Raw genomic sequence first — 57,131 nt, 5'->3', positions numbered from 1 at the left:
CTCTCGGCCGTGATGGACGTGACGGTGCGCCCGTCCATCTCCATCCGCCGTTCCCGGCTGGGCAAGGTGTTTCTCAGCGACCTCGTGGGAAACGGCAGCCTCACCCCCGAGCTGGGGCGGTTCCTCTCGGCCGCGGTGGCGGCGAGGAAGAACATCATGATCTCCGGTTCGACGAACGCGGGGAAGACGACCCTGTTGCGCGCGCTCGCCAACGAGATCCCGCCGTCCGAGCGCCTCATCACCGTCGAACGCGCGCTGGAACTCGGCCTCGACCAGTTTCCCGAGCTGCACCCCAACGTGGTCGCCTTCGAGCAAAGGCTCCCCAACTCCGAGGGCCAGGGCGAGATCACCATGGCGGAGCTGGTCCGCCGCTCCCTGCGCATGAACCCCTCCAGGGTGATCGTCGGTGAGGTCCTCGGCGACGAGATCGTCACCATGCTCAACGCGATGACCCAGGGCAACGACGGCTCGCTGTCGACCATCCACGCCAACTCCTCGATGGAGGTCTTCAACCGCATCGCCACCTACGCCCTCCAGGCCTCGGAGCGCCTGCCGATCGAGGCCACCCACATGCTCATCGCCGGCGCGATCGACTTCGTGGTGTTCATCGAGAAGCGCAACGACTACGCGGTGGGCGGCAGGCTGCGCCGTTTCGTGTCGAGCGTGCGCGAGGTGGCGGGGGTGGACGGGCGGGTGCTCTCCTCCGAGGTGTTCGCGAGGGCGCCCGACGGCCGGGTGATACCGCACGCCCCGCTGTCGTGCCTTGAGGAGCTCGCCCACTTCGGCTACGACCCGGGAGGCTGGACATGACGTCCCTGCCTCCGGGCCTGTTCGACCCCCTGGTGCTGCTCTCCGGCCTCGCGCTCGGCGCCGGGCTCTTCCTGCTCTTCCTCTCCCTGTACGGGGTGCCCGTCCGGCCGGCCACCCCCGGCAGGTCGGCGGGCAGGCGCGAGTTCCTGCGCGCGCTGTCCACCCGGTCGGCGGTGGGGGTCATCGCCGGGGTGCTCGTGCTCGTGGTGACCGGGTGGCCGGTCATGGCGGTGGGAGCCGTGCTCCTCGCCCTGGCCTGGCGCGGCCTGTCCGGCGGCGCCGCGGAGGAACGCACCGCGATGCGGCGGCTGGAGGCCCTGGCGGCCTGGACCGAGTCGCTCCGCGACACCATCGCCGGGGCGTCCGGGCTGGAACAGGCGATCCCGTCCTCGATCCGGGCGGCCGCCCCCACCCTGCGCCCGCACCTGCGGTCCATGGTCGACCGCCTGCACACCAGGATGGCGCTGCCCGACGCGCTCAGGCTCTTCGCCGACGAGCTCGACGACCCCTCCGCCGACCTGGTCGTGGCCGCCCTCATCCTCAACTCCAAGCTGCGCGGCCCCGGCCTGCGCGACGTACTCGGCGCGCTGGCCGTGTCGGCCCGCGAGGAGCTCGACATGCGCCGCCGGGTCGAGGCCGAGCGCCGCTCCACCCGCCGCAGCGTGCAGATCGTGGTCGGTACGGCCCTCGCCTTCGCCGTCATGCTCGTCGTGTTCAACCCCTCCTACGTCGAGGAGTACGACAACACGCTCGGCCAGGCGGTGCTCGTGGTGGTCGCCGGATTCTTCGGCGCCGGGTTCGCCTGGATGCGCCGCCTGGCCCGCTTCGACAAGCCCGCCCGCCTGCTCGGCCTGCCCTCCGGAGGCGAGGTGCGCGATGACTGAGGCGCTGCTCGCGGGATCGGTGCTCGGGATGGGCCTGTTCCTGCTGCTGCGGGCGCTGTTTCCCGCCCGCCCCGGGCTGGTGACGCGCCTGATGGCGCTCGACGCCGCCAGGGAGGGCACCGACGCGCCCCGGGCGCGGCTCATCCTGCCCGACGAGGAGGTGAGCGCGTTCCGGCGCGGCCTGGGGGAGCGGATGGCCCGCTTCTACGCCGCGCGGGGCTGGGAGGCCCGCTCGGCGAGGGCCGACCTCGCGCTGCTCGGCAGGTCGTTCGAGGGCTTCCTCGCCACCAAGGTGCTGCTCGCGGTCTCCGGGCTGCTGGCGTTCCCGCTGCTGGTCGGCTGGCTGGTGCTGATGGGGTGGGGCCTGTCCCTCACCGTTCCGCTGTGGGCGGCGCTCGTGGTCGCCGGGGTCTTCTTCGTCCTGCCCGATCTGCAGGTCAAGCGGGACGCCGCGCGGATGCGCCGCGACTTCCGGCACGTCGTCGGCTCCTTCCTCGACCTCGTCGCGATGAACCTGGCGGGCGGGCGAGGGGTTCCCGAGGCGTTGATGATGGCGGTCTCGGTGGGCAGCCCCGGACCCGACGAGGACGGGGCCAACTGGGCGATGTCCCGTATCCGCGAGGCGCTCGGCAACGCCAGGATCGTCGGCATCACCCCCTGGCAGGCCCTCGGCCAGCTCGGTGACGAGATCAACGTCGACGAGCTGCGCGACCTGTCCGCCGCCCTCGGGCTGGTCGCCGACGACGGCGCCAAGGTCCGTACCTCCCTCACCGCCCGCGCCGCGACCATGCGGCGCCGAGAGCTCGCCGAGATCGAGGGGCAGGCGGGTGAGCGCTCCCAGTCGATGCTCGTCGCCCAGCTCCTGCTCTGCGCGGGTTTTGTGATCTTTCTGAGTTTCCCGGCCGCTATGAAGATGTTGGGGTCCTGACCATGCTGAGCCATCCGTGGATCGTCTACGCGGCCGCCGTTCTGAGCGTCCGGATCGAGAAGGCGCGCAACGCCCCCACCCGGGGCGCCTCCGCCGTCGAATGGGTCATCATCACGGCCATCATCGCCGGGGTGGCGCTCGGACTCGCCACCCTCATCAAGACCCTCGTCGAGGGTAAGCAGGCCGAGATCTCCAACCAGTTCGGCGGCGGGGGCGGCGGAGGCGGGGGCGGCGAACTTGGAGACCCGTGAGCGCGCGCGACGCCGCACCCGAGGAGACCGGGAGAGGGACGGCGAGCGCGAACGGGAGGCGAGAGCGCGCCCCGGCGGCGGGGACCGTGGTGGCGAGCGTGGTGCCACGGTCGTCGAGCTGGCGATCATCATGCCGGTGGTGCTGGTCGTCGTCCTGCTCATCGTGCAGTCCGCCCTGTGGTTCCACGGACGCCAGATCGCCGACGCCGCGGCGAGGGAGGGGGCGCGGCTCGCCAGGGTCGACACCGAGTCCTGGCAGCAGGACGCCGAGTCCCGCGCCCAGGAGCTGATCCGCACCATCGGCCCGAAACTCCTCGAAGGCGCCACGGTCACCGCCTGGGAGGAGGGCGACCAGCGGGGTGTCGAGGTGAGTGCCTCGGCGGTCCAGGTCGTCCCGCTGCTGCCGTCCACCACGTTCACCGTCACCGCGCGCTTCGGCGGTCCCATCGAGTGCTTCCGTCCCGACGACGGGAGCGAAGGATGCGAGTGATCCCCTTGACGTCCAGCGGGGACAGGCGCGAGCGCGGGTCGCTCAGCACCGAGACGGTGCTGCTCGCCCCGGTCTTCCTGCTGTTCCTGCTCTTCCTGGTGGGTGCGGGAAGGGTGGTCGAGGCCCAGGGCGAGGTCAACGGCGCCGCCAGGGACGCCGCCAGGGCCGCCTCCGTCGAGCGCACCCTGGCCGACGCCGAGGCCGCCGCGGACGAGGCGGCCCGCGGAGCACTGTCGGGCGAGTGCGAGCCGCAGGTCAGCCTGTCCGGTACGACCTGGGAGGAGGGCGGCCAGGTCCACGCGGAGGTGACCTGCTCCCTGGACCTGGACTTCCTGGGCTTCGGGGCGGCCAAGGACATCAAGGGCGACTCGGTGGTCCCGCTGGAGCAGTTCAGGAGGGTCGAGGAGTGAACCCCGCGCACCCGTCTCCTCCCGCCGCGCTCGGCGAGCGGGGGTCGATGTCGATCTTCACGGTGATCTTCTCGGTGGTGGTGTTCCTGCTGGCCGGGCTGCTCGTCGACGGCGGGGCCGCCATCAACGCCCGGCTGCGGGCGGCCGACGTCGCCGAACAGGCCGCCAGAGCCGCCGCCGACCAGATCGACGTCGAGCACCTGCGCTCCACCGGCCAGGCCCGGCTGCTGGGGGAGGGGGAGGCCTGCGGGCAGGCCGAGGAGATCGTCTCCGCTCACGGCGGCGGCGACGTACAGCTCACGGAATGCACCCTCGGCGGCGGCCAGGGCGAGGTCACCGTGAGCGTCTCCGTCACCTGGAAGGCGTTCTTCCTGTCCGCCTTCGGCTTCCCCGGTTCGGAGATGGAGGCCGAGGCCACGGCCGGGCCGGACGTCGGGGAAGACCAATTGCCGTGAATCGCAGGCCCACCGGTTGACCGAGGACGAATCAGAACGGGGAGGGAGACGAATGCCCACGCGACAGCCCGTGCGCATCAAGGCCAGGCGCACACCGGGAGACCTGCTGGCGGGCCTCGGCGCGCTCGTCGTCCTGGTCGCGCTCATCGCGGGGGTCCCCTACGCCCTGCTCCGGCTGGCCGGGCCGCCGCTCCCGCCCGAGCTGCTCAACCTCGACCTGCTGACCAGCCAGGTGGGTACGAGCACGATCGTCGCGATCCTCGTGCTGCTGGTCTGGCTCGCGTGGCTGCAGCTGGTGGTCTGCGTGCTGGTCGAGATCTACGCGGGGCTGCGCCGGGTCGGCATGCCGGCGAGGGTGCCGCTGTCGGGCGGTACGCAGATGTTCGCCAACCGGCTGGTCTCGGCGGCCATGCTGCTGTTCACCGTCTCGGCGGTGGCCCTGCCGATCGCGAAGATGACCAGCCTGCCGCCCACCGCTCCCGGCATCGTCTCCACCGGCCTGTCGTCGCCGTCCGCGCCGGCCGCCGACGAGCGGGCCGAGCTGGCGCCCGCACGCAAGGCGAAGAAGGTCTACGTGGTGCAGCCGCCGCACGGGCGCCACCACGAGAGCTTGTGGGAGATCGCGGAGAAGTGCCTCGGCGACGGGCGCAGGTATCCGGAGATCTACCGGCTCAACCAGCACAAGGAACAGCCCGACGGCAGCCGCCTGCACATGGCAGACCTGATCAGGCCCGGCTGGGTCCTGGACATGCCGGACGACGCGCGCAACATCCACATCGTCCCGGCCTCCCAGCCGCGTGACGACACCCTCAAGGACCACCCGGACAAGCCGACGGAGCTGGACGGCCGTACCCAGACCTTCACCCCCGGCGGCGCCGACCTTCCCGCGGAGCCCGCGCCCGAGGTCTCCGACCCCCGCGAAAGGGCCGGGGCCGACGGGAGGCGGGAGGCCGGCCCGGCGCAGGAACGCGGGGACACCGCTCGCGACACCGCTCGTGACGGTGCTCGTGACGGTGCTCGCGACAGGGCCCGCACCGTGCCCGATACACCGCCCGTGACGGTGCCCGACAGCGGGCGGCAGGACCCCGGGCAGGTGGAGCGGCGAGACCCGGCGGCGGTGGCGGAACCCCCTGACATCGGGCAGAACGCCGGGCAGGACACCGCCCTGGGGATGCTCGACTACCTGGCGGGGGCCTCGCTGGCGGCGGCGGGACTGCTCGCCGCGCTCGGACGCAGGCGCAGGCAGCAGCTCTGGCGCCGCGCGTTCGGGTACCGGATCACCCGGCCCAGGGACGACGCCGCCCAGGCCGAGCTCGCGCTCAGGCTCGGTGCCGACGCCCCCGGCAGCCGGATGCTCGACGTCGGACTCCGGCTCCTCGGCAGGTCCCTCGCCGCCCAGAACCGCGTCCCGCCCACGGTCTACGCCGCCCACCTGTCGCCGCAGACCCTCGACCTGTGGATCCACCCGCCGGACTCCGACGCGCCCGCGCCCTGGACCGCCCACGACGGCGGCCAGGTCTGGCGGCTTCCCGCGCACGAGGGCCGGATGATCGACGAGCGGACGCTCGCCGACGCGCCCGCCCCCTACCCGGGACTGGTCTCGCTCGGTTCCAACGGTGAGGGCCGGGTGCTCGTCGACCTGGAGGCCGCCCACGGGCCGATCGGCATCAACGGCCCGCGGACCACCGAGGCCCTGGCCGCGCTCGCCGTGGAGCTGGCCACCAACCGCTGGTCGGACCGGATGCGCCTCACGCTGGTCGGCTTCGGCGAGGAGCTGACCGTGATCGCCTCCGATCGGATCAGATACGTGGGCGCCTTGGCGGAGATCCTGCCCGAGCTGGAGGCGGGAGCCGGTAAACGCGATCACGCCGGTGAGGTGCTCACCGGCCGGATCCACGGGCGCGCCACCGACCCGGTCGCCACGCCGCACTACCTGCTGTCCGCGATCGCCCCCACCCCCGAGGAGGGCCGCCGCCTCGCCCTGCTCGCGAGGAAGGGCGTGCGGACCGCGGCCGGGTACGTGATCGCGGGTGACGTGCCACACGCCACCTGGAACTGGACGATCACCGAGGGGGGCCGCGCCGAGGTCGACGCGCTCGGCTTCGACGTGGCCGCGCAGCTGCTGCCCCGGCGCCAGTACCGGGCGCTGATCGACCTGTTCCTCGCGACCGAGCGGCTGGAGGGCGAGCCGCTTTCCGACGAGCCGGAGCCCGTACCGCACACGCCCTCGGTCGAGGTGCGCATCCTTGGTCAGGCCGAGGTCGTCGGCCCCCCGCCCATGGAGGAGGGACGGGCCGTGATCGCCGTCGAGCTCGCCGTCTACCTGGCGACGCACCCCGGCGGCGTCCACCCCGTCGTGCTCGGCGGCATCCTCTGGCCGAGGGGCGTGCAGTCGGTGGTGAGGGACGCCACGATCGCGAGGGTCGTCGCCTGGCTGGGCACCGACAGCCAGGGGCGGCCCAACCTCTACGCCGACGAGTCCGGGCGGCTCAGGCTCGGCCCCGAGGTGCGCACCGACTGGATGCTCTTCCGCGACCTCGTCCGCCGGTCGCACGCCAACCCCGCCGGGCGTCCCGAACTCCTTGAGCGGGCACTCGGCCTGGTACGGGGCCCGCTGCTGAACGGCCGTCCCCGTGGCCGCTACGCCTGGCTCGCCGCCGACGACCTGGAGTACAACGTGACCGCGGGCGTCGCGGACGCCGCGCACCGGCTCTGCGAGACGCGCCTGGCCCGAGGCGAGACCGACCAGGCCGTCGCGGCGGTGCGTGCCGGGCTGTTGCTGGCCGCGGACGACGAGGGGCTCTGGCGCGACCTGCTGCGGGCCACCCACCTCACCGCCGACCCCGTCCGCCTGCGCGCCGTGGTCGACGCCCTGCACCGCAGGGCCGAGTCGCACCCCTACGGCGGCGGGATGGCTCCCGAGACCGAGGCCCTCATCGACGAGCTGCTGCCCTCGTGGCGGATGCGCTCGGCCCCGACCGCATGACGGGCCGGGCGGACCCGGCCCGTGCGCCGGACGTCACGCGGTGGCGGGCGGGTGCCGTGCCCGGCGACCGTCGGGCGGGAGGCGTGGTGGGTCGCCGTGCGGAGGACCAGGAGGACCAGGAGAGAGTCATGCCGAATCGCGCATATCGGTGGTTTCGGTGGTTGGGCGCTCCTAGCGTGATCGGTGTGCGTGTCGCGATCGCGCTGGTCGTACTCCTGTCGACGGCCTGTGCCCCCTCGGAGGCCGAGCGGTTCACCCCCGTCGACCTTCCCCCCGAGACCTCCGCGCCGGGCTCCGCCGCGACGGCGCCGAGGGCGCCGAGGGTGGAGACGGTCCAGGTCTCCGCCGACGTCCAGGTGGTGGTGGAGTGGCCGGCCACGACCGACGAGGACACCACCGCGATGATCAACACTTTCCGCGACTACCGTGCCGGGTCCTTCCGCGCGGTCGTCACCGGAGGCGAGGACACCGCGTACTACGAGACGGTCCAGGAGGGGGCGAGCAGGGACGCGTACGCGTGGGTGAAGGCGTTCCTGGACCAGCGCCGTTCGGTGCGCGGGGTCTCCCGGCTGTACGCGCTGAACGTCGTCTCGGTCACCGGCAGGGGTGCCGAGTTGAACGCGTGCGTGGACGAGACCGGGATGCGACTGCTGGACGCGGAGACCGGGAAGGCGGTCCGTAAGCAGCCCGACTGGGCCAGGCGCCCCTTCCTCCAGGTCGCCGGCCTCCGGCGGGGTGACGACGGGGTCTGGCGGATCAAGCTGCTCCAGCACGCCAAACCTTTCAGTGACGCCTCGAAGGGATGTCATCGATGATCATGAATGTGGTGGTCGCGGGGCTGCTGCTGCTCGCTCCGGGCCCCGGTGACCCCGGTGGCGGCGGTGGTGGCTCCGATGTTCAGGTCCGAGGCAGCCAGGACGGGAACACGGCGCGGGTCAGTCTCAAGAACTCCCAGATCATCATCAGCGGGAACGGCCGCGGGGGGAGAAGCGACGGCTACCGGCTCAAGCGGCCCTGCTGGTACGAACCCGCCCAGAACGCCTCCGAGATGCTGGACTTCCAGCAGCGGACCACCCGGGTGGATCCGGGCGCGCCGCAGACCCGGCAGGAGGCACTCAAGCCTTTCGTGGAGAAGCTCGGCGAGGAGGGACGCTGGTGGACGGTCGCCCACGACGCGTCCGATCCCAACGGGGTGAGCTGCCAGATGGGGCTGGACACCTACGTGTTCGTGCCGCCCAACACGACCCCGCCCGCGGGGATCACCATGGCCGAACTGGTCGACATCGCCCGCGCCGCGCTCACCGTCCCCGAGCCGAAGATCGAGCTCAACCCGGACGCCAAGAGCTACGTCAACCTGCCGACCTGGGTCTGGCTGAGCGGGGTCGGCGAGACCACCAGGTCCGTGACCGCGACGCTGCCCGGGATCATGAGCGCCACCGTGACCGCCACCCTGCAGGACATCCAGATCGACGCGGGTACCACCGAGGACCGGGCGGAGGTCAAGGAGGAGTGCGGGCCGGGCGGCAAGCCGTACCGGCAGGGCGCCGAGTTCACCTGCGGTGTCCGCTACCTGCGCTCCTCGATCGACCAGCCGCGTGACGTCTACGTGCTGGAGGTCACCTCGGTCTGGCCCATCGAGGTCGAGGACGACGTGGTGCCCTTCGTCTACGACCCGATCGAGGTGGGGGTGACCCGCGACGTCCCGGTGGGCGAGGTACAGAGCACGGTGAGAAAGGCCGGTTGACCGCCCGGGGTGATCGCCGGTCCCGGGAGGACCGGTCGGCCGTCCCGGGAAGGCGCGGGGTGCGTCGAGGAGGTCCGGTCAGCGGTCCGTACCGGTCATAGGCCGGTCACGGGCCGGTGACCGGCCCGGCGAGACGCGGAGCACGGCCGGAACGGCCGGGTCAGCGGCCCTCCCCGCGGGCCCTGAGCCGTTCGGCGGCCGGTGCCCCCTCGTGGGTGAGCAGCCACTGCTTCACCGGGGTGCCGTAGTAGTAGCCGCCGTACCCGCCGGTGGACGGCAGGATGCGGTGGCAGGGGACGAACGGCGCGATCAGGTTCCGCGCGCACGCGGACCCCGCCGCCCTCGCGGCGGTCCTGGGCAGGCCCGCCCGCTCGGCGAGCTCGGCGTAACTGATCGTGACGCCCGCGGGCACCTGGCGCAGGGCGGTGAGCAGCCGCTGCCGGGTGGGCGTGCCCGGCTGTTCCACCGGAACCGCGTCGAGGGCGGCGAGGTCGCCGTCCAGATAGTCGCGTACCGCCCGCGCCGGCCCGCCCAGGTCGTCGGCGAGAACGAGCCCCTCGGCGCGTACCTCGGGGGAGAGCCGCGCGAACATCTCCTCGGGTCCCGCCGTGGTGAAGCCCGCCGCCAGCAGCACGCCCTCGCGGGCGAGCATGGCGAGCGGACCGGCAGGGGTGTCGAGAACCTGTGCCTCTATCATGCCGAGCTCCAAAGGTGCAGCGCGGCGTACGCCCGCCAGGGACGCCACCGCTCGATGTGATCTTCAGGGATGCCGAGGCAGGCCATGGCCCGCCGCAGGCCGAGGTCTCCGCCAGGCCAGGCGTCCGGGTCGCGCAGTGCCCGCAGCGCGATGTAACCGCAGGTCCACGGCCCGATGCCGGGAACCTCCAGCAGTCCGGCCACCGCCCGCGCCGGCTCCTGCGCGCCGTCCAGGTCGATCTCGCCGCTCGCCACTTTTACGGCGAGCGCCTTCAGCGTCGCCACCCGCCGCCCGGTCAGGCCCAGCCCGGCGAGATCGGCCTCGGCGAGCTCCTCCGCGGTCGGGAACAGGTGGGCCGGCCCCTGCCCGCCGGTGGGGCGGCCGGCCCTGGCCGCGACGCGGCCCAGGATGGTACGGGCACCCGCGACGGAGATCTGCTGGCCGACCACGGCGCGGACGGCCATCTCGAAACCGTCCCAGGCGCCGGGTACGCGCAGCCCGGGGCGGGCGGCGACGAGCGGAGCCAGCGAGGTCTCGCCGAGGGCGGAGGAGATCGCCTCGGGGTCCGCGTCGAGGTCGAGGAGGCGGCGGCAGCGGGCGACGATCCTGGCCAGGTGGCGGGTGTCGTCGACGCTCACCTCCAGCCGTACGTGGCCGGGCACGGGGGTGAGGGTGATCGTTCCGCCGGGGACGGCCCGGCGGTAGGACGTGCCGTCCCCGTGCTCCAGCCCCGGGATCGCCCTCGCCGCCAGGAACCGCATCAGGGTCTCGGCGTCGTACGGCTCCCTGCGGTGCAACCGCAGGGTGAGCGCGTCGCCGGGTATCTGTGGCCTCGCCCCCGTCGTCGCCCGCAGCTCGCCGGGCGTGAAGCCGTAGGTGTCCTTCATGGTCGCGTTGAACTGCCGTACGCTGCCGAAACCCGAGGCGAACGCCACGTCGACGATCGGCAGCCCGGTCTCGGTGAGCAGTTGCTTGGCCAGCAGCAGGCGCTTGGTCCTGGCCACGGCGAGCGGACCCACGCCGATCTCCGCGGTGAACAGCCGGTGCAGGTGCCGTCCGGTGATGTGCAGCCGCCCGGCCAGCCGGGTCATCCCGCCGTCGTCCGCCACCCCCTCGTCGATCAGCCGGAGCGCCCGGCCGACCAGGTCGCCCCGGTGGTCCCAGCCGGGATCGCCGGGGCTCAGCTCGGGCCGGCACCGCTTGCACGGCCGGAACCCGGCCGCCTCGGCCGAGGCGGCGTGGCGGTAGAACCGCACGTTGCGGGTGGAGGGGGTGCGTGCCGGGCAGATCGGCCGGCAGTAGATGTTGGTGGAGGTGACCGCCGTGTAGAACCGCCCGTCGAACCGGGCGTCCCTCGCGGCCACCGCGCGGTAACAGGAGTCGAAGTCGAGTTCTCTCACGGACACGGTGACGACGCTACCCGCGGCTCAGGGGGGACAGCTGGCGGGAATCGGACCTGGCCGTGGCGGCTGTCGCGACAGGGGGGCCGGGACGGTCCAAGGAGGGGCGAGAACGAGCGGGGTCGGCACGGGTGAGGCGCCGGGCGCCAGGGCCGGGACCCTCCAAGGAGGGTCGGGAACCCACCTGGAGAGCGCCGCCCGCACCCCGTCCAAGTCGGCAGGGACGGTCTACGGAGGATCGGGAACCGGCCGCGGCGCTCGTCACGACACAGGGACGGCCGGGGACCGGACGCCCCGGCGGGGGTCACTTGGAGGAGACGCCGACGCCGATCTCGAACTCCCGGTAGACGCGGGCCCAGAATCCGTCGCGGAGCCAGACGCGCGCCTCGGGGTACGGGCGCAGGGAGTGGCCCAGCTCCTTCTCCGCCTCGATGAGCAGCTCGGTGTCGATCACCGTGGGAAGGATCGGCCCCGGCAGCAGGTCGCGGATGTTGTCGCGGCCGCGGGTGAGGATCCACTTCTGGGCGACGTGCTCGCCGACCTCCTCGACGCGCGGGCGGCTCGGCCCCAGCTTGGTGACCTGGCCCACGGGTGCCTTGGGCTTGGCGGCGGTGCGCCCGGCGAAGACCTGGGCGGGGGAGGGGGCGATCGGGGGCACCGGCACGGGGACCGGCGCGGGGGCGCGGCTGAAGTAGGAGCGCAGGAAGTCGGCGCTGATGATCTCGACGGTGTCGGACTCCCAGACCAGACGTTCCGCCTGGTTGGTGCCGTAGGGGGGCTCCACGCCCCACAGGTGGATCCGCACCCCGTAGGCCTGGGCGGCCTCGACGGCGGGGACCATGTCCTCGTCCCCGGCGAGCAGTATCGTGTCGCTCACCGCGTGGTGCCTGGCCAGTGCCTCCAGGTCGCTCCTGATCTGCGCGTCCACGCCCTTCTGCTGGCCTCGGGCGTTCAGGTTGCCCAGGCGCACCTTGACCCAGGGGAGCTGGGCGATGACCCGCTGGTCGACGGTCGGCACCCGGTCGCGGGCGGCGTCGTACCAGTAGATCCGGAGCAGCTCGCCGTGGATGCGCTCCTCGGCGTGCTTCTGCAACGCCTGGATCAGCTCGTCCGCCGCCACCCGGTATTCCTTGCGCTCCTTGGCGCCCAGGAGCACCTCCCCGGCCGCCGCGTACAGATAGCCGACGTCGACCAGGACGGCGTACTTCGCGGCGATGGGATGTGATGTGAGGTCCAGGATGCTCATGTCGTCCTCCAGGCCTCGGAACTAGCTGATCGGCTGACTATATGCGCCCATTTCTTAGATGGTCCCAACTCTCGCGCAACTTGACACCCCGTTCTCTGGATCTATCTCGGCAGCGCGCTGGATCGCCACGCGCCTTGTCCGACAGGAAGTGCTTTTCGCATGCGATCTGAGGGATTGCTCCAGGATTTCGAGGTCTGCGGGGTTTTTCGCGCCGGATTCGCCGGTGTGGCGCGCGCCGATAGGGCGATCACCACCGCGGCGATCTCCTCGGGGGTCGCGTCCCCTTTAATGATCTTCAGGTGTCTCATAGCGGGATGTTCCCGTGCTTCTTCGGGGGCAGGGTCGCGCGCTTGCCGCGCAGGGCACGCAGCGCCTTGACGATCTGGACGCGGGTGTCTGAAGGGCGGATCACGGCGTCCACATACCCACGTTCGGCCGCGAGATACGGGTTGGCGAGAGTGTCCTCGTATTCGGTGACGAACCTGGCCCGCGCGGCGTCCGGCTCCTCGGCCGCGGCCAGCTCGCGCCGGTAGAGGATGTTGACCGCGCCCTGCGCGCCCATCACCGCGATCTGCGCGGTCGGCCAGGCCAGGTTGATGTCGGCGCCCAGGTGCTTGGACCCCATGACGTCGTACGCCCCGCCGTACGCCTTTCTGGTGATGACCGTGACCAGGGGCACGGTCGCCTCCGCGTAGGCGTAGAGCAGCTTGGCGCCGCGCCGGATGATCCCGTTCCATTCCTGGTCGGTGCCCGGCAGGAATCCGGGAACGTCGACGAATGTCAGTACGGGAATGTTAAAGGCATCGCAAGTACGAACGAATCTCGCGGCTTTCTCGGAGGCCGCGATGTCCAGCGTTCCGGCGAAACTCATCGGCTGGTTGGCGACGATCCCCACGGAGCGCCCCTCGACCCTGCCGAAACCCACGAGGATGTTCGGCGCGAATTGCGCGTGCACCTCCAGGAATTCACCCTCGTCGAGGACGTGTTCGAGAACCGTGCGCATTTCGTAGGGCTGGTTCGCCGAATCGGGGATCAGCGTGTCGAGCTCGCGGTCGGAGTCGGTGGTCTCCAGCGGCGGATCGGCGTCAAACGCCGGTGCCTCGTCCATGTTGTTGGACGGCAGGTACGACAGCAGCGCCCTGGCGAAATCCAGGCAGTCGGCCTCGTCGGACGCCTCGTAGTGGGCCACGCCCGAGCGGGAGTTGTGCGTGTGCGCCCCGCCGAGCTCCTCGAACGTCACCTCCTCGCCGGTGACCGTCCTGATCACGTCGGGGCCGGTGATGAACATGTGCGACTTCTCCGACACCATCAGCACGAAGTCGGTGAGCGCGGGCGAGTAGACGGCGCCACCCGCGCAGGGACCCATGACCAGCGAGATCTGCGGGATCACCCCGGAGGCGTGGACGTTGCGCCTGAAGATCTCGGCGTACAGACCCAGCGAGACGACACCCTCCTGGATGCGCGCCCCTCCGGAGTCGTTGATGCCGATCACCGGGCAACCGGTCTTCAGCGCATGGTCCATCACCTTGACGATCTTCTCTCCGAAGACCTCGCCCAGGGACCCGCCGAAGACCGTGAAGTCCTGGGCGAACACCGCGACCGGGCGGTCGTCGACCGTGCCGTACCCGGTCACGACCCCGTCACCGTACGGCCGCTGGCGCTCCAGGCCGAAACTGGTGGACCGGTGCCTGGCCAGCTCGTCGAACTCCACGAAGCTGCCCTCGTCGAGGAGGGCGAGCACCCGCTCCCTCGCGGTCATCTTCCCGGCGGCGTGATGCTTCTCGACGGCTCGTGCCGAACCCGCGTGGGCCGCCTCACCCAGGCGGCGCTCAAGATCGGCCAGCTTGCCGGCCGTCGTGTGGATGTCGGGTCCGGAATCCAGCGGTTCGGCACTCAGGGGCTCGCTCATTCCAGCAGGGTAACCGTCCGCTCACATCGCGAACCATTGGGGGCGATCGTTCGTTCCCCCTGCGAGCGGACTGATCGGTCAACTCTGGGGAAGGGCGGCGCGATGGCTGATATCACGGAGGCGGTAAGAACACGGGGGCTGTTCAAGAGATTCGGGCAGCAGGTGGCCGTGGGAGGTGTCGACCTGGTCGTGCCACAGGGCGGTTTCGCCGGGCTTGTCGGACCCAACGGGGCGGGGAAGACCACCACCCTCAGCATGGTCACCGGCCTGCTCCGCCCCGACGACGGCTCGGTCCACATCGGTGGCGCCGACGTCTGGCGTGACCAGGTCGCGGTCAAGGCCCGCATCGGGGTGCTCCCCGAGGGGTTACGCCTGTTCGAGCGCCTGTCGGGCCGGGAACTGCTCTCCTACAACGGCCAGCTCCGCGGCATCCCCAAGGCCGAGGTGGAGCGGCGGGCGGAGGAGTTGCTGAACGTCATGGCCCTCACCGGCTCGGCGGACAAGCTCGTCGTCGACTACTCCACCGGCATGCGCAAGAAGATCGGCCTGGCCGCGGCGCTGCTGCACAACCCCGACGTGCTCTTCCTCGACGAGCCGTTCGAGGGCGTCGACCCGGTCAGCGCCAACACGCTCGTCGAGGTGCTCAGGCGCTACACCGCCTCCGGCTCGACGGTGGTCTTCTCCAGCCACGTGATGGAGCTCGTCGAGCGCCTGTGCGACTGGGTCTCGGTGATGGACCGAGGGCGGATCGTCGCCCAGGGGCCGCTGGACGAGGTGAGGGCGGGCCGCAGTCTCAACGAGGCGTTCCTCGCCCTGGTCGGGGCGAGGGGCGACGGCGATCCCGCGGGACGGGAGGGCCTGTCGTGGCTGGGCGCGACCCCCTCGTGAGCGCCGGGACCGTACGGGTGGGGCCCATGGTGTTCGTGCGGCTCAAGCTGCGGCTCGTCGCGGGAAACCTGCGGGGCAGCACCCAGCGCCTGCTGGGGTTCGTCTTCACGACGATCGCCGCGTTCCTCTTCGGCACCGTCGGCTTCCTGATGATGTCCTCGCTGCGCCTCGCGTCCGCCGACCTCGCCGTGGAGACCGTGACCGTGCTGTTCACCGTCTTCCTGGTGGGCTGGGCGGTCGTACCGCTGCTGGCGTTCGGGCTGGACGACACGCTCGACCCGTCGCGCCTCGCCCTGTTCCCGCTGCGGACCGGCCAGCTCGTCACCGGCATGTTCGCCGCCTCGATCACCGGCGTGTGGCCGCTCGCCTCGCTCGCCGTGACGGCGGGGGCGGTGGCCGCTCTGGCCACCGGGATCGGCGGGGTGCTCCTGGGTGCGGTCGTGGTTCTGCTCCACTTCGCGCTCTGCGTCATGCTCTCCCGGCTGGTCACCACGTCGCTGTCGGGGATCCTGCGCACCCGCAGGGGCCGCGACGTGCTCGCCGTCTCGGTGGTCTTCTTCGTCCTGGCGGCCCAGCTGCCCAACCTGCTGCTCAACGGCGGCGTGTCGGCCGATCCCAGGGCCGTGCTGCACGCCCTGGCCTCGGCGCTGAGCTGGACCCCCTCCGGTGTCGCGGCCCGCTCCATCGCCGACGGCGGCCTGACGGCGGTCGCCGGGGCGGCCCTGCTCGCGCTCCTGATCGCTGGGGTGGGGTGGCTGTGGATCGCGGCGCTGCGCCGCGCCCTGGTCACCTCCGACGCCTCCACCCAGGGCGCGTCGGTGCGCAACTCCCGTGGCCTGCTGGCGAAGGTCCTGCCCGACGGCCCGCTCGCCGCGGTCGCGGGCAAGGAGTTCAAGTACGCCAGGCGCGACCCGCGAGGCAGGGTCGGCTGGTTCGCCGCCATCGCGGTCACCGGGGTGATGGCCTTCTCCATGTACGGGGACGGCGAGGGCGCGGCCGGGGGCGTCCTCGCGATCGCGCCCGCCTGCATCGGCGCGGTGATGATCAGCATCCAGTGGTGCAACGCCTTCGGCATCGACGGCCGTTCCCTGTGGATGAACGCCGTCGCCTACGGCACCGACCGTGACTGGCGTACCGACATCGCCGGGCGGCACCTCGCCGTGGCGACGATCGCGGTCCCGTTGCTGCTCCTGCTCGCCGCGGTCGCGGCGCTGCTCGCCGGGGACGTCGGGTGGGTGGTCCCCGCCACGCTCACCGCCTGGGGCGTGCTGGGGGCCGGGCTCGGCGTGGGCGCGCTGACCAGCGTGCTGGTGCCCTACACCGTGCCCGAGCGCCTGAACGCCTTCACCGGCGCGGCCCCCGGCCAGGGCGGTATCGCCTTCGTGGCGTCGTTCGGCGCGCTGATCTGCACCGGCCTGCTCGCGCTGCCGATCGTCCTGCCGATCCTGCTCGGTCTCACGTGGGTCAGCGTGCTCGCGGTGCCGTACGGGCTGCTGCTCTCCTGGGGCGGCCGCAGGATCGCGGGAAAGATCGCCTTCGCCAGGTATCCGGCGCTCCTGGAGGCGACCTCCGTCGCCACCTGACGCCCACCCCGCGCTCCCCTTCCGGCCGTACGCGGGCCCGGAGGGGAGCGCCCCGACGGCTGCCTGAACGGTCACGAACGGTCCTCGGCGGCTGTCACGTACGGCCCCGGGAACGGCCGGGGATCAGCCTCCTCAGTGGTCTAGTCCAATGGGTGAGACCGGTCTCCGTTCGACAAAACGGACTGGGTACGCTGGCGAGCATGCCCGCCACCGTGTCCCATCAGGCAGAGCGTTCCTCCGCTGTCACCGAGATGCCCGACGAGCTGCGCGCGGACGTGCGACTGCTCGGCGAGCTCCTGGGGCAGGTCATCGCCGAGCATGGCGGCGATGACCTGCTCGCCGATGTCGAACGGCTGCGTAAGGCCGTCATCGGGGCCCGCAGAAAGCAGGTGTCGGTCGACGAGATCACCGCGATGGTGGCCGAGTGGCCGATCGACCGCGCGGTGCAGATCGCCCGCGCGTTCACCTGTTACTTCCACCTGGCGAACCTGGCCGAGGAGCACTTCAGGATCCGCACGCTCAGGGTTCGCGACACCGGCGAGGAGCCGCTGCCCGAGTCCCTGGCGCAGGCTGTGCAGGAGCTCGGCGACGGCAAGGTCGCCGAGCTCGTCGAGGGACTGCGCCTGCACCCCGTGCTGACCGCGCACCCCACCGAGGCCCGCAGGCGCGCCGTGGTCACCGCGATCCAGCGCATCAGCGGCCAGCTCGCCGCCTACAACAGCTCGGACAGGGGCGCGGCCGAGCGGGCGGAGACCCGGCGACGGCTGCTGGAGGAGATCGACCTGCTGTGGCGTACCGCCCAGCTCAGGTCCACCAAACTCGACCCGCTGGACGAGGTGCGCACCGCGATGGCGGCCTTCGACGAGACCCTCTTCCGGGTGGTCCCGCAGGTCTACCGCGCCCTGGACGCCGCGCTCGGCGGCGGAGGCGGCACCGCCAAGCCCCGGGCCCGCGCCTTCATCAGGTACGGCAGCTGGATCGGCGGCGACCGCGACGGCAACCCGAACGTCACCTCCAAGGTGACCAGGGACGCCGTGCTCATCCAGGCCGAGCACGTGCTGATCGCCCTGGAGAACGCCACGCTCAGGATCGGCCGCTCGCTCACCCTCACCGCCGACTACACCCCCGCCTCGGCGGGGCTGAGGGCCGCGCTGTCGAGCGCCGTGAACGACCACCCCGACGTGGTCTCGGAGATGGCGACCCGCTCCCCGAGGGAGCCGCACCGGCAGTGGCTGATGTTCGTCGCCGCCCGCATCGCGGCCACCCGCCAGCGCGGCCTCGACCTGGCCTACCGCTCGCCCGAGCAGCTGCTCGCCGACCTGCGCACGGCCCAGGACTCGCTGGTCGAGGCCGGGGCGAACCGGCAGGCGTACGGAGAGCTGCAGCACCTCATCTGGCAGGTGGAGACCTTCGGCTTCCACCTGGCCGAGCTGGAGGTCCGCCAGCACTCGCAGGTCCACGCCGCCGCGCTGGAGGACATCGCCGCCGGGCGCACCTCCGAGCGGACCGAGGAGGTCCTGGCCACGATCCGCACGATCGCCTGGATCCAGGAGCGGTTCGGGGTGACCGCCTGCCGCCGCTACGTCGTCTCCTTCACCCGTTCGGCCGACGACATCGCCGCCGTCCACGCGCTGGCCGCGCACGCGCTGGGCGACCGGGCACCCAGGCTCGACGTCGTCCCGCTGTTCGAGTCGGGCGCCGACCTGGCCGCCGCCCCGGCCGTCCTGTCGGGGATGCTCCAGATCCCGGCCGTACAGGCCAGGCTCGCCGAGGAGCGGCGCCTGGAGGTCATGCTCGGCTACTCCGACTCCGCCAAGGAACTCGGCCCGGCCGCCGCGACCCTGAAGCTCTACGAGGCCCAGGAGGAGCTCGCCGCCTGGTCGGCCGAGCACGACGTGCCGCTCACGCTGTTCCACGGCCGGGGCGGCGCCCTGGGCAGGGGCGGCGGCCCGGCCAACAGGGCCGTGCTCGCGCAGGCCCCCGGCTCGGTCGGCGGCAGGTTCAAGGTCACCGAGCAGGGCGAGGTCATCTTCGCCCGCTACGGCCACGACGCCATCGCCCGCCGCCACATGGAGCAGGTCACCTCGGCGGTGCTGCTCGCCTCCACCCCGTCCATCGAGGCCCGTACGGCCGAGGCGGCGGGGCGCTTCCGCGGTGTGGCCGAACGGGTCGCCTCCGCCTCGGAGAAGGCGTACCGGCTGCTGACCGAGGCGCCCGGCTTTCCCGAGTGGTTCTCCCTGGTCAGCCCGCTGGAGGAGATCGGCTCGCTGCGCCTGGGTTCCCGCCCGGCCCGGCGAGGTCTCGGCGCGCCCCGGTCCCTGGACGACCTGCGGGCCATCCCGTGGGTGTTCGCCTGGGCACAGACCCGGGTCAACCTGCCGGGCTGGTACGGCCTGGGCAGCGGCCTGGAGGCGGTGATCTCCGAGGCGGGCCTGGACGAGCTGCGCGCCGCCTACCGCGAGTGGCCGCTGTTCGCCTCGCTGCTGGACAACGTGGAGATGTCGCTCGCCAAGACCGACCGCGACATCGCCGCCCGCTACCTCGCGCTCGGCGCGAGGGACGACTTCGTCGAGCAGGTCCTGACCGAGTACGACCTGACGCGCCGCCTGGTCCTGGAGATCACCGGTCACACCCGCCTGCTCGAGGACCGCAAGGTGCTGTCCCGCGCGGTGCAGCTCCGCGACCCGTACGTGGACGCGCTCTCCCACCTGCAGTTGCGCGCCCTGTCCACGCTCCGCGCGGACGAGGGGCTGTCGGAGGGCGAGCGCGAGCGCCTGTCCACGCTGCTGCTCCTGTCGGTCAACGGCGTCGCCGCCGGCCTGCAGAACACCGGCTGAGCGCGGGCGGAAGGTTCAGCTGCCGATGCGGTGTGCCCCCGCGTAGACGTTGAAGCGCTCCTCGCGCAGGAAGCCGACCAACGTCATCCCGAACTCCCTCGCCAGGTCGACGGCGAGGGAGGACGGCGCGGAGACCGCGCAGACGACCGGCAGGCCCGCCGTGAGGGCCTTCTGCATGATCTCGTAGCTGGTCCGCCCGCTGACCATGAGCACGTGCCCGCCCAGCGGCAGTCTCCCGCTCATCATGGCCCAGCCGACCAGCTTGTCCAGCGCGTTGTGCCGCCCCACGTCCTCGCGGACCGCGAGCGGCTCACCGTCGGGGGTGAACAGGCCGGCCGCGTGCAGCCCTCCGGTCTTGCCGAAGACCCCCTGGGCGCTTCTCAGCCGGTCGGGAAGGTCGTACAGGACCTCGGGGGAGATGAGCAGGTCCTCCTGGTCGGGCAGCGGCGAGCAGCGGCCGCGCAGGGCGTCGAGGCCGGCGGTGCCGCAGACGCCGCACGCGCTCGACGTCACGAAGTGCCGGTCGAGCGAGGGCAGGTCGGGCAGCACGCGGCCGCGCAGCCGTACGGTCACCGTGTTGTAGCGCGCCTCCTGCGGCACGTCCTCGTCGGTGCAGTAGGCGATGGACGCGACGTCCGCCGGTGCCGCGACCCCCTCGCCGTACAGGAATCCGGCCGCCAGCTCGAAGTCGTGCCCGGGGGTGCGCATGGTGATCGCGACCGTGCGACGTTCCTCGCCTGCCTGGATGCGGATCTCCATCGGCTCCTCGGTGGCGAGGTCGTCCCGGCGCTCGTGAAGGGTCCCCGCCCGCATCTGCCCGACCCGCGCCCTGGTGGTGGGCCCCGGTCTCGGTGCGCTGAGATGTCTGCTCATACGTTCATCGTCTCTTTATCACGATCTTCCGTACGGTTTCCCGCCTCGGTCAAAAGCCTGACCTTGCCCGCCGACCCAGACTTCGGTAACAGTATTCCCTGGTCATTGGATTAATTCGGTAACAGGGGGTCGTTAGTGGAGGCAAGATGGCTAAGTGCTCGACTCGCCCTTCACTGATCTTGACCGCCCGCCGCTCTCTCAGGCGGCGCTCACCCGCGCCCTGGTCCGTCCCGGGGGCCTCTGGTCCGGCATCACCGTGGTCGACAGGACCGGATCGACCAACGCCGACCTCGCGCACGCCGTCCGCGACGGCGCGCGGCAGGGAGCCGTCGTCGTCGCCGAGTCCCAGTTCGCCGGGCGCGGCAGGCTCGGCCGTGTCTGGAGCGCTCCGCCGCGTTCCGGCCTGACGTTCTCGGTGCTCCTGCGGCCCGACCCGCCCATGTCCACACAGGGGTGGCTGCCCCTGCTCGTCGGCCTGGCGGTCGCGTCGGCCGTCCGGAAGGTCGCCGAGATCGACGTACGCCTCAAGTGGCCCAACGACCTGCTGATCGGCGAACGCAAGCTCGCCGGGGTGCTCGCCGAGCGGATCGACAGCGCGGTGATCGTGGGGGTCGGCCTCAACGTGAGCGTGCGCCCGGAGGAGCTGCCGGTGGAGACCGCCACCTCCCTGGTCATCGAGAAGGCCGCCTGCGCCGACCGCGACCCGATCCTGCGCGCGGTGCTGCGGGAGATCGAGACCCACTACCGCGAGTGGTCGGAGGCGGACGGCGACGTCGAGGCGTGCGGCCTGCGGGCCGCCTATCTCGCGGTCAGCGCCACTGTCGGGCGGGAGGTGAGGGTGGAACTGCCGGGCGAGCGGGTGCTGACCGGCACCGCCACCGGCGTCGACCGTGCCGGGCACCTGCTCGTCAGCTCCAAGGGGGAGGAGCACACGCTCAGCGCGGGTGACGTCGTGCATGTTCGGCCTCACACCTCGTGACGCAGGGCATGCACACGTGTCACGATTTGCCCCATGGGTTTGCCCGATCACCACATGACGGAGGGGGAGCGACGGATCAAGTCGTTCCATCCTCACTGGAAGCGACTCACCGGCCCGTTCCTCATGCTGATCCTGATCAGCGTGGGGTCCGGTGCCGCCCTTTACTTCATGCCCGACTTCGAGTATCGGCTCTACGCGCGCGTCGCGGTGGCGGTGATCGCCGTCGGCCTGCTGACGGTGTGGTCGTTCATTCCGTACCTGCGCTGGAAGAACGCCGTCTACATCCTCACCTCGCACCGGTTCACCATCAGTACGGGGGTGCTGAACAAGTCCATCGACGACATCCCGATGGTCAAGGTGAACACGGTCAGCGCCGACCAGACCTTCATGGAGAGGCTCCTGGGCTGCGGCACGCTGGTCGTCGAGTCGGCGAGCGAGCAGGGCCGGATCACGCTGCGGGACATTCCCCGCATCCAGGAGGTCCGGGCCGAGCTGTTCCGCGCGCTCGACGACGCGCTCGACGGGGAGCCGTCGGAACCCGGACGGTGACCCGTGGGGCGTGACCTCCCGGACCAGGGAAAGGTCGGGGAGGAGACGGAGGTCCCCATCGGACGTCCGGCGGCCGAGCACCACGCCGGACGTCCGACGGCCGAGCAGATCGAGCGCCTCTTCGTCGGCGCGTCTCCTCGCCACACCCGGATCCAGGTGGCGAGCCTCGCCCGGGTGCCTCAGGAGCTCACCGAGCGGATCTGGCGCGCGCTGGGGTTCGCCACGCTCCCGGACGACGCCGTGGCCTTCACCGACGCGGACGTGGCCGTGTTGGAGCGGGTCCGGGCGATGATGGAGGGCGACCTGCTGGACGACCAGACCGTCATCCGGATGGCGAGGGCGCTCGGCCAGACGACGGCGAGGCTCGCGCAGTGGCAGGCCGAGATCATGATCGGCGCCATGCTCGACCCGGGCCGCCGCCCCACCGACGAGGACCTGGCCGCGGTCATGGAGACCTCGCGCCGGCTGCTCCCCGACTTCGAGCAGATACTGGTCCACATCTGGCGCGCCCAGCTCGCCGCCGCGGGGACCCGCCTGCTCACGCTCGCCGACATCACCGACGAGATCGTGCCGGACAGGCTCACCCTCGCGGTGGGCTTCGCCGACCTGGTCTCCTTCACCCGGGTCTCGCGCGAGCTGGACGAGCGGGGCTTGGCCGAGCTGGTCGAGGGCTTCGAGTCGCGGGCCTCGGACGTGGTCGCCGAGCACGGGGGACGGATGGTCAAAACGCTCGGGGACGAGGTGTTCTTCACGGCGGCCGACCCGAGGAAGGCCGCGATGATCGCCCTGGACCTGGTCGGCGCGATCCGCAGATACGGGCCCGAGGTGCGGATCGGGCTCGCGTACGGTCCGGTACTGCCGATCATGGGCGACGTCTTCGGTACGACGGTCAACCTGGCGGCCAGGCTCACGGCCATCGCCCGCCCCGGCACGGTCGTCGTCGACGACAGGCTGGCCGAGGCGCTGAAGGGCGCGCCCGGTGTCGAGATCGGCCGCATCCGCCAGCGGCCGGCCCGTGGCCTGGGGGTGGTGCAGCCCTACGTGTTGCGCCGGGCTGGTAATCATTGAGTGCCGGGTGCCCAAGTCCGTTCAATCGGTAAGCGGGCCCGTGAAGGTCGAAACCATGACAGATGAGGTGCAGGACATGCCGTACACCGTGCAAGGCGTGGTCGCGCGTGGCAAGGGCGAGCCCGTCTCGCTGGAGACCGTTATCGTGCCGGATCCCGGCCCTGGCGAGGCCGTGGTGACGGTCCAGGCCTGTGGTGTCTGCCACACGGACCTGCACTACCGCGAGGGCGGCATCAACGACGAGTTCCCGTTCCTGCTCGGCCACGAGGCCGCGGGAGTGGTCGAGGCCGTCGGCGAGGGCGTCACCGAGGTGGCCCCCGGTGACTTCGTGATCCTGAACTGGCGGGCCGTCTGCGGCGAGTGCCGCTCCTGTCTGCGAGGCCGTCCCTGGTACTGCTTCAACACCCACAACGCCACCCAGAAGATGACCCTGGAGGACGGCACGCCGCTCAGCCCGGCCCTGGGCATCGGCGCCTTCATCGAGAAGACCCTGGTCGCGGCCGGGCAGTGCACCAAGGTCGATCCGTCGGCACCGGCGCAGGTGGCCGGACTGCTGGGCTGTGGCGTGATGGCGGGCATCGGCGCGGCGATCAACACCGGCGGCGTGACCCGCGGTGACAGCGTGGCGGTCATCGGATGCGGCGGCGTCGGCGACGCGGCCGTTCTCGGCGCCGGCCTGGCGGGCGCCTCGAAGATCATCGCGGTGGACGTGGACGACCGCAAACTCGCCTGGGCCAAGGAGTTCGGCGCCACCCACACGGTCAACTCCCGCACCTCCGACGTGGTCGAGACGGTCAAGGAGCTCACCGGCGGCAACGGCGCGGACGTCGTCATCGAGGCGGTCGGCCGCCCGGAGACGTACCGGCAGGCCTTCTACGCCCGCGACCTGGCCGGGACCGTCGTCCTGGTCGGGGTGCCCACCCCGGACATGACGCTGGAGCTGCCGCTGCTCGACGTCTTCGGCAGGGGCGGCGCGCTGAAGTCCTCCTGGTACGGCGACTGCCTGCCCAGCCGCGACTTCCCCATGCTCATCGACCTCTACCTCCAGGGGCGGCTCGACCTCGACCGCTTCGTCTCCGAGACGATCGGCCTCGGCGACATCGAGGACGCCTTCGCGAAGATGCACCGCGGCGAGGTCCTGCGCTCGGTGGTGATCCTGTGATCGACAAGGTCGTCACCTCGGGAACGTTCTCACTGGACGGCGGGACCTGGGACGTCGACAACAACGTCTGGATCGTCGGCTCGGCGAGCGAGGTGCTGATCGTCGACGCAGCCCACGACGCCGCCGCGATCGCCGAGAGGGTCGGTGGCCGCGAGGTCAAGGCCATCGTCTGCACCCACGCGCACAACGACCACATCGACGCGGCGGCCGACCTCGCCGAGCGGACGGGCGCGCCGATCCTGCTTCACCCGGCCGACCAGGTGCTGTGGGAGATGGTCTACACCGACCTGCCGTACACCCCGCTCAAGGACGGGCAGGTGCTCTCGGCCGGCGGAATCGAGCTGACCGTGCTGCACACGCCCGGCCACGCTCCCGGCGCGGTCTGCCTGTACGGGGCGGAGATCGGCGCGGTCTTCACCGGCGACACCCTGTTCAACGGGGGGCCCGGTGCGACGGGGAGATCCTTCTCCTCCTTCGACACGATCATCGAGTCGATCAGGGAGAAGCTGCTCACCCTGCCGCCGGAGACGGCCGTGCACACCGGTCACGGTGAGTCCACCTCCATCGGCGCGGAGGCGGGGCACCTGGAGGAATGGCTCGCCAGGGGCCACTGACCCGCGTTTTTCCGCACTCGATCCGCTCACGCGTCCCGGTCTTCGCCGGGGCGCGTTCGCGTTTCCGGCTCCCTCGCCCCGGTGGCGTGTCCACGGGTCCCCTAGCCGGGTTTCCGGTGGACCTTTTCGCGTGCTCACCCGCAAGACGGCCCTGCTGTCGCGAGGTTTCCCGCACGTCGACCGGTTGCCGCCCGGGTGGGAACTTCGGACCGATGACAGAGAGATTAAGGTCGTGTGCCCTAGTTCACATAGGCAAGGCTTACCAAATGAGCTAGTTTAGGTGTGCCTAACCTATGGTAGCCTCCAGAAAGGTCGCACCCCCGTGTACGTATGCCTCTGCCGTGCGGTCACCGAGAACGAGGTGCACGACTGCATCTCGGCAGGGGCCAGAAGCGCGCGCCAGATCCGCGATGCCACGGGCGCCGGCGGCGACTGTGCTTCTTGCGTGCGAAAAATCTGTGCGATCCTGAAGCGGTCTGAAGATTTGATGCCGACCGCATAGCACGAGGAGCCCGCCATGCAGGGCGACAAGAAAATCATCGAACTGCTCAACGAGCAGCTGACCGCGGAGCTGACCGCGATCAACCAGTACTTCCTGCACGCCAAGATGCAGGAGAACTGGGGGTATACCCGGTTGGCCAAATACACCCGCGAAGAGTCCATCGACGAGATGCGCCACGCGGAGAAGCTCACCGACCGCATCCTCTTCCTTGAAGGACTGCCCAACTACCAGAAGCTGGGCACCCTCCACATCGGCCAGACCGTCGCCGAGCAGCTCCGCGCGGACCTGGACGTCGAGCTTGAGGTCGTCACCCGGCTGAAGCCCGCCATCATCCTGATGCGTGAGAAGGGTGACGCCACCTCGGCCCGGCTCTTCGAGGAGATCCTGGAGGACGAGGAGCGCCACATCGACTACCTGGAGACCGAGCTGGGTCTCATCGGGAGCCTCGGGGAGCAGCTCTATCTCGCCCGCTACGCAGAGCCGCCCTCGGCGTCTTGAAGTAATAAAGCATGAACACGCCCACCAGATCCCCTCTGGTGGGCGTGTTCTGTTTTGTCGCCTCGCCCTTTTGGGGTGCTGTGCTTTCCAGGCACTTCCAATGCGGGAGACCTACTCCGTAGCCCTCGGCCGTTGCGGGATGACTATCCGGGATTTATCAGTGTTTGCCCAGGTCAATGGATAGGTCAACGACGAGTCAAACCGCGCGCTGTACCCGGGAAACGATCCCCTAAGGTCCTACGATCGCAACATGACCTGTGTACTACTCGCCGAGGATGACACCTCGATTTCCGAGCCACTGGCGCGAGCCCTGCGCCGCGAGGGTTATCAAGTAGAGGTGAGCCCTGATGGCCCGCAGGCTCTGGAGCGGGCTCTGTCGGGTGGCATAGACCTGATCGTTCTCGATCTGGGTCTGCCCGAGATGGACGGACTGGAGGTGGCCCGGCGCATTCGCGCCGAGGGCCACGGAACTCCCGTGCTGATCCTCACGGCCCGTGTCGACGAGGTCGACACGGTGGTGGGCCTCGACGCCGGGGCCGACGACTATGTCACCAAGCCTTTCCGCCTCGCCGAGCTGCTGGCGCGCGTCCGCGCGCTCCTGCGGCGCGGCACGTCCGAGACGCCCGTGGTCCAGGGCGTGCGCATCGACGCCGACTCACGTCGCGCGTGGATGGGAGACAAGGAGCTGCATCTGACCACCAAGGAGTTCGATCTGCTGAGGGTCCTGGTCCGGGACGCGGGAAAGGTGGTCACCCGCGAGCAGATCATGCGCGAGGTGTGGGACACCAACTGGTGGGGTTCGACCAAGACCCTGGACATGCACATCTCGTGGCTCCGCCGGAAACTCGGTGACGACGCCGCCAAGCCCCGATACATCACGACCGTTCGAGGAGTCGGCTTCAGGTTCGAGCGCGAGTAGGGGATGCGTCGCCGCCTGCTCTCCTCAACCCTCCTCGTCGCGGTCATCGGGGTGTTGCTGCTCGGCATCCCCCTCGGTGTGGCGGTCCACCGGCTCATCGAGGAGGAGGCGACCCAGGAGCTCTCCTCGCACGCCAAAAGCCTGCTGGGGGAGGTCGAGTACGCCCGGATCCAGGATCAGCCCGTCGACGAGCACCAGCTGCAACGCAAGTATTCCGATCTCTACATTCAGATTTACGCGAAAGGGACGCCGCCCCAGGTGATAACGGTGGGCACCGAGCCCCCCGAGAACCAGAAGATGACCGAGGACGCGCAGTCGGAGAACGGCGTGTACGTCGCGGTCAGCCGGGACAGGACGGGAGTGGAGCGCGAGGTTCGCGCGTGGTTGTTCCTCATCCTGGGACTCGCCGCGGCTGCCCTCGCGGTCGCGGTGGGGCTCGCCATAGTGCAGTCGCGCCGCCTGAGCTTACCGCTCAGCGACCTTGCGATGATCGCTGAGCGGCTCGGTTCCGGCGACGCCAGACCGAGCAAGCACCGCTACGGCATCCAGGAGCTCGACCGGGTGGCCGAGGTGCTCGACCGCAGCGCGACCCGCATCTCCGACCTCCTGTCCAGGGAGCGGGAGTTCGCCACCGACGCCTCCCACCAGCTGCGCACCCCGCTCACCGGCCTGACCATGAGACTTGAGGAGATCGTCGCCGCCGCCGACGAGCCGGGCATCGTCAAGGAGGAGGGCGAGGCCGCGATCGTGCAGGCCGAGCGGCTCACCGCCGTGATCGACGAGCTGCTGGCCACCGCCAGAAGGCAGCGTCAGGCACAGTCCGAGGTCGTCGAGCTCGACACGCTGCTCGACCAGCAGTTCATCGAGTGGGGCCCTGCGTTTCGCAGGGCCGGGCGGCGGCTGAGCCTGACCGGTGCGCGCGGGCTCCAGGCGCTGGGCACCGGTGGCGGCATCGGCCAGGTGATCTCCACCCTGCTGGAGAACTCGTTGAAGCACGGAGACGGCACGGTGACCGTGACCACCTGCACCAAGGAGAGGTCCATCGTGATCGAGGTGGCCGACGAGGGCAGGGGCATCACCGACGACCTGGTTCCGCGGGTCTTCGAGCGGAACGTGAGCGGAAGCGGCGGCACGGGGCTCGGCCTGCCCCTCGCCAGGGCACAGGCCGCGGCGGACGGTGGACGTCTGGAACTCGTAAAAGCGCGCCCCGCGACGTTCGCGCTCTTCCTGCGTCAGGTGGGCGACACCGGCAGGAACCGCGTCGTCCGCGGACCCGCCTGAGCGCGGCCGGCCGGTGCGTCCCGGTCCCGGTGTGTCCCGGTCGGGGCAGGACTCGTTTCCACATGTGCCACCTCGTGACCGCCCGATCCGGTACGGCGGACGATCACCCCGGATCGACGGAACGCGCGGATCAGCCAGACTGGCGCGGGGCGGAGGGCGGCGTGTTTTCTTCCGCCGACTTGCCCAGGAGATACATGTGGCCGTTGACCTGGCTGCTCGGTGCCGCCGACCGGTTGGGCGGCGTGCCTGGGACGGGCTCCGCCTGCCCCACGGGCGGCGAGATCGGCAGGAAGACCCACTTCTTGTACGACCAGAACCTGAACAGGGTCCCGAGGGCGGTGCCGGTGAGCAGGGCGATGTTGTAACTCAGCACGTCCTGCAGGCCCAGGGTGTAGGTCACGAAGCCGATCACCAGCAGCGAGATCAGCAGGCCGATGCCGTTGAGGACGAAGAACAGGAAGTATTCGCGGGCGAGGCCGCTCTGCTCGCGGTGCCTGAACGTCCAGTAGCGGTTTCCCGCGTAGGCCAGGGTCGCCGCGACGATCGTGGCGATCACCTTGGAGGTGAGCGGTCCCCAGCCGAGACCGAACCTGAGCAGGTTGGTGCCGCCGGTGTCGACCACGAAGGCGATCGCGCCGATCGTCCCGAACTTCGCCAGCTCGCGCGCCAGGTCGGCGAGCCGCCGGTAGGCGTGTCGGAGAAACTCCACGTTTCCTGCACGGTCCTTTCGGGGGTCGGCCGCTGATCCGCCGCGTCGGAGGATCTCGAACACTCTTCGGGTCAGGTTACCGGTGAGGAGGCGTGATCCGCGCGAGGTTGACTCGTCGGTGTAGATACCCGTCAACAAGTGCCTTTTCAACAAATGTCTCATAACACGGGATAAACGAGGGCAGTGACGTTACGCTGACCCCGTAGATCATGGGAAGCCCTCGGCATCTCCGCCTCCCGTGGTCGGTCCAGACGGACTGCCGTACGCGACGGCCACTACCCCGGGGATCCACCCTTGCGCCGCCGACTCCTCGCCTTGATCCTGGGCCTGTCGATGACGACCGCCTGCGGCGCGGGGAGCGAGATGCGGGTCACCACCCCCGAGATCGGCGGCCCGTCGCGCGAGGCGTCCACCGAGGTGGAGCTCAGCGAGGCGACCGACGCCATCGCGCTGCTGAGCAGGCTCGACGACGCCTGGCGCGACAAGGACTGCGCGACGGTCGAGAGGCTCACCACCTGGGCGGAGAGAGCGCTGGGCGGTCGTGCCTGTGAGGCGACCCGGAACGGCCGCCCAGCTCCCGTCAGAAAGTCCTACGGCGAGGCGGAGTTCTACCTGCCCGGCGTCGCCGGAGAGGACCGCTGGTTCGTCGCCCTGGCCCGCGAGCCCGACCCGGCCTACTTCCTCTTCGTCCAGGAGGACGGTGAGTGGCGGCTCGGCGCCGGGCCCATCCCGATCAGAGGCGAGGTCCGCGAGCCGACCGAGGGCGCGGTGCCCGCCGACGACCCGTCGGTGGGGGTGAAGGCCCGCCTTGTGCCACAGCGCTACCTGGCCTACCTGACCGACCCGGCGGGGGTGAGCGGGGTGACCTTCCCCAGGGGCGACCCGGCCCGTGATCTCTTCGGTGATCTGGTCAGGCGCCCGCCGAGCGTGAGGCCCGACCGCCTCACCACCGAGGTCCGCCTGCTCGTCGGCCCCCAGCGCGCGCTGCTGCTGCCCGGCGGCGGCGCCCTGGTCATCCACGCCCTGGAGATCGAATACCGGCAGAGGGCCCGTGAGGGTCGCTCCGCCCTGGCCCGTCCCCTCTACGGCAAGGCCGACCTGCGCGGTTTCACCGGCAGGACCAGAACCGCCAGGCTGACCGGGACCGAGGTCGTGCTCGTCGCCACCGAGATCATGGGCAAGGGTTCCAAACTCGCCACCACCGGCCTGCGCCGCGGCCTCGCCACCCTCACGGCGGACTGACCTCGGTCGCGGCCGGTCGCCTCGCCCTGTGCCGGGTCATCTCGCGGTGGATGAGTGCCGTGGGCGGGGAGCGCCCTTCACCGAGCGGAAAGCGCCCTTCACCGAAGGGCGAGTGCCCGCGGACGACCTTCCCGGCCCCCGTCACGGCGCCCGCCCGGCGCCCGTCGGCCACCCGCCGACCACCCGCCGACCATCTGCCATCCGCCCCACGCCTGGCCGCGTACCGCGCGACGGTAAACTTAACCGCTGTGAGCAGCCCTTCTTTGGCCAGTCCCATCGGACCCGTCGTCGGCGTGATCGGAGCGGGCCAGCTGGCCCGGATGACGCAGCAGGCGGCGATCGCCCTCGGCATCGAGCTGCGGGTCCTGGCCAACTCGCCCGACGAGAGCGCCGCCCGCGTGATCGCCGACGTGCGCCTGGGCGACTACCGGTCGCTGGCGGACCTGCGCGATCTCGCCAAGGGGTGTGACGCGGTCACGTTCGACCACGAGCACGTGCCCACCGAGCACGTCCGCGCCCTGGCCGAGGACGGCTTCGCCGTGCATCCCGGCGCGGAGGCGCTCGTCCACGCCCAGGACAAGGCCGTGATGCGCGAGCGGCTGACCGCGATCGGCGTCCCCTGTCCGCCGTGGCGGCGGGTCGAGACGGTCGCCGACGTCGAGGAGTTCGCCGCGGAGAACGGCTGGCCGGTCGTGCTCAAGGCGGTCAGGGGCGGCTACGACGGGCGCGGTGTCTGGGTCTGCCACTCTGCGGGCGAGGCGACCGAGGTTCTCGCCTCCGGCGTACCGCTGATGGCCGAGGGGTTCGTACCGTTCGAGCGGGAGCTCGCCGTGCTGGTCGCCAGGTCGCCGCACGGGCAGGGGGTCAGCTATCCGGTGGTGGAGACCGTCCAGCGCGACGGCATCTGCGTCGAGGTGCTCGCCCCGGCTCCCGGCCTCGACCCCGAGTGGGCCGCGGTGGCCCAGCGGATCGCCCTGACCATCGCCAAGGAACTGGGCGTGACCGGGCTGCTCGCCGTGGAGATGTTCGCCACCCCCTCCGGGCTGGTGGTGAACGAGCTGGCGATGCGCCCGCACAACAGCGGCCACTGGACGATCGACGGGGCCCGCACCTCCCAGTACGAGCAGCACCTGCGCGCGGTCCTTGATCTCCCGCTCGGGTCGCCCGCGCCGACCGCCCCCGTGGTGGTGATGGCGAACCTCCTGGGCGGCGACGACCCCGACATCTTCTCCCGGTACGAGCACGTGATGGCCCACGACCCGGGGATCAAGGTCCACTTCTACGGCAAGGAGGTGCGGCCGGGGCGCAAGATCGGCCACGTCACCGCCATGGGAACCGACCTTGACGAGGTCCGGGCGCGTGCCAGGCACGCCGCCGTCTACCTCGCCGAGGGAAGATACACCTGAGCTCGCTTCCGGGACACCTCGTCGTCGGGAGTCGTCGGGAGTCGTCGGGAGTCGTCGGGAGTCGTCGGAGGTCGTCGGTGACCGTGCCGGCAGAACACCCCGGCACCACCGAGGTCCCGAACGCCGGAAGACCCGGGCGGGTGAAGGCTCCGGCGGCACAGAAGACCGCTGCCCCCGGGCGGGGCAGGACACCAACGCGAACGCGCGGCCGGCCGGTCGCGACGAGGCATAGGGAGAAAGCATGACCACCGTCGGCATCGTCATGGGCAGCGACTCCGACTGGCCGGTGATGAGACTCGCCGCCGAGGCGCTCGCCGAGTTCGGGGTGGCGTTCGAGGCCGACGTGGTCTCCGCGCACCGCATGCCCGAGGAGATGATCGCGTACGGCGCGGAAGCGGCCGGGCGCGGTCTGAAGGTGATCATCGCGGGTGCCGGGGGAGCCGCCCACCTGCCGGGCATGCTCGCCTCGGTGACCCCCCTGCCGGTGATCGGCGTCCCCGTCCCGCTGAAGTATCTCGACGGCATGGACTCCCTGCTCTCGATCGTCCAGATGCCCGCCGGGGTCCCGGTCGCGACGGTCGCCGTCGGGGGTGCCCGCAACGCGGGTCTGCTGGCCGTACGGATCCTCGCCGCCGCCGACGAGGGGTTGCGGGCGAAGATGGAGGCGTTCCAGGTCGCTCTCAAGGACCAAGCCCATGCCAAGGGCGCGAAGCTTCGCGCCGAAGCCGCCCAGCTCGGCGCCTGATATGGCCGCTTATGGCCAATAGCTTGACAACAATACGGATATGCGATGACTCGGAGGGAAGGAGTAGATCTCCACGGATTTTGGAGGTGGGGATCATGAGGAACGCCATCCGCGCCGTCCTCGGGCTCACGGTGGCCGTGCTGGCGGTGTTCGGAAGCCTGGGCATGGGTGAAAGTCAGAAGACCACCGACTCCGCCGTGAGTTCCGTCTCGACGCGCTGACTTCCTGGTGCTCCGGCTTGCTTTCCTCGTCGTTGCGGGTGTCTCGGACGGCCCGGATACTGTGTGCGTGGAGCCCGCCACCCGTTCGCGGAGCCGTCACAGGAGGGCACGTCACCGAGATCGTCCTCGGGACGTGACGGAGGCGTGCCGGCGTTGCGGGGGCGATCCGCGCGAATGACCGCGCCCGTTGGGCGACCGCCGACATAGCGAGGGTGATGACGACGTGGAAGCAGACCTCAGCAACGCCGTCTGGCGCAAGGCGGCCCCGGAGGGGGATGACAGCGGTCCTTGCGTCGAGGTGGCCGTTGTCGACGCTCCCGAGGAGGGCCACAAGGCCGGGTCGGGTTCTCTTTACGTATTGCGCGATTCCAAGAATCCCGACGGACCGAAGCTGTTCTTCACCCGTTCGGAGTGGGACGCTTTCGTCGGGGGCGTGAAACTCGGCGAGTTCGACAACTGACCCGACGGGATCGGGACGGACAAAAGGTCCTCGTCGGTGACGGGGGCCTTCTTGCTGTGCGCTTCCAGGGCTTCGCCCTCGTCGTCGCGATCGGATCGCCTGCCGGGCCGACCCGGTGAAAGGTGCGCCACCCTCGGGGTTCACGCTTCGGCCACCGCTTTCCCGTGAGGGTAAAAACCCTTTTGTCAAAAGAAAAGGGAAAGGTGGTTTTGTGGGGCGACTCACCCTGCTGTGATGCGAGCGGCTTCGCGGTAATGGCCGCCAAAAGCGTTGTATGAATAACTTGGAGGCAACTTGGTGTTTCTCGCTATGAAATGCCGAATATCGTAGTAATTGTCATGTCCAAGGGATTACTACGAGAGAGGTGTCCTGATGGGTATCACGATGTTTCCGGGGGGCGCTTGGCCGGCTCACGACCCGCACTGGCACTACCACCATCACCGCCGCCGTCGCCGCAGGCACTGGCGTCGTAGGTATCACTGGGACAGTTGGAACTGGTGACCCGAGAGACAGTGGTGACCGACGCGATATCCGAGAAGTCGACGCCCATCCGGCCGGTTTCCGGCACAGGCCGGGAACCCGCCGTCGTGTCCGCTCCGCCTGCCGGGTGAGCGGACCTCGCGACGTCCACGCCGTCCTGGCGGGGGCGCTTCAGGGTGACACGCCCCGACCCGGGAGACACGCGGCAAAGGGATGAACGCCCGGCCGTGTCGTCAGGGTCGCCTCGGGACGACCCTGACGAGGGGAGGGGCGGAAAAGGGCGGCTGCGCGGGATGACGCGCTGTGCTCAGGGACGGCCCAGAGCGCGGTAGTGCCAGCCGGAGGCCCGCCAGGTCTCGGCGTCGAGGGCGTTACGACCATCGACGATCTTGCGGGAGGCCACCACGGAACCCAGCTCCTCGGGATCCATCGCGACGAACTCCCGCCACTCGGTCAGCAGCAGCACGACGTGGGCGTCCTTGGCCGCGTCCAGGGCCGAGGCGCCGTAGGAGAGTCCGGGGTGGGCCTTGCGGGCGTTCTCCTGGGCGACGGGATCGTAGACGGTGACCCGGCCCCCCTGCTCGCTGATCTTGACGGCGACGTCCAGGGCGGGCGAGTCGCGGATGTCGTCGGAGTTGGGCTTGAACGCGGCGCCGAGCACCGCGACCGTACAGCCGCGGAAGGAGCCTCCGGCCAGCTCGCGGGCGAGGTCGACCATGCGGGCGCGGCGGCGCATGTTGATCGCGTCGACCTCCCGCAGGAAGGTCAGTGCCTGGTCGGCGCCGAGCTCACCGGCCCGGGCCATGAAGGCGCGGATGTCCTTGGGCAGGCAGCCGCCGCCGAAGCCGAGGCCGGGGTTGAGGAACTTGCCGCCGATGCGGTCGTCGAAGGACAGCGCGAGGGAGAGCTGCTTGACATCGGCGTGGGCGGCCTCGCAGACCTCGGCCATCGCGTTGATGAAGGAGATCTTCGTGGCGAGGAAGGCGTTGGCTGCCACCTTGACCAGCTCTGCCGTGGGGTAGTCGGTGATCACCATCGGGGTGCCCATCTCCAGCATGGAGGCGTACACCTCCCGCATGACCTTCTCGGCCCTGTCGGAGGCGACACCGAGCACGATCCTGTCGGGGTGGAGGGTGTCCTTCACCGCGAAGCCCTCGCGGAGGAACTCGGGGTTCCACGCGAGCTCGGCGCCCGCGCCGATGGGGGCGAGCCGGGCCAGCTTGTCGGCGAGGCGCTGCGCGGTGCCGACCGGGACGGTCGACTTGCCGACGATCAGGCATTCGCGGTCCAGGTGGGGGGCGAGCGACTCGATCGCGGCGTCCAGGTAGGACACGTCCGCGGCGTACTCTCCCGGCTTCTGTGGCGTGCCCAGACACAGAAAGTGCACATCGCCGAAGGCCGCGGCCTCCTCGTACGAGGTGGTGAAGCGCAATCGGCCGTTGGCCAGGTTGCGCCGCAGGATCTCCTGCAGGCCCGGTTCGTAGATGGGCAGATCGCCGGCCCGCAGGCGGTCGATCTTCTCCGCGTCAACGTCGAGGCTGAGGACTTCGAAGCCCAACTCGGCCATGCACGCGGAAGTCGTCGCACCGAGATATCCGGTTCCCACCATCGTGAGGCGGTAGGCCACTGGTGCTCCCTTCGTTCTGCCCAATTCTTTGCCGACAGGGTATCGGCAACTTGTGGTTCTACTTTGCCACCTGCGCAAACGCCGCAGGGCATACCACATGGGGTGGAGCGCTCCATGTTTTGTTGGACGTCCTAGTATTTTCCCATGAGCTATCCTCTCTACGCACTGCCCGAGGAGCACGAGATGCTCCGCGAGACGGTCCGCGCCCTCGCCGACGAGAAGATCGCCCCTCGCGCCGCCGAGGCCGACGAGACCGGGGAGTTTCCCTGGGACGTCTACAAGGCGCTCGTCGCGGCGGACCTGCACGCCGTGCATATCCCCGAGGAATACGGGGGCGCCGGTGCCGACGCCCTCGCGGCGGTGATCGTCATCGAAGAGGTGGCGCGAGCCTGCGCCTCGTCCTCGCTGATCCCCGCCGTCAACAAGCTCGGCACCGTTCCGCTGATGCTCGCGGCCTCCGAGGAGCTCAAGCGGGACTATCTCACGCCGGTCGCGCGGGGTGACGCGATGTTCTCGTACGCCCTCTCGGAGGCCGAGGCGGGCAGCGACGCCGCCGCCATGAAGACCCGCGCGGTCCTCGACGGCGACCACTACGTGCTCAACGGCGCCAAGATGTGGATCACCAACGCCGGGGTGTCGGAGTACTACACGGTGATGGCCGTCACCGAGCCGGGCATCGGGGCGAAGGGCATCTCCGCGTTCGTCGTGGAGAAGGGCGACGAAGGCGTCAGCTTCGGCGCGAAGGAGCGCAAGCTCGGCATCAAGGGCTCCCCGACCCGCCAGGTCATCCTGGAGAACGTGCGGATCCCCGCGTCCCGGATGATCGGCGAGCCGGGCACCGGCTTCAAGACCGCCCTCGCCACCCTGGACCACACCCGCGTCACCATCGCCGCCCAGGCGCTCGGCATCGCCCAGGGCGCGCTGGACTACGCGATCGGCTACGTCAAGGAGCGCAGGCAGTTCGGTAAGGCCGTCGCCGACTTCCAGGGCGTGCAGTTCATGGTCGCCGACATGGCGATGAAGCTGGAGGCCGCACGCCAGCTCACCTACGCCGCCGCCGCCAAGTCGGAACTCGCCATGCACGGCGAACCGCAGAAGGACCTCACCTTCCTCTCCAGCGCCGCCAAGTGCGCCGCCTCCGACGCCGCGATGGAGATCACCACCGACGCGGTCCAGCTCCTGGGCGGGTACGGCTACACCAGCGACTACCCGGTCGAGCGCATGATGCGCGACGCGAAGATCACCCAGATCTACGAGGGCACCAACCAGATCCAGCGCATGGTGATGGCCCGGCAGTTGCTGAAGTAGGTCCCTGAGCAGGAGAAGCTCTCTCCTTCGTGGAATCGTCCGTCAGTCTTCGCGACCTCCGGATGATCTCCCGAGCGGCCCCGTTCCGTCCCTGTTCCGTGAGACACGATGCAGGGACGGAACAGGTTCATATTCATTGCCTCTGTGATATGCCACAGCGGCTCTCACCAGGGCCGATGACGCTTGCCTCTTCTCGATCACCTGACGCTCGAATGCGACCGGCGGTAGCCCGTCGTTGGCGCTGTGCCGTCTACGCGTGTTGTAGAAGTCCGCGATCCAGGTCGCGATCCTCAGCCGTGCCCCGGCCCGAGTGCGGAACCGGTGCCGATGCACGAACTCGACCTTCAGCGTTCCACCTCCACCGCCACTGACTTTCCCGTCGCCGATGAAAGTTACATCGGCGACGGTGATTCGCGATCGCCGACGTAAGCGATTTCCTTCCTCGATCTGCCCGGAGCACGGGCTGATCCGGCAGGGATCCGGGGCGTCACGAGTGCCGTGTGGAGGACTGCGCCTAGCCGTCGGCGACCGGCGCGACGACGGAGACACCGGCCCCTGACCTGCAAGATCGGACCCACTGTCCGCCGGGTCGCACCGTGCGCATGAGCGACGGGCCCCTGCCGCGCCCCACGAGAAGTCCAGTGTGTCACGGAAGATCATCTGACGCCGTGGCGCAGGAGTGGAGAAAGGCGCGCCTCACCCACTCCATGGACTATTGCGAGACATCCCTGTTAATGGGACATTACACCCAGACATCAGTCGGCATACGTCATACGTTACGAAACAGTAACGCTGTGTCTGCCACGGATTCTTGGGGCGCGCTATGAGAAGACCTCTCGCGCCCCGGCGGCGATGACCCTCGTCAGCGCGGCGCCGGGGCGGGCGATCAGGGTTCCTTCGGCGCCGACGAGATCGTCCTTCGCGTACCGGAGAGCCCGTGAGCCGCCTGGGGCGAATGCTCGGTGCCACGAGACGGTGGGCACCGCTCATCCCGCGACAAGGACATTCGGCCTCACCGACGACGAGCCTGCCGAGTCCCACGCTCTGCCGGCGATCGCCGCGCATGACGTGAGGGTGGGCCGACCCCTCGGGCCGGAAAGCTGCACGGCCCTCCGATCGATGCCCTCAACCGCAAGACAGGCGTCACATCCGCGCGACGGCACACCCCGATGAGTTCTACGGCGACGGGTGATCACGCGGCGACCACTCTGCTCGGAATCAGCGAAAGGAACAGAGCGTGAAGTCAGCCTCGTCCACCACCGGGAAGGTGTTAGCAGCGCTCGCGGTGTTCGTTGCCGCCGCGTTGCTGCCGACCTTCGCGGGTAATACCTCCGCCTCGGCGGCGGCCCAGGCGACCTACTACGTCGCCCCCGACGGTAACGACGCCAACCCCGGAACGATCACGTCGCCGTTCAGAACCCTGCAGCGCGCCAGGGACGTCGTTCGCACGGTGAACGCCAACATGACGGACGACATCTACGTGTATCTCCGCGGGGGCGACTACTCGATCGGCAGCACCGTCGACTTCACGCCGGCCGACTCCGGCACGAATGGTTACCGGGTCATATACGCCGCGTACCAGAACGAGACGCCGATCCTCAGCGGAGGCGTTCAGGTGACCGGATGGACGCAGCACAGCGGCAACATCTGGAAAGCCCCGCTGAATCGCAGCAACAAGCTTCGCGCGCTCTACGTCAACGACAAGCGAGCGTTCATGGCTTCGAAGACGATGAACTCCGCGGGATGCTACGGCACCTACAGCATCACGGCGGGGCAGGCGTCCTGGGCGTGGGAGTCGGGTTCGCAGTGCGCGGGAGCGAAGTACAACCTGAATGATTTTCCCGCCATCGCCGGCAATCAGGACGACATCGAGATCGAGACGGGGACGACCTGGACCACGGCCATCGTGGGAGCCCGGCAGGTCACCTCTGACGGGGCGAACCGTATAGTCCAGTTTCAGCAGCCGGGAGCGGCCATCGCCCAGGGCGCCTTCAACGGCAACGCCCAGATCAACGGCAGCCACAAGGTCATGAACGCCTACGAGTTCCTGGACGCGCCGGGCGAGTTCTTCTTCGACAAGACGAGCCGGACGCTCTACTACTACAAGGCGAGCTCCGAGAACATGTCCACCGCGACGGTTTTCGCGCCGAACAACGTGTCCACCCTCCTCAGGGTCGCCGGCACCTCCACGAGCAGTCGCGCCCGGAACATCACCTTCTCCGGCCTCACGGTCCAGCACTCCGACTGGAACCTGTTCAACGTGGCCGGCTCGGTGCTCAAGCAGGCCCAGCAGGGCAACCTCGGCGCGCAGGCGTACGCCAGGCAGAACTTCCACGTCTACTACTACCGCAACGTCGACATGGCGCCCGGCATCATCCAGATCGAGAACGCCGACGGGCTCGTCCTGCAGAACAACCGGGTGCAGCACACCGGTGTCGACGGAATCAACATGGTCAACGACGTGGTGAACACGAAGCTGATCGGAAACTACACGAACGACATCGCCGGATCCGCCATCGCCGTGGGCCATCCCCAGCATGTCTACATCGGGGACCACACCTCGACGAACCGCGAGAAGTATCCCGCCCAGGTCGAAGGCGCGCCCAAGAACATCGAGATCAAGAACAACTACATCTACGACAGCGCCGTTTTGTTCAACGGGCACAGCCCCATCTCGGCGTACTTCGCCGACGGTCTGTCCATCCAGCGCAACCGCATCGAGAAGACCCCGTGGTCCGGTGTGACGCTCGGCTGGGGATGGTGGAACTTCGACGGATCGTCAGGCTCGATCGCGCCCAACCGGCCGACCACCACGGCGAAGAACAACACCATCAGCTACAACCACTTCATCGACACGGTGCAGCGGCTGAGCGACACGGCTCCCGTCTACACGCTGGGCAACCAGCCGGGGACCACGATCACCAACAACTACATGCAGGGCGTCCCGTCCGGCCACAGGTACGGACTCCACCCGGACGAGGGCTCGGGGAACATGGTTTTCCGCGACAACCTCCTGAGCGTGGACAAGAACATCACGTGGCTCATCAACTCCGACGACTTCGGGCGCAAGCACGATCTGAGCATCACGCAGACGTACGGCCCCATCAACAAGGTCTCCAACAAGAACCTGCCGAACAGTACGGTCCACGACATCCTCGTGTCCTCCGACTATGTCTGGCCGTCGCAGGCCTATGGCATCGCGGTGAATTCCGGACTTGAGGATGCGTACAGGAACATCATTCCGCAGAGCAATCTTTCTCTGCCGGATTACGTCCTGCCCGCCAGCACCGTCGTCAGCGCCGGTGCGACATCGATTCCCATCCGCAGCGCCGGCGACGCGAGCAAGTCGGTCTGGCTGGCTCCCCTGGGCACGACGTCCTTCGCCGCCGGGAACACGATGACCAGGGCGAGCGGAACCGCGACCTCCATCGCCGTTCCGACGTCGAACGGTGAATATCGGCTCTACGTCGTGGACGCCCAGGGGAACCGATCGGCCGAGTCGAAATCGCTCGTCAGGCAGGGAAGCGGCGGGAGCAACCAGCAGAACGGCACGATCGTGGGTGGTCAGTCGGGCCGATGCATGGACATCAACGGCGGCACGGCGACCAACGGCGCTCAGGCGCAGCTGTGGGACTGCAACGGCGGCACCAGTCAGCGGTGGACGTACACGTCGGGCAAGCAGCTGCAGGTGTTCGGCAACAAGTGCCTGGACGCCTACGGCCAGGGCACCGCGAACGGCACTCAGGTCGTGATCTGGGACTGCAACGGACAGACCAACCAGCAGTGGAACGTCAACTCCAACGGCACCATCACCGGTGTGCAGTCAGGGTTGTGCCTGGACGCCAACGGCGCCGGCACCGCCAACGGTACGAGGATGATTCTGTGGGCGTGCAACGGCGGCACGAACCAGCAGTGGAGCCTGCGCAACTGACGTGAGCTCCCACCGGGCCGCGGGCGGTCGTACGCGCCGCCCGCGGCCCACCTTGGCGACGTTCGGGATCTTCTCCGAGGCCGAGGTCGACGCTGCGCTGGCGAGGTGGCCCCTGGGACGGGGCCCGGGAAACGGAACACGACATATCCGCGGAACGGATCCGGCCAGGTTCCGGGGCCGAGGTGGGCGCCGGGAACGGGCCTGGTGGAGGGCATGGGCATACTGGGGGCGTGCCACGACGTGATCCACGATCCCGAGTCCGTTTCGCGCCCACCGCCTCGTGCCCGTGCGGGCTGCCCGCGCCGTACGGGGACTGCTGCGGGCGGTTGCACCGCGGGGAGGCGTCCGCGACGACGGCCGAGGCGCTGATGCGGTCGAGGTTCAGCGCCTTCAGCGTCGGCGACGCCGGCTATCTCCTGCGCACCTGGCACCCGTCGACGCGCCCGCCCGCCGTCGACCTCGGTGGCGGGCTCCGGTGGACGCGACTGGAGGTGACGGAGACGACCGGCGGCAGCGCCTTCCACACCGAGGGCACCGTCCGCTTCCGCGCCCACTACGTCGAGCGCGGCGAGGAGGGCCACCTGGAGGAGCACAGCCGCTTCGTCAGGCACGGGGGAGACTGGGTATACGTCGGGGCGCTCTGAGAGCCTCGTTCCCCAAGGTCGAGGCGCTTCGAGAAAGACCGTCCGACGACTCCGGGCCGATCTGAAACGGCTTTCACCATTTCGTGGCCGTCGTGGCCGCGGCGCTCACGCAGGGTCCTCATAGGACAGCCCTTTGAGCCGGAAAGTCCTCGGACTCCCCGCCACTTTCAACGTATAGCGGACAGGAGGGCTTGCGGCAAGGCCCCGGGGACGGTCCAGAATTCGGAGCCGTGAGCCGAACCGGCACATCGCGAACGGGAACGGACGCCCGTGCGGGCTCACGTTGACCACACCTCGGCCGATCGTGGTCGAGGCTGTCGCGGGAGGGGAGTTTCGATGCGTGTTCTGCTGTCGACGATCGGGTCGCGCGGTGACGTCCAGCCGGTGGTGGCGCTGGCGGTGCGGTTGAGGGAACTCGGGAAGGAGGTCCAGGTGTGCGCGCCTCCCGACTTCCGCGACTGGATCGGCGGCCTCGGGATCCCGTTCGCGCCCCTCGGCCCCGAGTTGCGCTCGACTGGGAAGGCCGACTCGACGGCGGCCCCGCCCTCGCCCGAGCAGCGGCGCCGGATGGTGGAGGCTTCGATCGCCGACCAGTTCGAGACGCTGCTGGCGGCGGCCGAGGGCTGCGACGTCATCGTGACGGGCGGGTACCTGGTGGTGGCCGCTCGTTCGGTGGCCGAACGGAAGGGGATCCGCTATGTCTTCGCCGGTTACTGCCCGGTAGCCTTGCCTACCCCCCATCACGCGCCGCCGCCTCTGCCGATGCGAGGAGACGTGCCGACGGACGGTACGGTCGGTAACCGCGTGCTCTGGGAGCGGGACGCGCGACGCTGGAACGACATCTTCGGCGCCGCTCTCAACTCCCATCGGGCGTCGGTCGGCCTGGCTCCCGTCGATGACGTGCGAGGCCACGTGTTCACCGGCAGGCCCTGGTTGGCCGCCGATCCGGTGCTGGGGCCCTGGCCGGGAGACCCGGAGGTGGTCCAGACGGGCGCCTGGATCCTGCCGGACGAGCGTCCGCTCTCCGCGGAGCTGGAGGCGTTCCTCGACGCCGGTGAACAGCCGGTCTATTTCGGCTTCGGCAGCATTCGCGCCCCGCGGGACCTCGGCAGGACGATGGTCGAGACGGCCCGCGCGCTCGGGCGCCGCGCGGTCGTGCTGCGCGGGTGGGCCGGCCTGGCACCGCTGGACGACGAGCCGGACTGCCTGTCCATCGGGGAGGTAAACCAGCAGGCGCTCTTCCGGCGGGTCGCCGCCGTCGTGCACCACGGTGGTGCGGGAACCACCACCGCGGCCGCGCGAGCCGGGGCGCCCCAGGTCGTCATCCCCCAGCAGTTCGATCAGCACTACTGGGCGCGGCGGGTCGACGACCTCGGGGTCGGAACCGCGCACTCGCCCGGCACGCCGACCACCGGTTCGCTGACCGAGGCCCTCGGTCGCACCCTCCGACCGGACGTGGCGGCCCGCGCCCGATCCCTCGCCGACGCGATACGCGCGGACGGGGCGGACACGGCCGCGCGGCTGCTGATCGCCGCGGACTTTCCAAGCCCTCAGCCGAGCGGATCTCCAGGTGCCTGACTCCCACCGGCACAGGTAGCCGCCACCTTCGGGCCGTGGCCATGGCCATACGGGCGCGGCACCCTGCGCTCATGTGCCGAGAACACGATTCCGCGAGGAAGAGACACCTCGGGACGGCTTCTTCGTGTGAGAGTCGCTCGGAATTCCCGTGGAGAAAATCTCAGCCCGGAGAGGGACTCGTCTTCGGGGACGGAGGGGTTTTCGAGTGTTTGGCGCACGTGGTGTCCCATTCGGGGACGCGGAGCAGCGCCGGGTTGGCGACGCCGCTCTCGCCGCGTGCCCCGCTCGACGTGCTGGCGAAGGCGAGGCCCTCGACGCAGATCCGGGCGACGTTGGGGAAATTGTCGGCGTTGCGGAAGACCTCGACGTAGTCGACGTCGCCGACCTTGTCCGGCGCTGCGTTCTCCTTGCCGCCGCGATCGCCCAGCTGCTCGGAGGAGCAACCGGTCAGCAGGAGAGCGGTGAGAATCACTCCGGTCCAACCGGCGGACACCAGGCGTGCCATTCGTTACTCCTTGAAAACGGCGGGGGCTTGCCGGATATCAGGCGCCAATGCTCCCGGTCCGGCCGGGTCAGCATATCCATAGCCGACCGGCGGTGATCGAAGGCCTCGGGCGCGGGCCCTCGGCTTCAGCCATGGGGGGAGTCGACGATCGGCGGATCTCCCGTCGGGTGATCCGGCGACGATCCCGTCACCGCCGCTCGCCACCCGGCTCGCCGATCTCGGCATGAGGTCCGGAGATCTCGGCCGAGAGGCGACCACGTGTGGGCGACGGGGCTAGCCCCTGGCCTCTCGTGGCCTCGGTGGAGCCGCAGGGGTGATCAGCTCCACCTCGTTCGCGGCGAGGGCGTCTCTCAGGTCGGGCGGCGGCATGGTGTCGGTGATGAGGTAGTCGGCGGCGCCGAGCTCCGACACCTGGGCGAACAGCCGGCGTCCGAACTTGGAGGAGTCGGCGAGGATCGCCACGCGGGCCGCGCGCGCGAGCATCTCCTGCATCATCGCGGCCTCGGCGAGGTTGCTCGTCGTGTAGCCGGCGTCCGCGGAGACGGCGCCGACGCCGATGAGTGCCAGGTCGCAGCTGACGTCCAGCTCGGTGCCGGTATTGGTGCGGAAGCTGACCGGGCCGATCGTGGCGAGCGTGAGCGAGCGCACCGCACCGCCGAAGATGTAGATGTCGCGGATCGCCGTCGGCGGCAGCGCGCCCGGCACCAGCAGGTTGTTCGTCGCCACCGTGAGGTCGCGGTGCCGGCGCAGGCTGCGGGCGAACGCGAGGGTGGTCGTCCCACCGTTGATCATGATGGTCGAGCCGTCCTGGACGAGTGCCGCGGCCAGTGCCGCGATCTTCTCCTTCTCCTTCTCCTGCTCGTTGAGTCGCTGGTCGACGGCGCGGTCGATGCGGGAGATCGTGGACAGGCTGACGGCGCCGCCGTACGTGCGCACGAGGATGCCGTCGGCGCTCAGCTGGTCCAGGTCGCGTCGCACGGTGTCGATGGAGACGCCGAAGCGCTCTGCCAGCTCGCCTACGGTGACCTGCCCGGTGTCGGAGACGTACGCGGCCAGTTGGGCCTTGCGTCCGGCAGGTAGGTGGCGCTGCCGATCGTCCCTGTCGCCGCTCACTGATCTCCCTTCGGTAGTGCGGCAGTATGCCACAAACGCACCCCGCTCGCGTGCATCGCAGCATAGAACAGCGAAAACCTGCAAGGGTGGGCGGGGTCCCCGAAGACCTGCTTCTGCCTGACCCTCTCCAGATCGAAGGTGGTGGCCGAAGCGCCAGCCCGGCCGCCCAGTGCGATAATTTGCCATAATGCACAGTTTTCTGCGGTTCTTCTCTTGTTTATGTCGGTGATGTGCTGCCAACGTGACCGCCACACAGCAGAAAACAGAAGGATCTAGATGTGGAAGGAGCTGGCCGTGACGATTCGCGCAGCCCGGCTGAAGCGACTGACAGGGGCGGTGACAGCGGCCGCGCTGGTCGCGTTCGTTGCGGCGTGCGGCTCGGGCAGCACAAGCGACTCGGCTGACGCCGGTGCGGACAGCACCGTGACGCTGGAGTTCGCGCAGTGGTGGGGCATGAAAGAGCAGGACAAGGTCGAGAAGTTCACCAACGGCCAGGTCGGCATGGTGATCGACTCGCTCGCGCACATCAACCTGATCAAGAAGAACAAGCCGGACCTGAAGTTCGAGATCGCGGCCCTGCCCGCCGAGGACGGCTACACCGGCAAGCGCGGTATCCCCTACGCGTCGTGGGGCATCGGCATCTCAGACTCCACCGGGCACAAGGCCGAGGCGTTCAAGTTCGTGTCCTACCTGATGAGCCAGGAGACGAACGCGAAACTAAGCACGATCGCGAACGGCTTCCCCGGCAACTCTCGGTGCCCGGTCTGATCGCGGTCGGGATCTACACGTTCATGATCTCGTGGAACGAGTATCTGTTCGCGCTCACGCTGACCCGCACCAACGACATGCGCACGGTGCCGATCGGCATCCAGCCCGCGTGCGTCGAGGCGATGAAGGTGGTCGCCGCCCACAAGCTCGACCTGTTCGGCGCCGCCGGCAAGGGCTCGCTCTACTGACATGGCCGACGCCTCCCGTGTTGTTCTCGGCCTCGGCGGTTGCGTCGACTACGAGTTGACGCTCACCGCCGGCGTCCTGGAGCGATTGGTCGCCGACTACGACTCGCTCAGGAGGGGGGACACGTTGCTGGTTCCGTACGCGGCCGGCCCGCTCCTCCTGGACGGTCAGGTCGAGGTGATCCACATGTCGGCGCCCACCGCTCGTCCCGTAGGTCCTTCCGGACGGTGATCTAGACCGGCAGGAGCGTCCCGGCACCTTCTTCCAGACCGTGAACGAGCTGTCCTCAGGTCGCCGGGCAGAGGCGCTCACCGAGAACCTGTGGGTGAGGACGGCCAGGCGAGCCGGTCAGTTGTGGGAGTTCCACCACAGCATCTGCTCGCGGGAAAGGACCTTCTCCGTCTCCTCGACGAAGCGCGCCCACTCCTGCTCCGTGCTGGGCCGATCCAGTCTCGACGCGATGTCCCCGAGTTCCAGGGCTGTGACGGAGTAGGAGGCGGCCAGATTCTGGTGCTGCCTGGTCTGCAGCCACGCGACCCCCGCGGCCGCGGCCGCGGCGATGATCCCGGGGAGATCCAGGTCGATGACCTGCCCCGCGTTCAACACCGCGCCGACCAGGCCGAGAGCCTCCATCGCGGCCAGGGTCACCGACCAGCGCGCCGCCCGGTTGTCGTGGTGGATGGCTTTGGCGGTGTACCACGACCGCTGGTCGTGGATGCGGCCGACGGCATAGTGGCGCCTGCGTTCGTCCAGGGGCAGGGCTCGGACGGCGCGCATCGTCTCAGTCACCTGGGCGGCACCGTCGTCCGGCGGAACCGGGGCGAACTCGTGGATGCCGTTCGTGATCTCGGAATACCTGTCGTGCAGCAGTCGGTCCGTCTTCTCCTCGTCCTCGTGGAGGCCGAAAGGCTCCCCGCCCACCAGGTAACGCCACGCCAGAGTCTTGGCGGACTCCGCGGTCGTCCTGGCCTCGTGCCACTGGCGATCGGGGCGCATGGTGAGGAGATAGACATCTGTCACCAGCGCCGTCGCCAGGGCCGTCGCGGACAGGACCGCCGCGATGTCCAGCCTCCCGCTGTTCAGGCTGAAGGAGCCGAACGTGGCCGCCGCGACCAGCGAGCCCAGGCGCAGGACGGTGGCCCTCATCAGCCTTCGCTGCCCGACCACGGCGCCCCTGTCGGCCGCGCGGTAGAGCGCCGGCAGTTGGGACTCGGGGATCGCCTTCATCTCATGGGGTGGGCTGGTTGTCATGGGAGACACCCACGCTCGTCCGCGCCGCGCCCGACGGCCACAGCACCTGCACCTCGATCATCCGGTTTCGTGCTTCCCGTACGGCCTCCGCTGTCCCCCCGATTCCGTTTTCCGGACGACCGTCCCATACGGCCACCATCAGATCCGCCCCTTCCAGCAGTTCCCTGTTCGCGTACGCGTAGATCTCGGGCGAGGGAAAGGAGAACGGGAGTCGCCTGATCGTCCCGGCCCGGCTGAGCAGACGTCCGTAGGACGCCCGGTGCGGAGGGGGGAGCGTCAGGTGGTGCTGCTCGGCGACGACGATCACTTCGAGGAGCCCGCCCAGTTCGAGTACCACGTCGGCGAAGACCTGGTCCGCGCCCTCGGCGAGGCAGGAGACTCCCACCATCTCGGGGGCGTGGGGCGCGAGGAACCGTCTGATCGCTTTTTCGACGAGCCTCGTCGTGGGTGGAGTGAGATCGCGATGTCCCGTGATCACGATGCGGGGGTGCCTTTCCTGCCTGATTACGTTTCCTCCGGTACCTTGCTGGCGCAGCCGGTGACTACGAATCGTGCCTTTCCCCTTCTTGATGCATCTTCGATCTGTTTCTGTCGTCCGTCAAGTAATGTGAAGTGGAATTCGGTCCACGGAATCTACGGAGAAAGTCGATCAGGCTTCCGGGCCACTGTTATCGTTTGAATCAGATAACCTAAAACGTTAACAGGGCCGCGTTTCATGATTTTTGCACGTATGGCGTGTTTCTATTTTGTCGTTGAGGGGCGCGGTGGCCCACGTGATACTCGAGTTTCATTCTTTCGCGCGCGAAGGGCGAGGCGGGCCGTCGAGGGCCCCCGGTCGGCCGCCCGGGGATGTCCGGGTCGTCACAGCCAGGGTGGGCCGGCCTGGGATGAGCGACAAATGGGGACATAAGCAAATATACCTCACTTATGACTATAAATACCCCATCTCACTTAATTTTTGCCACGTATGACCTGTGTATATGTTTTGTTGCGAAAGGCGACTGTAGATATGATCTAACTATAACGGGGATGAAATAGTCGGTTCGTGGAGGTGTCCTGAGGGAAAGCCTTCACCACCTGCTGACCAAGCCATGTCCCGATCCGGTATAAATGTGTACCCTCGCGAGGCGACGCTCTTCGTGTGGGACCTAACCTCGGGGGTATGGTTCACCTAAGGTCGCGCACGGAGGGTTTCCGTCTTGTCGCCCTGTGTGTTCGCAATCTTTTGACGACCCCCGCTGTTTATGTGAATCTAATCCTAAAATTGGTGGCCGACGTGAAGAAAAACAATCGTGAGGGCGCCGAGTCGTCGGTCCCAACCGATATGCCCGACCTGGGGGACCTTCCTCTTTCCCGCGTCGCCTCCTGCGTCGACGCCGAGGTTTTGAGGCGCGTCGTTCCGGAGCCGCTTGAGCGGCGCGTCGCCACCGCGGCTTTCAATTCATCCATCTGAGTCGCCGTCCGAACGACCGGTCACCTTGAAACCATTCGCCACTCCGTTCCGCCAGTTCGTGCTCAAGGTCGCGAGCAGGTGCGATCTCGCATGCGATCACTGTTATGTCTACGAGCACGCGGACCAGAGCTGGCGCGGCCGGCCCGTCGTGATGTCCGACGAGACGATCGCGTGGTCGGCGAGCAGAATCGCCGAGCACGCTAGGCGTCACGAGCTCCCGGAGATCCACGTGGTCCTGCACGGCGGCGAGCCGCTGCTGGCGGGACGCGACAGGCTGGCCAGGGTCGCCGACGAGCTCCTGGGGGCGCTCGGGGGGGTCTGCGCGGTCGATCTGCGCATCCACACGAACGGTGTCCTGCTGGACGAGAAGTTCTGCGCCCTCTTCGCCGAGCGCGGCATCAAGGTGGGCATCTCCCTCGACGGTGATCGCGTCGCCAACGACCGCCACCGGAGATACGCGGACGGCCGCAGCAGTTACGACAAGGTGATCCGCGCCGTCGAGTTGCTCCGCCGCCACCCAGAGCTGTACGCGGGGCTGCTGTGCACCGTGGACGTCGCGAACGACCCCGTGCTGGTCTACGAGGCGCTCGCCGATCTCGAACCACCGCACATCGACTTCCTGCTTCCCCACGCGACATGGGACCGGCCGCCGTCGGTCGAGGGGGCTCACGGCGACTGGCTGATCAAGATCTTCGACCGGTGGATGACCGACGGAAGGCCCATGTCCGTCCGGATCTTCGACTCCGTGCTCCGGATCCGTGACAACAGGAGCAGTCTCACCGAGTCGCTCGGCCTGCAGCCGAGCGATCTGGTCGTCATCGAGACCGACGGCTCGTACGAGCAGGTCGACTCCCTGAAGACGGCGTACGACGGCGCCCCGGCCACGGGGATGAGCGTCCGCGACCACTGCCTGGACGAGGTGGCCCGCCACCCGGGTTTCGGTGACCGGCGGTCCGGGCCGGCCGGTCTGTCCGCCCAGTGCCGGGCCTGCCCGGTGGTCGAGACCTGTGGCGGGGGCCTCTACACCCACCGTTACCGCACGGGATCGGCCTTCGACAATCCCAGCGTCTACTGCGCGGACCTGCTGCGCCTGATAACGCATGTCAACGAGGCGGTCAGCGGCTTCGCCCATCACACGTTCCCGGTCGCGGACATCGCCGCGCTGGCCACCGGTTACGGGGAGGGTGACGCGATCCTCGCGCTGGAGGCGGTCCAGCGAAGCCTGCGTCGCGCCCTTCTCGGCAGAGTCGGCGCCGTCGCCACCTCGCCTGAGGCATGGCGGCTGCTCACGCTCGTCGACCAGGAGTCTCCGGAGGCGCTCAACGCCGTCCTGGCTCATCCCTACGTGCGGGTCTGGGCCGTCCTGTGCCTGACCGGCGGCGCCGACGACACCCATCTTCCCGCGATCGCGGTGGCCGCGGCCCTGCGTGCCGGGATCAAGGACTCCCTCCGGGTGCCCGTCCCCGACGACGCGCTTCACCTGCCGGGGCTGGGCAGGCTGGACGTCGGCCCGGCGGGCACGGTGACCGTCACGACGGGTGACGGCTGGTTCGCCGCAGAGGCGGGCGGGCGCGTCCAGCGGGTCGATCTCGGCGCGACGGAGCCGGTCCCCGGCTGGTCGCCGGTGCGCAGGCTGGTCTTCGGTGACCTGTCCGTCGTCCTGGACGACGTCGACCCCTATCGTGACTGTCATCAGTGGCCCGTCGCCGACCGGCTGGGCGAGGCCGAACTGGAGCGGTGGAGCGAGCTCCTCCGCGACGCCTGGAGGGTGATCGTCGGCGATCACCCCGCCTACGCCCCGGCCCTGGCCGCCGGGCTGACCACGATCATCCCGCTGGTGCCCCGTGACGACGGAAGGCAGATCAGCTCCGCCGCGCGTCAGGCCTTCGGCGCCGTCGCGGTGGCGGCGCCCTCCGACGCCGTGACGCTGGCGCTCCTGCTGATCCACGAGTTCCAGCACGTCAAGCTGGGTGCGGTGCTGGACATGCTCGATCTGTACGACGTCGCGGACACCTCGCTCTACTACGCCCCCTGGCGTGACGACCCCCGGCCGCTGGAGGGGCTGTTGCAGGGCACGTACGCCCACGTCGCCGTCGCGGACTTCTGGCGGGTGCGGCGCACCCTCGACGAGGGGGTGGCGGCCGAGAAGGCCGCGATCCAGTTCGCCCACTGGCGAGGTCGGACGGCGCAGGCGCTGAAGACGCTGAACGACTCCGGTGCGCTCACCGAGACCGGCAGGAAGTTCGTGAACGCGATGACCGAGAGCGTCGGCCGCTGGCTCGACGAACCGGTCAGCGCCGGCGCGGAGAGCGAGGCCCGGCGCAGGGCCGAGGCCCATCGGGAGACATGGAACCGGAGCGCGCCGCTTCGGGGATGACCCGAAACGGGCGGGAAGTGCCGCACGACCATTCCGGCGATGTCGTCGACCGAACCTTTTCGCCTTGTCCGGCTGATCGTTCATGGTCCGGTACCGGTACTCGCCGACCGGTCGCCGAGGCGCGGCGGTTGTTTCGACCGCTTTTTATGAACACGGGTACGCAGATAAAGTCTGATGTGTACTCTCCGCAATGTGATGGTATTTGCCACCTCGACACGCCACCCTATACTCAAGGCGTCAAGTGCTCGCCGGGAGGTGTGACTGCTCGTGCTGGACGATCCACGAGCCGGTCCCTACTTCTTTCTCAGTTATGCACACACGCCGAAGCACGACTTAAGTGATCCCAGTGATCCCGATCAGTGGGTGAAGAGGCTGTTCGACGATCTGTGCAAGGACGTCATGCAATTGAGTGGCCTGCGGCACGGCGCCAGTCCAGGTTTCATAGATCGGAATCTTCGTGCGGGGAGCGTCTGGCCCGATATGCTGGCCAGGGCCATCGCGACCTGCAGGGTCTTCGTTCCGCTGTACTCTCGGCGCTATTTCGAAAGTGAACAGTGCGGCAGGGAGTGGGCCGCATTCTCGCGACGGGTCGCACTGCATGAGGAGCTCGGCCTCGGCAAGATCGAGGTGATCGTCCCCGCCATCTGGGTGCCGTTCGCCATGGAAGATCTTCCTGAGGCGATCCGTGACATCCAGGTGGGGAATTCGGATCCCACCTCCAAATACGAAGAACACGGTTTCTACGGAATCATGAAGCTCCGGCGTTTTCACTCGGCCTATGAGCTGGCGGTTTACCAACTGGCGCGGCGGATCGTCGACGCGGGGGAAAACGCCAAGCTGGTGCGGACGGAACCGCCCGACTACCACTCCGTGGAGAGCGCCTTCGGGCATTACCGGACCCATCGTCCCAACGGCCGACGCATCCGTGTCACCGTCGTGTCCCCCGATTCCCCCGATCCGCCCGGAGGGCGGAGGCGGGCTCTCCAGCCGGCGACCCCGCTGAAATGGAATCCCTTCGAGCCCGCACTCGAGATACCGCTGATCGAGCACGCCCAGAGCATCCTCCACCGGCTCGGATACCTTCCCGAGCCCGGTCAGCTCGCGGAGTCGCCCGATACGGCGAAGGACGCGCAGCAGTGTCCGTGCGTCGTGTTGCTCGACATCTGGGCCGCGGACTCGGCGAAACTGCTGCGGTCGCTGCGGTGGCTGGACGAATCCAGCGAGCAGTGGGTCGCGGTGATACTGGTGATGAACCGCGCCGACCCCGAGACCGCTCAGGCGGAGGCGCGGCTGAGAGGGCTTCTGGAGGGGAGTCTGCCAAGAAAGATGGCCACGGGACGCATCACGCAGTCCGCGGTCACCGTCGTCTCCTCGCTCGGCGAGTTCAACAGGGCCGTGGCTGAGACGGCCCGTTCGACCGCCACGCAGTACCTGCGGCACGCCCCGGCGCATCCCCCCGAGGGGCAACCCTCGATCGAGCGCCCGCGGCTGCAGGGGCCCCAGTCCTCGCCTGACGCCAATGACGCGGAGGAACGCCATGAGTGACGCCCCCGAGGGTCACGTCGTCACCTTTTACTCGTACAAGGGCGGCACCGGGCGCACCATGGCCCTCGCCAACACCGCCTGGATCCTCGCGGCCAACGGCAAGCGGGTACTGGTCGTCGACTGGGACCTGGAGTCTCCGGGGCTGCACAAGTTCTTCCGGCCTTTTCTCGACAGGGTGACGATCGGCTCGACGCCGGGTGTGATCGAGATGACCAACGAGTACGCCCTGGCGGCCAGGAGCCAGCAGCCCCGGCAGGGCCCCTGGCATCTCGACTACGCGAAGGTGCTGCGGCACGCGGTCTCGCTGGACTGGAACGGGTTCCCGGGAGAGGGCGGCCTCGACTTCCTCTCCGCCGGCCGCCAGAACCGTGACTACGCCTCCCTGGTGTCGACGTTCGACTGGGACGACTTCTACGACAAGCTCAAGGGCGGCACGTTCTTCGACGCGATGCGCGCCGACATGAAGCGCAACTACGACTACATCCTCATCGACAGCCGGACCGGTCTCAACGACATGGCCGATATCTGCACCGTGCACTTTCCCGACACCCTCGTGGTCTGTTTCACCCTCAGCAACCAGGGGGTCGAGGGCGCCTCGGCGATCGCCCACCACATCGATGAGCGCTACCACGAACGCGGCATCCGGATTCTGCCGGTGCCGATGCGGATCGACGAGAGCGAGAAGGAGAGGCTGGAGGCGGGACGGGCATTCGCCCGCCGCCAGTTCGACCGGTTCCCGGCCTCCATGGACATCGAGGAACTGCGCGCCTACTGGGGCGAGGTGGAGATCCCCTACAAGCCCTTCTACGGGTTCGAGGAGACACTGGCGGCGTTCGGTGACGCCCCCGGATCGCCTACCTCCCTCCTGGCCGCCTTCGAACGGCTCGTCACAGTGATCAGCGGAGGGGAGGTCCGGTCCCTGCCTCCCATGGACGAGGAGCTCCGGCTGCGCGTCAGGGACAGGTTCCTGCGTGGGAAGGCGCTCGGCGTCCCGACGGTCGTCACACTCAGCTATGTCCCCGAGGACCGCCTGTGGGCGGAGTGGATCGGGGTCACCCTCACCCGAGCCGGCTTCCGGGTGCGCCAGGGCCTCCTCACGTCAGACGACGTTCACGAGCGGGAGAGGAACCCCTATGCCTCCCGCGTCGTCGCGGTGCTCTCCACCGCCTACCTGCGCTCGAAAGAGGCGCAAGCCGTCGCCGAGGCCCCAGGGGGGATCGATCCGACGGTTCGTGACTGGCTGATCCCGGTCCGGGTGACCGATATACGACTCGTTCCGCCCTTCAGCGAGCGGAGCAGCGTCGATCTGATGCGGCTCGACGAGTCCCAGGCCACGGAGGCCCTGCTCCGCGTGGTGGGCAGGCCGGCCCAGCCGGTCGAGGGTTCGGACGACGCGGGGCCGGTCAGCCCGCGCTTTCCCGGCACGCGCCCCCCGGTCTGGAACCTGCCCACCAGGAACGCGACGTTCACCGGGCGCAACGCCGTTCTGGAACGGCTCAGGGACCAGATCGTCGGGAGCAGCAGGACGGTCGTCCTGCCCCAGGCCGTGTACGGCCTCGGCGGTGTCGGCAAGACCCAGGTGGCGCTGGAGTACGCCCACCGCTTCATGGCCGACTACGACGTCGTCTGGTGGATCCCGGCCGAGCATCTCGACCAGATCAACCCGGTGATGGCCGAGCTCGCGCCGCTCCTGAGGCTGCGCGTCGGCGACAACGTCGCCGAGGCGGCGCAGGCCGCCAGGGAGGCGCTGCGCCGGGGAGATCCCTACGAGAACTGGCTCCTGATCTTCGACAACGCCGACAACCCCCGGGATCTCGAACGTTTCCTCCCCAGCGGCGCGGGACACGTTCTCATCACCTCGCGCAACACGGACTGGTCGCGCATGGCGGAGCCGCTGGAGGTCGACGTCTTCACCCGCCAGGAGAGCGTCGAGCACCTGCTGCGCCGGGCACCGGGACTCGCGCCCGAGGACGCCGACAGGGTCGCGCGGGCACTCGGGGATCTTCCGCTCGCCATCGAGCAGGCCGGCGCCTGGCTGGAGCAGACGGGCATGCCCGCGAGACAGTACGTCGAGCAGCTCGAGGAGCGGCTGACCGAGGTGCTGGCCCTCGCCGAGCCGCGGAGCGACTATCCCGTTCCGGTCGTGGCGACCTGGAACCTGTCGTTCGACCGGCTCAGGGAGCGCTCGCCCGCCTCGGTCCGGCTGCTCGAACTGCTCGCGTTCTTCGCGCCGGAGCCGATCTCCCTCGACATGCTGTACTGCGACGCCATGGTCGACTGCCTGGCGCCGCTCGACGACGCGGTGCGCGAGAAGCTCATGCTCGGCCCCGTCATCCTGCAACTCGGTCGTTACGCGCTGGCCAAGGTCGACCAGGCGGACAACTCCATCCAGGTCCACCGGCTCATCCAGGCGGTGGTCCGCAGCCGGCTCACCGCCGACGAGCTTGAGGACACCGTCCACGACGTGCACCGGGTCCTGGTGGCGGCCCGGCCCAGGGTCGGTGACACCGACGACCCGGAGAACTGGCCCCGCTACGAGGAGATCTGGCCGCACCTCGTGCCCTCCTCCGCCGCCACCTGTGACGAGGAGGAGACCCGGCGGCTGCTGATCGACCGCGTTCGCTACCTGTGGAAGCGCGGCGAGCTCGACGCGAGTCTCCAGCTCGGCTCACAGCTCGAAAGGCAGTGGAACGAGAAGCTCGGCAGGGGGGACAGGCAGACCGTGCACCTCCGTTTCCACATGGCCAACACGCTGCGCTCCCAGGGCCGCTACGGCGAGGCGCACACCGTCGACACCGAGGTCCTCACCCAGCAGCGCCGCGAGCTCGGCAACTACCACGTGTACACGCTGATGACGGCCGGCGGGCTCGCGGCCGACCTCCGGGCACTGGGGGAGTTCCGGCAGGCGCTGGAGATGGACGTCGAGACCTACGACCGTCTCAAGGAACTCTTCGGCGTCGACCATCGCCGCACCCTGATGGCCGCCCACAACCTGGGGGCCAGCCTCAGGCTGGCCGGTCACTTCTCGCGGGCGCGCGACCTCGACCAGGAGACGACGGACCGCCGCAAGGTGGTGCTCGGCGACACTCATCCCTACACCCTCTACTCGGCCGCCAGTCTCGCCCGCGACCTGCGTGAACTCGGGAACTTCCGCGAGTGCCTGGAGATGATGCGAGTCAACCTGGAGCAGTACCGCCATGTGCTGGGGGACGACTGGCCTGACACCCTCCGAACCGCCAACGGGCTCGCCACCGCCCTGCGCAGGGCCGGATGGGAGTCCGAGGCCCGCCGGCAGGCGGAGGAGACCTTCGCCCGGTATGTGGCGCGGTACGGCGCGACCATGACCGACACCCTCGTCGCGAGCCTGGAGCTCGCCTCCTGCCTCGCCGTCACCCAGGAGGTGGAGCGCGCCCACGAGCTCGCCGCCGACACCATGGGTCACTTCTCGCGCGTGCACGGAGAGGATCACCCGTACACCCTGACGGCCGCGAACAACGTGGCGATCTACCTGCGGGAGCTCGGTGCCTTCCGGGAGGCGAAGGAGCTCGCGGAGCGGACGCTCCTCGCTCTCTCTGCGAGGATGGGCGCCACCCATCCCTCGACCCTGGTCTGCGCCATCGGCACGGCCGGCTGCCTGGCGGAGCTCGGTGACCTGCCCGCAGCGGAGGCGTTGGAGCGGCAGACCCTCGAAAACCTGCGCGCCGTCCTGCACGCGGAGCATCCGGACGTCCTCGTCTGCGAGGCGAACCTGGCGGTGACGCTCAACACCGGGGGGCGTACGGCCGAGGCCAAGCAGATCCGCGAGCGGGTGCTGAACGCGATGCGGCGCGTGCTGGGTGACGATCATCCCTACGTGGCCGACCTCGCGGCGTGGCGCCGGGTGAACCGCGATCTCGAACCACAGCCCTGGTGATCAGATGATCCGCTCCTGGTTGGCGAGCCAGGGGAGTATGTCGGGCAGCACGTTCAGGGCACCGAAGTGCGCGGCTCCGGGCTGGACGGTCATCCGGGCCGTGGGGATACGTGAGGCGAGCCAGCGCGAGTGGTCGGCCGGGGAGAACCTGTCCTTCTCGCCGTGCCACACCAGGGTCGGGACGGTGATGTCGGCCGGATCGAAACCCCACGGGGAGCAGAAGGCGATCGCGTCGTCGATCCACCCGGCGGCGGTGTCGCGCAGGGCCTCCGCGTAGTTCTCCAGCAGCATCGCCCGGATACCGGGATTGGCCACCACCCGCCGGTCGGCCTCGGACAGTTCCTCGTACAGGCCGCTGATGAGGTGGGCCGGGTCGCTGCGGATGGCGTGCGCGGCCGGTGTCAGGATCTGGGTCAGGTGGTTGAGGCCCGCGAGGGCCGCCATGTACTCCACGACGTTCGACCGTGTCATGCCGCCGAACCAGTCCAGCCCCTCCGCGCCGGGCGGTGCGAGGCTCACCAGGGCCGCGACGCGGGTGACGCGGCCCGGCAGGAGCGCGGCGCACGCCAGTGCGTGGGGCCCTCCTCCGGACCGGCCTATCACGGCGAACCGTTCGATCCCGAGGTGGTTCGCGATCCTCTCGACATCGCCCGCCACGGAGCCGACCGAGCGCCCCTGCAGCCGGGTGGAGCCGCCGTAGCCCGGCCGGTCGAAGGTGATCAGTCGTATTCCCAGCCGGTACAGGACGGATCCACGAGGGCGCGGGCCGACCCGGCTTCCCGGCGTGCCGTGCAGCATGAAGATCGGGATTCCCTCGGGTTTACCTCGCTCCTCGAACGTGAGGCGCCTGCCGTCGAACGTGAGCTGTCTGCTGTCTTTCACTGCGAGCTTCGTGGTGTCGGTCGTTTTCACGGCCCTCGTCAAAGCTCGCCTCCTCTGGCCGACATGCCCCCCTTTCACCTTGCCCCGATACGGCATGACAGAAAAGTGTCATTTTCGCGACGGGGAGCCACACCTGGTCACGCTGTTCGTGTGCCAGGTGGCTCCTCGGTCGCCACTGAGGGCGGGGGCTATCTGTCGGCGAGGGGGGTGGCCGTCTGGACCTGCGAGGCACTCTCGGGACAGCCTGGCGGAGGGCTCATCGCTCCGGTGCGGGAGACGACGGTGAAGGACGCGTCGAGGTTCGTGAGCTTCAGGAGCTTGAGAACCACGGGCGGGGCTCCGGCCAGAAGCAGAGGTGTGTCCCGTTCGCGCGCGTGCCGCCTGATGGCGATCAGCGCGCTCAGGCCGCAGGCGTCGATGAAGGTGACGCCTGAGAGGTCGATGATGACCGTACCTGGGTGGGCGTCGATGACGTCCTGGGTGAAGACCGACAGTTTCGGCCTGGTGGCGAGGTCGAGCTCACCGGCCACCGTGATGACCACGAAGCCATCGGCGTGCTCGCTCGTGAGTTGTAGTGCGTTCATCGCCCACTTCCCTGCAGGCTGACGTGAATGTACGTATCCGGCCAGGGGGTGTCGCTCGGACGCCTGGCTTCAGCTCGCCGCCTCCCTGGCCGCGTCGTGCGGGCGCGGAGGGGATGGACGACCTGAAGCCACGATACTCCCTAACGGTGCGAACCATCGCTTTCCGTGATCGTGTAGCTTCGAAGCGAAGTGTAGATGCCAACCTGGATATGTGCCAGCTATTCAAGGAAACAGCTTTGT

Annotated in this window: 54 protein-coding genes (1 of these 54 only partly in view); 38 read left to right on the top strand and 16 right to left on the bottom strand. The window is 69.3% G+C overall.

Features of this window, described 5'->3' with window-relative positions:
- The 10 genes from ABZ664_RS03850 to ABZ664_RS03805 form a co-directional block, all read left to right on the top strand.
- Positions 1 to 810, top strand: the 3' portion of a protein-coding gene (locus tag ABZ664_RS03850; protein ID WP_362502523.1) for an ATPase, T2SS/T4P/T4SS family. It extends 492 nt beyond the left edge of the window; the window shows 810 of its 1,302 coding nt (coding positions 493-1,302); its start codon lies off the left edge, out of view; it ends in the stop codon at positions 808 to 810.
- On the top strand, positions 807 to 1,694 hold the full coding sequence (locus ABZ664_RS03845) for a type II secretion system F family protein (RefSeq protein ID WP_350946397.1): 888 nt from the start codon (positions 807 to 809) through the stop codon (positions 1,692 to 1,694). The genes ABZ664_RS03850 and ABZ664_RS03845 overlap by 4 nt, the downstream gene beginning before the upstream one ends.
- Entirely contained in the window at positions 1,687 to 2,622 is a 936-nt protein-coding gene (locus ABZ664_RS03840) for a type II secretion system protein (protein ID WP_362502520.1), read from the top strand. The genes ABZ664_RS03845 and ABZ664_RS03840 overlap by 8 nt, the downstream gene beginning before the upstream one ends.
- A gap of 2 nt (positions 2,623 to 2,624) precedes the next feature.
- Positions 2,625 to 2,873, top strand: a complete 249-nt coding sequence (locus ABZ664_RS03835; protein ID WP_362502517.1) for a hypothetical protein — start codon at positions 2,625 to 2,627, stop codon at positions 2,871 to 2,873.
- On the top strand, positions 2,860 to 3,363 hold the full coding sequence (locus tag ABZ664_RS03830) for a TadE family protein (protein ID WP_362502514.1): 504 nt from the start codon (positions 2,860 to 2,862) through the stop codon (positions 3,361 to 3,363). Before ABZ664_RS03835 ends, ABZ664_RS03830 begins: the two co-directional genes overlap by 14 nt.
- Positions 3,360 to 3,773: a TadE/TadG family type IV pilus assembly protein gene (locus ABZ664_RS03825; RefSeq protein WP_362502511.1), complete on the top strand. Its 414-nt coding sequence runs from the start codon at positions 3,360 to 3,362 to the stop codon at positions 3,771 to 3,773. Before ABZ664_RS03830 ends, ABZ664_RS03825 begins: the two co-directional genes overlap by 4 nt.
- A complete protein-coding gene (locus ABZ664_RS03820) occupies positions 3,770 to 4,228 on the top strand; it encodes a flp pilus-assembly TadE/G-like family protein (protein ID WP_362502508.1) in 459 nt (152 codons plus the stop codon). Before ABZ664_RS03825 ends, ABZ664_RS03820 begins: the two co-directional genes overlap by 4 nt.
- 52 nt (positions 4,229 to 4,280) lie before the next feature.
- On the top strand, positions 4,281 to 7,214 hold the full coding sequence (locus ABZ664_RS03815; protein WP_362502505.1) for a BTAD domain-containing putative transcriptional regulator: 2,934 nt from the start codon (positions 4,281 to 4,283) through the stop codon (positions 7,212 to 7,214).
- A gap of 185 nt (positions 7,215 to 7,399) precedes the next feature.
- Positions 7,400 to 8,029 (top strand): hypothetical protein, encoded by a 630-nt coding sequence (locus ABZ664_RS03810; protein ID WP_362502502.1) that lies wholly within the window; start codon positions 7,400 to 7,402, stop codon positions 8,027 to 8,029.
- A complete protein-coding gene (locus tag ABZ664_RS03805) occupies positions 8,026 to 8,958 on the top strand; it encodes a hypothetical protein (protein WP_362502499.1) in 933 nt (310 codons plus the stop codon). The genes ABZ664_RS03810 and ABZ664_RS03805 overlap by 4 nt, the downstream gene beginning before the upstream one ends.
- Before the next feature lie 160 nt (positions 8,959 to 9,118).
- Here ABZ664_RS03805 and ABZ664_RS03800 read toward each other — a convergent pair whose 3' ends face one another.
- The 5 genes from ABZ664_RS03800 to ABZ664_RS03780 all read right to left on the bottom strand — a co-directional run bounded on the left by ABZ664_RS03800 (position 9,119) and on the right by ABZ664_RS03780 (position 14,210).
- Positions 9,119 to 9,655: a methylated-DNA--[protein]-cysteine S-methyltransferase gene (locus ABZ664_RS03800; RefSeq protein ID WP_362502496.1), complete on the bottom strand. Its 537-nt coding sequence runs from the start codon at positions 9,653 to 9,655 to the stop codon at positions 9,119 to 9,121.
- Positions 9,652 to 11,061, bottom strand: a complete 1,410-nt coding sequence (locus ABZ664_RS03795; protein WP_362502493.1) for an AlkA N-terminal domain-containing protein — start codon at positions 11,059 to 11,061, stop codon at positions 9,652 to 9,654. Before ABZ664_RS03795 ends, ABZ664_RS03800 begins: the two co-directional genes overlap by 4 nt.
- A 298-nt stretch (positions 11,062 to 11,359) precedes the next feature.
- Entirely contained in the window at positions 11,360 to 12,301 is a 942-nt protein-coding gene (locus tag ABZ664_RS03790; protein WP_350946408.1) for an NYN domain-containing protein, read from the bottom strand.
- Positions 12,302 to 12,402: 101 nt separating this feature from the next.
- Positions 12,403 to 12,609 carry an acyl-CoA carboxylase subunit epsilon gene (locus ABZ664_RS03785; RefSeq protein ID WP_362502488.1) on the bottom strand — a complete coding sequence of 69 codons (207 nt, stop codon included), beginning with the start codon at positions 12,607 to 12,609 and terminating at the stop codon, positions 12,403 to 12,405.
- Positions 12,606 to 14,210 (bottom strand): acyl-CoA carboxylase subunit beta, encoded by a 1,605-nt coding sequence (locus tag ABZ664_RS03780; protein WP_362502485.1) that lies wholly within the window; start codon positions 14,208 to 14,210, stop codon positions 12,606 to 12,608. The genes ABZ664_RS03785 and ABZ664_RS03780 overlap by 4 nt, the downstream gene beginning before the upstream one ends.
- Positions 14,211 to 14,312: 102 nt before the next feature.
- Between ABZ664_RS03780 and ABZ664_RS03775 the strand changes: the two genes are divergently transcribed.
- The 3 genes from ABZ664_RS03775 to ABZ664_RS03765 all read left to right on the top strand — a co-directional run bounded on the left by ABZ664_RS03775 (position 14,313) and on the right by ABZ664_RS03765 (position 19,518).
- The gene (locus tag ABZ664_RS03775) at positions 14,313 to 15,098 is read left to right on the top strand and encodes an ABC transporter ATP-binding protein (RefSeq protein WP_362502482.1); all 786 of its coding nucleotides are present in this window, start codon (positions 14,313 to 14,315) and stop codon (positions 15,096 to 15,098) included.
- The gene (locus ABZ664_RS03770) at positions 15,074 to 16,681 is read left to right on the top strand and encodes a hypothetical protein (RefSeq protein ID WP_362502479.1); all 1,608 of its coding nucleotides are present in this window, start codon (positions 15,074 to 15,076) and stop codon (positions 16,679 to 16,681) included. The genes ABZ664_RS03775 and ABZ664_RS03770 overlap by 25 nt, the downstream gene beginning before the upstream one ends.
- Positions 16,682 to 16,881: 200 nt before the next feature.
- Complete coding sequence (locus ABZ664_RS03765; protein WP_362502476.1) at positions 16,882 to 19,518, top strand: phosphoenolpyruvate carboxylase; 2,637 nt, start codon at positions 16,882 to 16,884, stop codon at positions 19,516 to 19,518.
- Positions 19,519 to 19,533: 15 nt separating this feature from the next.
- Here the strand turns inward: ABZ664_RS03765 and fdhD are convergent, their stop codons facing one another.
- Positions 19,534 to 20,391 carry a formate dehydrogenase accessory sulfurtransferase FdhD gene (gene fdhD, locus ABZ664_RS03760; RefSeq protein WP_362502473.1) on the bottom strand — a complete coding sequence of 286 codons (858 nt, stop codon included), beginning with the start codon at positions 20,389 to 20,391 and terminating at the stop codon, positions 19,534 to 19,536.
- A gap of 154 nt (positions 20,392 to 20,545) precedes the next feature.
- Between fdhD and ABZ664_RS03755 the strand changes: the two genes are divergently transcribed.
- From ABZ664_RS03755 to ABZ664_RS03715, 9 genes are all read left to right on the top strand, one after another.
- Positions 20,546 to 21,370, top strand: a complete 825-nt coding sequence (locus tag ABZ664_RS03755) for a biotin--[acetyl-CoA-carboxylase] ligase (protein ID WP_362502471.1) — start codon at positions 20,546 to 20,548, stop codon at positions 21,368 to 21,370.
- A gap of 33 nt (positions 21,371 to 21,403) precedes the next feature.
- Entirely contained in the window at positions 21,404 to 21,919 is a 516-nt protein-coding gene (locus ABZ664_RS03750; RefSeq protein ID WP_362502468.1) for a PH domain-containing protein, read from the top strand.
- Between the two features lie 3 nt (positions 21,920 to 21,922).
- A complete protein-coding gene (locus ABZ664_RS03745) occupies positions 21,923 to 22,987 on the top strand; it encodes an adenylate/guanylate cyclase domain-containing protein (RefSeq protein ID WP_362502465.1) in 1,065 nt (354 codons plus the stop codon).
- 76 nt (positions 22,988 to 23,063) lie between these two features.
- Positions 23,064 to 24,149, top strand: a complete 1,086-nt coding sequence (locus tag ABZ664_RS03740; RefSeq protein WP_362503908.1) for an S-(hydroxymethyl)mycothiol dehydrogenase — start codon at positions 23,064 to 23,066, stop codon at positions 24,147 to 24,149.
- Entirely contained in the window at positions 24,146 to 24,763 is a 618-nt protein-coding gene (locus ABZ664_RS03735; protein WP_362502462.1) for an MBL fold metallo-hydrolase, read from the top strand. The genes ABZ664_RS03740 and ABZ664_RS03735 overlap by 4 nt, the downstream gene beginning before the upstream one ends.
- Positions 24,764 to 25,043: 280 nt before the next feature.
- Positions 25,044 to 25,265, top strand: coding sequence for a (2Fe-2S)-binding protein (locus ABZ664_RS03730; RefSeq protein ID WP_362502459.1), 222 nt, complete (start codon positions 25,044 to 25,046; stop codon positions 25,263 to 25,265).
- A 15-nt stretch (positions 25,266 to 25,280) separates the two neighbouring features.
- Positions 25,281 to 25,763, top strand: a complete 483-nt coding sequence (gene bfr, locus ABZ664_RS03725; RefSeq protein ID WP_344747432.1) for a bacterioferritin — start codon at positions 25,281 to 25,283, stop codon at positions 25,761 to 25,763.
- Between the two features lie 250 nt (positions 25,764 to 26,013).
- Positions 26,014 to 26,682 (top strand): response regulator transcription factor, encoded by a 669-nt coding sequence (locus ABZ664_RS03720; protein WP_012888073.1) that lies wholly within the window; start codon positions 26,014 to 26,016, stop codon positions 26,680 to 26,682.
- A gap of 3 nt (positions 26,683 to 26,685) precedes the next feature.
- A complete protein-coding gene (locus ABZ664_RS03715; RefSeq protein WP_362502456.1) occupies positions 26,686 to 27,963 on the top strand; it encodes an ATP-binding protein in 1,278 nt (425 codons plus the stop codon).
- Between the two features lie 130 nt (positions 27,964 to 28,093).
- Here ABZ664_RS03715 and ABZ664_RS03710 read toward each other — a convergent pair whose 3' ends face one another.
- Complete coding sequence (locus ABZ664_RS03710; protein ID WP_362502453.1) at positions 28,094 to 28,672, bottom strand: GtrA family protein; 579 nt, start codon at positions 28,670 to 28,672, stop codon at positions 28,094 to 28,096.
- Positions 28,673 to 28,966: 294 nt separating this feature from the next.
- Between ABZ664_RS03710 and ABZ664_RS03705 the strand changes: the two genes are divergently transcribed.
- The 5 genes from ABZ664_RS03705 (at position 28,967) to ABZ664_RS03685 (ending at position 32,746) form a co-directional block, all read left to right on the top strand.
- Positions 28,967 to 29,914 (top strand): hypothetical protein, encoded by a 948-nt coding sequence (locus ABZ664_RS03705; RefSeq protein WP_362502450.1) that lies wholly within the window; start codon positions 28,967 to 28,969, stop codon positions 29,912 to 29,914.
- 248 nt (positions 29,915 to 30,162) lie between these two features.
- On the top strand, positions 30,163 to 31,320 hold the full coding sequence (locus ABZ664_RS03700; protein ID WP_362502447.1) for a 5-(carboxyamino)imidazole ribonucleotide synthase: 1,158 nt from the start codon (positions 30,163 to 30,165) through the stop codon (positions 31,318 to 31,320).
- Positions 31,321 to 31,561: 241 nt separating this feature from the next.
- A complete protein-coding gene (gene purE, locus ABZ664_RS03695; protein WP_350946425.1) occupies positions 31,562 to 32,065 on the top strand; it encodes a 5-(carboxyamino)imidazole ribonucleotide mutase in 504 nt (167 codons plus the stop codon).
- 95 nt (positions 32,066 to 32,160) lie between these two features.
- The gene (locus ABZ664_RS03690; RefSeq protein WP_362502443.1) at positions 32,161 to 32,286 is read left to right on the top strand and encodes a hypothetical protein; all 126 of its coding nucleotides are present in this window, start codon (positions 32,161 to 32,163) and stop codon (positions 32,284 to 32,286) included.
- Positions 32,287 to 32,509: 223 nt separating this feature from the next.
- Positions 32,510 to 32,746 carry a DUF397 domain-containing protein gene (locus ABZ664_RS03685; protein ID WP_350946427.1) on the top strand — a complete coding sequence of 79 codons (237 nt, stop codon included), beginning with the start codon at positions 32,510 to 32,512 and terminating at the stop codon, positions 32,744 to 32,746.
- 787 nt (positions 32,747 to 33,533) lie between these two features.
- On the opposite strand, the gene ABZ664_RS03680 is transcribed toward ABZ664_RS03685, so the two are convergent.
- Positions 33,534 to 34,835, bottom strand: coding sequence for a UDP-glucose/GDP-mannose dehydrogenase family protein (locus ABZ664_RS03680; protein WP_362503905.1), 1,302 nt, complete (start codon positions 34,833 to 34,835; stop codon positions 33,534 to 33,536).
- Positions 34,836 to 34,997: 162 nt separating this feature from the next.
- Here ABZ664_RS03680 and ABZ664_RS03675 point away from each other — a divergent pair, with 162 nt between their 5' ends.
- On the top strand, positions 34,998 to 36,161 hold the full coding sequence (locus ABZ664_RS03675; RefSeq protein ID WP_362502440.1) for an acyl-CoA dehydrogenase family protein: 1,164 nt from the start codon (positions 34,998 to 35,000) through the stop codon (positions 36,159 to 36,161).
- Between the two features lie 42 nt (positions 36,162 to 36,203).
- Here ABZ664_RS03675 and ABZ664_RS03670 read toward each other — a convergent pair whose 3' ends face one another.
- Positions 36,204 to 36,821 carry an integrase core domain-containing protein gene (locus ABZ664_RS03670; RefSeq protein WP_362502437.1) on the bottom strand — a complete coding sequence of 206 codons (618 nt, stop codon included), beginning with the start codon at positions 36,819 to 36,821 and terminating at the stop codon, positions 36,204 to 36,206.
- A gap of 161 nt (positions 36,822 to 36,982) precedes the next feature.
- Positions 36,983 to 37,144 (bottom strand): hypothetical protein, encoded by a 162-nt coding sequence (locus tag ABZ664_RS03665; protein ID WP_362502434.1) that lies wholly within the window; start codon positions 37,142 to 37,144, stop codon positions 36,983 to 36,985.
- 254 nt (positions 37,145 to 37,398) lie between these two features.
- Here ABZ664_RS03665 and ABZ664_RS03660 point away from each other — a divergent pair, with 254 nt between their 5' ends.
- From ABZ664_RS03660 to ABZ664_RS03650, 3 genes are all read left to right on the top strand, one after another.
- The gene (locus ABZ664_RS03660; RefSeq protein ID WP_362502431.1) at positions 37,399 to 40,092 is read left to right on the top strand and encodes an RICIN domain-containing protein; all 2,694 of its coding nucleotides are present in this window, start codon (positions 37,399 to 37,401) and stop codon (positions 40,090 to 40,092) included.
- 230 nt (positions 40,093 to 40,322) lie between these two features.
- A complete protein-coding gene (locus ABZ664_RS03655; RefSeq protein WP_362502428.1) occupies positions 40,323 to 40,736 on the top strand; it encodes a YchJ family metal-binding protein in 414 nt (137 codons plus the stop codon).
- Between the two features lie 336 nt (positions 40,737 to 41,072).
- Positions 41,073 to 42,314: a glycosyltransferase gene (locus ABZ664_RS03650; RefSeq protein ID WP_362502425.1), complete on the top strand. Its 1,242-nt coding sequence runs from the start codon at positions 41,073 to 41,075 to the stop codon at positions 42,312 to 42,314.
- Positions 42,315 to 42,474: 160 nt separating this feature from the next.
- Here ABZ664_RS03650 and ABZ664_RS03645 read toward each other — a convergent pair whose 3' ends face one another.
- Positions 42,475 to 42,819, bottom strand: coding sequence for a hypothetical protein (locus tag ABZ664_RS03645; RefSeq protein ID WP_362502422.1), 345 nt, complete (start codon positions 42,817 to 42,819; stop codon positions 42,475 to 42,477).
- Between the two features lie 273 nt (positions 42,820 to 43,092).
- Positions 43,093 to 43,932: a DeoR/GlpR family DNA-binding transcription regulator gene (locus ABZ664_RS03640; protein ID WP_362502419.1), complete on the bottom strand. Its 840-nt coding sequence runs from the start codon at positions 43,930 to 43,932 to the stop codon at positions 43,093 to 43,095.
- Positions 43,933 to 44,226: 294 nt separating this feature from the next.
- Between ABZ664_RS03640 and ABZ664_RS03635 the strand changes: the two genes are divergently transcribed.
- From ABZ664_RS03635 to ABZ664_RS03625, 3 genes are read left to right on the top strand one after another with little or no spacing between them, the layout of a single operon-like run.
- Entirely contained in the window at positions 44,227 to 44,700 is a 474-nt protein-coding gene (locus ABZ664_RS03635) for an extracellular solute-binding protein (RefSeq protein WP_362502416.1), read from the top strand.
- On the top strand, positions 44,688 to 44,888 hold the full coding sequence (locus ABZ664_RS03630) for a hypothetical protein (RefSeq protein WP_362502413.1): 201 nt from the start codon (positions 44,688 to 44,690) through the stop codon (positions 44,886 to 44,888). Before ABZ664_RS03635 ends, ABZ664_RS03630 begins: the two co-directional genes overlap by 13 nt.
- A gap of 1 nt (position 44,889) precedes the next feature.
- On the top strand, positions 44,890 to 45,117 hold the full coding sequence (locus tag ABZ664_RS03625; RefSeq protein WP_362502410.1) for a hypothetical protein: 228 nt from the start codon (positions 44,890 to 44,892) through the stop codon (positions 45,115 to 45,117).
- A gap of 117 nt (positions 45,118 to 45,234) precedes the next feature.
- On the opposite strand, the gene ABZ664_RS03620 is transcribed toward ABZ664_RS03625, so the two are convergent.
- Positions 45,235 to 46,137, bottom strand: coding sequence for a DUF4231 domain-containing protein (locus ABZ664_RS03620; RefSeq protein ID WP_362502407.1), 903 nt, complete (start codon positions 46,135 to 46,137; stop codon positions 45,235 to 45,237).
- Positions 46,115 to 46,615 carry a hypothetical protein gene (locus ABZ664_RS03615; RefSeq protein WP_362502404.1) on the bottom strand — a complete coding sequence of 167 codons (501 nt, stop codon included), beginning with the start codon at positions 46,613 to 46,615 and terminating at the stop codon, positions 46,115 to 46,117. The genes ABZ664_RS03620 and ABZ664_RS03615 overlap by 23 nt, the downstream gene beginning before the upstream one ends.
- 789 nt (positions 46,616 to 47,404) lie before the next feature.
- Here ABZ664_RS03615 and fxsA point away from each other — a divergent pair.
- The 4 genes from fxsA (at position 47,405) to fxsT (ending at position 55,425) form a co-directional block, all read left to right on the top strand.
- The gene (gene fxsA / locus ABZ664_RS03610) at positions 47,405 to 47,590 is read left to right on the top strand and encodes an FxSxx-COOH cyclophane-containing RiPP peptide (RefSeq protein ID WP_362502401.1); all 186 of its coding nucleotides are present in this window, start codon (positions 47,405 to 47,407) and stop codon (positions 47,588 to 47,590) included.
- Between the two features lie 25 nt (positions 47,591 to 47,615).
- The gene (locus tag ABZ664_RS03605) at positions 47,616 to 49,967 is read left to right on the top strand and encodes an FxsB family cyclophane-forming radical SAM/SPASM peptide maturase (protein WP_362502398.1); all 2,352 of its coding nucleotides are present in this window, start codon (positions 47,616 to 47,618) and stop codon (positions 49,965 to 49,967) included.
- Between the two features lie 267 nt (positions 49,968 to 50,234).
- Positions 50,235 to 51,512: a TIR-like protein FxsC gene (locus ABZ664_RS03600; RefSeq protein WP_362502396.1), complete on the top strand. Its 1,278-nt coding sequence runs from the start codon at positions 50,235 to 50,237 to the stop codon at positions 51,510 to 51,512.
- On the top strand, positions 51,505 to 55,425 hold the full coding sequence (gene fxsT / locus ABZ664_RS03595; RefSeq protein WP_362502393.1) for an FxSxx-COOH system tetratricopeptide repeat protein: 3,921 nt from the start codon (positions 51,505 to 51,507) through the stop codon (positions 55,423 to 55,425). The genes ABZ664_RS03600 and fxsT overlap by 8 nt, the downstream gene beginning before the upstream one ends.
- On the opposite strand, the gene ABZ664_RS03590 is transcribed toward fxsT, so the two are convergent.
- Together ABZ664_RS03590 and ABZ664_RS03585 are read right to left on the bottom strand one after the other, a co-directional pair.
- On the bottom strand, positions 55,426 to 56,307 hold the full coding sequence (locus ABZ664_RS03590; protein WP_362502390.1) for an alpha/beta hydrolase: 882 nt from the start codon (positions 56,305 to 56,307) through the stop codon (positions 55,426 to 55,428).
- Positions 56,308 to 56,495: 188 nt separating this feature from the next.
- A complete protein-coding gene (locus ABZ664_RS03585) occupies positions 56,496 to 56,891 on the bottom strand; it encodes an STAS domain-containing protein (RefSeq protein WP_362502387.1) in 396 nt (131 codons plus the stop codon).
- Positions 56,892 to 57,131: the final 240 nt, after the last annotated feature.

Source organism: Streptosporangium sp. NPDC006930 (assembly GCF_040635605.1).
Taxonomy (GTDB): Bacteria; Actinomycetota; Actinomycetes; order Streptosporangiales; family Streptosporangiaceae; genus Streptosporangium.
Note: the sequence above shows the minus strand (reverse complement) of the source record. Positions and strands in the feature narration are given on the sequence as shown.

Bases quoted from the DNA above. Each gene is read 5' to 3' on its own strand.
- ABZ664_RS03715 (WP_362502456.1), top strand. From the start codon at position 26,686: ATGCGTCGCCGCCTGCTCTCCTCAACCCTCCTCGTCGCGGTCATCGGG.
- ABZ664_RS03775 (WP_362502482.1), top strand. From the start codon at position 14,313: ATGGCTGATATCACGGAGGCGGTAAGAACACGGGGGCTGTTCAAGAGA.
- ABZ664_RS03650 (WP_362502425.1), top strand. From the start codon at position 41,073: ATGCGTGTTCTGCTGTCGACGATCGGGTCGCGCGGTGACGTCCAGCCG.
- ABZ664_RS03670 (WP_362502437.1), bottom strand. From the start codon at position 36,821: ATGATCTTCCGTGACACACTGGACTTCTCGTGGGGCGCGGCAGGGGCC.
- ABZ664_RS03625 (WP_362502410.1), top strand. From the start codon at position 44,890: ATGGCCGACGCCTCCCGTGTTGTTCTCGGCCTCGGCGGTTGCGTCGAC.
- ABZ664_RS03805 (WP_362502499.1), top strand. From the start codon at position 8,026: ATGATCATGAATGTGGTGGTCGCGGGGCTGCTGCTGCTCGCTCCGGGC.
- ABZ664_RS03690 (WP_362502443.1), top strand. From the start codon at position 32,161: ATGAGGAACGCCATCCGCGCCGTCCTCGGGCTCACGGTGGCCGTGCTG.
- purE (WP_350946425.1), top strand. From the start codon at position 31,562: ATGACCACCGTCGGCATCGTCATGGGCAGCGACTCCGACTGGCCGGTG.
- ABZ664_RS03800 (WP_362502496.1), bottom strand. From the start codon at position 9,655: ATGATAGAGGCACAGGTTCTCGACACCCCTGCCGGTCCGCTCGCCATG.
- ABZ664_RS03845 (WP_350946397.1), top strand. From the start codon at position 807: ATGACGTCCCTGCCTCCGGGCCTGTTCGACCCCCTGGTGCTGCTCTCC.
- ABZ664_RS03835 (WP_362502517.1), top strand. From the start codon at position 2,625: ATGCTGAGCCATCCGTGGATCGTCTACGCGGCCGCCGTTCTGAGCGTC.
- ABZ664_RS03765 (WP_362502476.1), top strand. From the start codon at position 16,882: ATGCCCGCCACCGTGTCCCATCAGGCAGAGCGTTCCTCCGCTGTCACC.
- ABZ664_RS03785 (WP_362502488.1), bottom strand. From the start codon at position 12,609: ATGAGACACCTGAAGATCATTAAAGGGGACGCGACCCCCGAGGAGATC.
- ABZ664_RS03645 (WP_362502422.1), bottom strand. From the start codon at position 42,819: ATGGCACGCCTGGTGTCCGCCGGTTGGACCGGAGTGATTCTCACCGCT.
- fxsT (WP_362502393.1), top strand. From the start codon at position 51,505: ATGAGTGACGCCCCCGAGGGTCACGTCGTCACCTTTTACTCGTACAAG.
- ABZ664_RS03750 (WP_362502468.1), top strand. From the start codon at position 21,404: ATGGGTTTGCCCGATCACCACATGACGGAGGGGGAGCGACGGATCAAG.
- ABZ664_RS03720 (WP_012888073.1), top strand. From the start codon at position 26,014: ATGACCTGTGTACTACTCGCCGAGGATGACACCTCGATTTCCGAGCCA.
- ABZ664_RS03790 (WP_350946408.1), bottom strand. From the start codon at position 12,301: ATGAGCATCCTGGACCTCACATCACATCCCATCGCCGCGAAGTACGCC.
- bfr (WP_344747432.1), top strand. From the start codon at position 25,281: ATGCAGGGCGACAAGAAAATCATCGAACTGCTCAACGAGCAGCTGACC.
- ABZ664_RS03585 (WP_362502387.1), bottom strand. From the start codon at position 56,891: ATGAACGCACTACAACTCACGAGCGAGCACGCCGATGGCTTCGTGGTC.
- ABZ664_RS03840 (WP_362502520.1), top strand. From the start codon at position 1,687: ATGACTGAGGCGCTGCTCGCGGGATCGGTGCTCGGGATGGGCCTGTTC.
- ABZ664_RS03780 (WP_362502485.1), bottom strand. From the start codon at position 14,210: ATGAGCGAGCCCCTGAGTGCCGAACCGCTGGATTCCGGACCCGACATC.
- ABZ664_RS03740 (WP_362503908.1), top strand. From the start codon at position 23,064: ATGCCGTACACCGTGCAAGGCGTGGTCGCGCGTGGCAAGGGCGAGCCC.
- fdhD (WP_362502473.1), bottom strand. From the start codon at position 20,391: ATGAGCAGACATCTCAGCGCACCGAGACCGGGGCCCACCACCAGGGCG.
- ABZ664_RS03675 (WP_362502440.1), top strand. From the start codon at position 34,998: ATGAGCTATCCTCTCTACGCACTGCCCGAGGAGCACGAGATGCTCCGC.
- ABZ664_RS03815 (WP_362502505.1), top strand. From the start codon at position 4,281: ATGCCCACGCGACAGCCCGTGCGCATCAAGGCCAGGCGCACACCGGGA.
- ABZ664_RS03680 (WP_362503905.1), bottom strand. From the start codon at position 34,835: ATGGTGGGAACCGGATATCTCGGTGCGACGACTTCCGCGTGCATGGCC.
- ABZ664_RS03620 (WP_362502407.1), bottom strand. From the start codon at position 46,137: ATGACAACCAGCCCACCCCATGAGATGAAGGCGATCCCCGAGTCCCAA.